A 57,671-nucleotide genomic window follows, 5' to 3' on the forward strand; every position below is an offset into this window, starting at 1 on the left:
GGTCCTGATCGGGATCTTTTCCATCGCGATCGCCGGCTATTTGACCCTCGGCCGCATCCCTTGGGCCGTGGCCCTCTTGCGCTGGCTTTATCGCTGGCCGCTCTTCATTCCCTTCGTTGTCGCCGCGCAGGTGATGCGGACCTTCCTTGCCAAGAACGGCATGATGAACAACGCCCTGGTCGAACTGGGCCTGCTGACCCCGTTCCAGACCGCGAGCTTTCTCGACTGGCGCGGAATTGTGATCACATTTGTCTGGAAACAGACACCCTTCGTCACGCTCTTGGTCGCCGGCGCGATGGCGTCCCTTGACCGATCCATGATCGAGGCCGCTCAGAATCTTGGCGCCCGGCGCGGGCGCATTCTCTTCGGCATCGTGGTCCCGCAGGTCGCCCAGACCCTCATGGTGGGGCTCATCCTCAGCTATGTGACCATGATGTCGGTGCTTTCGGTGCCGATGATGATCAACGCCCAGCAGCCGACCATGCTGACGGTCGACATGGCCTGGCGGATCAATGCCTATGGCGATTATGGCGTGGCCAATGCCCTTGGCTTCATCGCCTATCTCATGACCGCCTGCGTGACGTGGGTCTACCTGCGCAAGGAACTGCGCGAACGCGGAGCACATGCCCGATGACCTCACTCCTGCGCTCCGGCCTCGTCGGCCTGGCCCTTGCTCTTCTGGCTTCGGCGATCTTCGGCCCGATCTCGAACATCCTGCTCTGGGCCTTCACCGAGCAATGGTATTTTCCGGCAAAGCTGCCGCAGGCCTTCGGCTTCTCGTTCTGGGAGCGTGTCTTCCGGCCGCAGGGCAATGCCTTTGCGTCGCTGCTCAATTCGGTGGTCATCGCGATGATGACCGTGGCCGTGTCTCTTGCGATCGCCATTCCGGCAGGCCTTGCCCTGGGGCGCGGACGCCTGCCGCTGCGTGTTCTCTTCCTGCTGGTCTTCCTGCTGCCGCAGGCGTTCCCGTCGCTTGCGGTTCACATGAACATCGCGCGGATCTTCTACACTCTCGGCCTCAATGGCACATTCCTCGGCGTCGTTCTCGTGCACGCGCTGCAGGGAATGGTCTTCTCGGTCTGGATCGCTGCCGCGGCCTTCGCAGCGGTCGATCCCCAGCTCGAAGAGGCTGCATCGAACATGGGAGCGACACCATTCACGGTGTTCCGCACGGTGACATTGCCTCTCGCATTGCCCGGTGTCATGGCCAGCGCCATCTTCGTATTCCTCATCTCCCTCGACGAGTTCACGGGCACCTATTTCGTGGGCGTTCCCGACATCACCACCATGCCGTTGCTGCTCTTCACGGCGGCTATGGAGGGCAACTACCAGATCGCCTCGATCACGGCACTTCTGCTTCTGGTTCCCTCGATCGGCTTCATGCTGGTGATCGAACGGTTCCTCAAGGCGGATGTTCTGGCCAAGGTCGGCCACTAGCGGGTGGCGTCCGCGCCTAGCTCTCGTCGAAGGTGCGGGGCAGGGTGATGGTGAAGGTGCAGCCGCGGCTGGGACCTTCGCTGTCCACGGTGATCCGTCCGTCATGCAGCTCCACCAGCTGCTTGACCAGCGCCAGCCCGATGCCCAGCCCGCCACGGGCGTGGATCAGATGGCCTTCCACCTGCTCGAACATGCGGAACACGGCACTGGAGGATTCCGGCGTCAGGCCAAGTCCGTTGTCGACCACGGTGATTTGCAGCCGCTGCTCGCTCACGGTCACGGTCAGGTCGATGTGTCCGCTATCGGGAGTGTATTTGGCGGAGTTGTTCAGCAGGTTGGCGATGCACTGGGTGATGCGCACCTGATCGGCCACAAGCTCGGCCGGCCGGTCCGGCAGGTTCACCGTGAGCACATGGCCCTTGCTGTCGATGATCGGGCGCGTCATCTCGATGGCCGCATTCACCGCGTCGCGCAGGTCGAACCGGGCGCGCCGCAGGGTGATCTTGCCCTTGGTGATGCGGGAAATGTCCAGAAGATCGTCCACCAGATGCACGATGTGGGACATCTGGTAACGCATGAGGTCGGCGATGGTCGGTGCGTCCGGTCCATCGGGCTTGCGCAGCAACAGCTTCATGCCCCCCTGCAGGGCGGCGAGCGGGTTGCGCAGCTCGTGCGCCAGAACCGCCAGGAACTCGTCCTTGCGCCGGTCGGCGATCTTCAGCTCTTCGGTGAGCGCCTGAAGCGCGTCGCGCTGCTCGGCAATCAGCTGGCGCTGGCGGTAGATCTCGAAGAAGACCTCGGCCTTGCTGCGCAGGATGTCCGGCTCTATGGGCTTCTGGATGAAGTCCACGGCGCCCGCCTCGTAGCCCTGGAACCGCCGCTCCGAACTGTGGCTGCCGGCGGTGACGAAGATGATGGGGATCCGGCGGGTGCGCTCGTTGCCGCGCATCAGTTCCGCCAGCTCGAACCCGTTGAGCCCCGGCATCTGCACGTCGATCAGGGCCAGTGCCACGTCATGATGCAGGAGCAGCTCCAGCGCTTCGTCGCCGGACCGCGCCTTGAGAAGCTCCAGGTCATCGCGGCGCAGCAGCGCCTCCAGCGAGAGCAGGTTCTCTGCCAGGTCGTCGACAAGAAGGAATTTGACCGGTGTTGTCATCGCGGAGCACTCAACAGGTAATCGGTGATCCCGGACAGAGACAGCACCTTGGCTTGCGGGCAGGCCGCGATGGCAGCCTCGGGCATGGCGCGCGCATAGGCGCCCTCGGGGGTCTGCACCAGGGCGGTGCCGCCGCCGCGCAGGATGGTCGCGAGCCCTCTCGATCCGTCGTGATTGGCGCCGGTGAGCACCACGCCGATGAGATTGCTGCCCCATGCCTCGGCCGCACTCTCGAAGGCCACGTCGATGGAGGGACGGGAGAACAGGACTTCTTCCTCAGTCGTCAGGGCGATGCTGCCTGTATCTTCCAGAAGCAGGTGATAGTTCGGCGGGGCGAAATAGATGACCCCCGACTGCACCGGCTCCTTGTCCTCCGCCTCGATAACGGGAAGGGCGCAGCGCGCGGCGAAGATATCGGCCAGAACGCTGCGCTTGTCCGGCGGCACATGGACCACCACGAAGACGGGCAGGGGATAGTCTGCCGGCAGCGCCGGAAGGATCTCGGTCAGCGCATCAAGCGCTCCCGCAGAGGCTCCGATGATGACGGCAGACGGGGTCAGGTCGGACATTTCTCTGTCCTCTGATAGATCTTCTCCTCCCGCACGAACTCCCTGAAGGAGTCCGCATGCTCGGAAAAGCGAAGGGTTTCCTTCGCGCCGAGCCCGAGGAAGCCGTTGCGCGGCAGGGCGTCGCGAAACAGCCCGATAGCCCGGTCCTGCAGCGCCCTGTCGAAATAGATCATCACATTCCGGCAGGAGACGAAATGCATTTCGCCGAACACCTGATCCGTGACCAGGCTGTGGTCGGAAAAGACGACGTTCCGCCGCAGGCTCTTGTCCAGAATGCACTGGTTGTAGCCGCTGTGATAATAGTCCGAGAGCGAGGTCTTGCCCCCCGCATTGCGATGGTTCTCGGTGAAGAGCCGCATCCGGTCCACGTCATAGATCCCGGCTTCCGCCTGGGTCAGGGCCTCCGGGCTGATGTCCGTCGCATAGAAGATCGTCCGGTCCTCGAGCCCTTCCTCCCGGAACAGGATCACGAAGGAATAGAGTTCCTCGCCCGTGCTGCAGCCGGCGATCCAGACCTTGAGCGAGGGATAGGTGCGCAGATGCGGCACCACCTTCTCCCGGATCGCCCGGAAGTAGCTCGGGTCGCGGAACATCTCGCTGACCTGGACCGTCAGATAGCGCAGCAGCTGGGGCAGCATGTCGGGATCATGCAGCACCTTTTCCTGGATGGCGGTGATGGTCGCCAGGCCAAAGTCCTCCCGCGCCTGACGCAGCCGCCGCCGGATGGACGACATGGCATAGTTGCGGAAGTCGTAGTGATAGCGGTGATAGAGGGCTTCCAGCAGCAGCCGGATCTCGACGTCCTCGATCCTTTCGAACGTTCCGGTCATCAGGGCATCCACACGCGCACGAGCGACAGGAGCTTCTCCACGTCGAGGGGCTTGGCCATGTAGTCATTGGCGCCGGCCTCGATGCAGCGCTGCTGGTCATCGGGCATGGCCTTGGCGGTCAGGGTAATCACGGGCAGCTTCTTCCAGGCCGGGTTGTTGCGGATCAGGCGGGTGGCCGTGAGGCCGTCCATCACCGGCATCATCACGTCCATCAGCACCAGATCGATGCGGCGATCCGGCTCGGACTGGACAGCCTCCAGCTTTTGCAGCGCTTCCTCGCCGTTGCGGGCAATCTCCACGATGGCACCGCGCGGTTCGAGAATGTTGGTAAGCGCATAGACGTTGCGAACGTCGTCTTCCACGATCAGGATCCGGCGCCCTTCCAGCAGGGCATCGCGGTTGCGCGCCTTGCGGATCATCTTCTGCTGCTCGTCGGGCAGCTCGGAGACCACCTGGTGCAGGAAGAGGGTCACTTCGTCCAGCAGACGCTCGGGCGACTTGGCACCCTTGATGATGATGGACTTGGAGTAGCGCCGCAGCTTCTGCTCCTCTTCCGCCGTCAGCACGCGGCCCGTGTAGACGATGACGGGCGGGAAGGAGTGGGCGTGGTCCTCGCTGATGGTCTCCAGCAGGGCATAGCCGGAGGCATCGGGCAGGGACAGATCCAGCACCATGCAGTCGAAGGTCTGCTCGCGCAGGAGCGACAGGCATTCTGCGGCGGTACCCGCGCCGATGGTTTCCACGTCATGGGAGCTGATGAGCTTGCTCATGGCGTCGCGCTGGACCTCGTTGTCCTCGACGATCAGCACGCGGCGGACATTCTGAGAGATCTTGGCATCAAGCGACTTCAGCACGTCGACAAGCTGATCCCGTTGCACGGGCTTCAGGGCATAACCGACGGCGCCCAGCGACAGGGCGCGCTCCGCATAATCCTCGGCCGAGACGATGTGGATCGGGATGTGGCTGGTGCGCACGTCCCGCTTCAGCCGGTCGAGGACCGAGAGCCCCGACTGGTCCGGCAGGCCCACGTCCAGCACGATGGCGCTGGGCATCTGCTCGCGGGCAAGGTCGAGCGCTTCCTGCGCCGTGCCGGCGACAATCGCGCGGAAATTCAGCTCCCGGGCAAGATCGCGCAGGATCAGGGCGAAGGACTGGTCGTCCTCGATGATCAGCAGCTTGCGCGAGGTCTCGTCAGTGAGGTGCCGGTCATCCTCGATGATCCCAAGGGACCGGGGCGGCGCGCTGGCCGGCCGGGACGGAGCGGACGCCGGTCGGGGGATCGCCGTCCCGAGCGGGTCGCCGAGTGAGAGGCCCATGGGGCTCGCCGGAGCGGATCCGACACTCTCGGCCAGCGTCTGGATATCGGGCGCCGGAACGCGCACGGCGCCGGGCGTGAAGATCTGCGGCAGGACGACCGTGAACGTGCTGCCCTTGCCCGGCGTGCTCTTGAGATGGAGCGTGCCGCCCAGCAGGCGGACCAGCTCGCGCGAGATCGACAGGCCGAGCCCCGTGCCGCCGAACTTGCGGCTGATCGTGCCATCGGCCTGGTGGAAGGCCTCGAAGATCCGCTGTTGCTGTTCTTCGGCAATGCCGATGCCGGTGTCCGTCACCGACATGGCGATCTGGTTGTCGCTCAAGGGGCGTACACTCAAGGTCACGCCGCCTTTTTCGGTAAACTTGATGGCATTGGCGATCAGGTTCTTCAGCACCTGTTCCAGCCGCTGCGGATCGGTTTCCAGCACCGGCACCACATCCTCGGCCACATCGAGCGAGAAGGAGAGTCCCTTGGTGTCGGCCAGCGGATCGAAGAGCTGGCGGATCGAACTGGTCATGCGCTCGATCGACACCGGCTCCGGGTGGATCTCCACGTGGCCGGCCTCGATCTTGGACAGGTCCAGGATGTCGTTGATGAGATTGAGCAGGTCGTTGCCCGACGACTGGATGGTCTGGGCATATTTCACCTGTTCCGGCGTCAGGTTCTCGTCCGGATTGTCGGCCAGAAGCTTGGCGAGGATCAGCGACGAATTGAGCGGTGTGCGCAGCTCGTGGGACATGTTCGCCAGGAAGTCCGATTTGTAGCGGCTGGCCTGCTCCACCTCGCGCGCCTTCTGGACGATGGCATCATTCGCCCGTTCCAGATCGTCGCGCTGGCGTTCCAGCTCCTGGGTCTGTTCTTCCAGCTGGCTGTTGGTCTGTTCCAGCTCCACCTGCTGCTGCTCCAGACGCGCCTGGGATTCCTTCAGCGCACGGCCCTGCTCTTCCAGCTCTTCGTTGGAAACGCGCAGTTCCTCGCCCTGCACCTGCAGCTCTTCGGCCTGGCGCTGGGTCTCGCGCAGCAGCTTCTGCAACTGGGTGCGGAACTCGGCAGAGCCGATGGCGGCGGCAATGGTTCCCGATGTCTGTTCCAGAAGTGAAAGCACGTGGTCGCCAATCGGCAGCAGGAAGCCGAGTTCGAAGACGGCCTTGACCTCCCCATCGGAAATCGCCGGTGCAAGGGTCAGATAGCGTGGCTTCTGCTGTCCGAGGCCGGAGCCGAAGGTGATGTAGCCATCCGGCACTTCGCCCACAGCAATCGGCCTGTGATCCTGCAGCACATGGGAGAACAGGCTGTCGCTCTGTCCGAAATAGCCCGGCAGATTGGCGTCCGCAGGAACCCCGTGGACGGCGGCAAGGCTGTACTTGCCCTCGTCCTCCACATAGATCGCCCCGGCAACCGCGCCGAGATAGCTCGTGAGGAAGCGCAGGATGTTCTCGCCCACCTCACGGGTCGATTGTTCGCCGATGACGACGGAGGCCAGACCCACCTGTGCGTCCTGCATCCACTGTTCCCGTCGCCGCGCCATGGAGGCGTTGCGCAGCATGGCGCCGACAATGAGCGTCAGGCCGATGCCCAGGCCCCCCGACAGCAGGCTGGTGACGAAGGCCACCGCATAGGCACTGTTCATCTCGGCGATCTGCTCGGACCGCGCGTTGGTTTCGGCGTCGCGAAGCTCACCTATGAGCCGGCGGACGGCGTCCATGTCTGCCCTGCCGCGATCGGTGTTGATGATCGCAAGGGCGGCGGCCTGACCTTCGGTCTTGTAGACCTCGAGGGTCTTGTCCATCTCGCGGAACTTGGAGGCGACGTAGCCCCGAAGCTCGTCGAAGCGCGGGCGTTGAGCGCTTTGCAGCGGTATCAGTTCGTCGACCTGTGCCAGCCGGGACTGGACCTGGGAGACGGCCCGGTAATAGGGCGTCAGATAGCTGTCATCACCGGTGAGCAGATATCCGCGCTGTCCCGTCTCCGCGTCCTGGACATCCGCCATCAGCAGGTCGATGGCGACGATCACCCGATGGGTCTGAACCACATCCTCGTTGCTCTGGCGCAGGAGGCGGGTGATGTGCACCGCGACGACCGTGCTGACGATGAAGAAGAGGACTGCGACGGCCAGTCCGATGATGACCGTGGGTTCAAGGCCAAGGCGGCCCTTCGCGGTGACTGCGGCGCTTTTCCGGTGCATGGGGCTCACATTCTGGAGAAATCGGCACCCTGCCGCGGGTCATGGGCTCGGGGGCGTTGCGGGAGCAGGAGAGGGGCGGCTCAGGGAACCGGATCCGGTCAGGCCGACCACGAGGAGGCTGGTCGGCGGACGAGGGCTGGACGCTAGAACCTGATGGGAGCCTGCCACGACGGAGCAGCCCTTCGCCGTAAATGCCGGTCGATATATGTCGCGCGTGCCATGTTCTCTCGCCCCTGTTCCTCTGGTCACGAACGCTCCGGCATCTCTTCAGCCTGATGCCGTCTGCCTCTCCTTCCCGAGGCGCGCCCGGGTGCGGATTTGTGACCAATTCCGAACCAATTCGCGAGTTGCGGTTTGGTTCCCGAGGAAGAGAACTTTTTTCATTCTGGGCCGGGCGGCCCCATCGGTTTCGGCCGTCAAAGGGGCCGATTGGTCATCGGGTCCGGAACAACACCGGGAAATAGCCGATGGCGAAGAGCAGGTAGCCTCCGGCCCAAAGTCCCGCAGCGGCCTGAAGGGCATGCATCATGCCCGTGTCCGCCAGCGGTGCGAACACTCTGGCGATGGTGCCAAGTACGATGCAGCAGAAGATCGCGATATCGAGACGTCCCGCCGTCAGGGGCTGGCCTGAATGGCCGCGGCTGGCGCGTGTCATCACGGCAAGGGTCATCAGACCGATCGTGCCTGCGGTCCAGATGTGCAGGGCGGAAGCAGCAGGGATCGCATCCGTCATCGTCGAGACGGCGAGCGCGAGGAACCCGAAGGGAATGGTGGCAAAGGCCAGGTGGAGGATCAGAAGCAGCGGCTCGCGCGTCGTATGAAGTCCGCACCAGCGCGACAGCCGCCAGATGTTGAGGCCGCCGGCAAGCGCAAGGACCAAGGGCACCTCGGGCGAACCAGCCACCGCAGACCAGAGAACGAGCGCTGCCAGAGAGACGACAAGCGACGCCGCATCCCCCTTGCCGAAGTCCGGCGGAAGGTGCAGATGGCCCTCCCGTTTCAGCCAGTTGCGGGTGAAGGCAGGGATGATGCGCCCGCCGATCACCATGATCATGACCAGGACGATCGACACACCGGCGCGCGTCGCATGGTCGGCGGAGCCGGTGAGCAGGCTTTCCAGATGAAATGCGAGGTTGCAGGCGCCCAGCAGGGCCACGAGGGCGACGATCCGCAGGTTCCTCAGGTTTCCGCTCTTGACCACCTCCCGGCCGAAAACGAGAGACAGGGAGAGCGGGAAGAGCAGGTCGAGCGGGACGGCAAGAACAGGGCCGATGAGGGCGGAGGTGGAGACCGCCACCCGCCCGATGCACCAAGCCAGGATCAGCAGGAGCAAGGGCGTTCCGGAGACCGGGGGACGGCCGGTCCAGTTGCTCACCGCCGTCAGGGCAAAGCCCGCAACGATCGCTGGAACGCCGCCGAACAGCAGGGTGTGGATGTGCCAGTCGCGCGGGGAGAAAAAGGTCGGGAGGTTCACGCCCCCGAGAAGGACCGGGATCCAGATCAGCACCGAACCGGCCATGGCAAGGGCGCCGAGGAAGAAGAAGGGCCGCAAGCCGAGCGAGAGCCAGAGCGGAGGCTGAACGGCTTCGGGGGCGACATGGTCATGCATCGGGAGGCTCCGGCTTGGGAGGAAGGATCGCGCGCCAGGGCGATCGGCCGTCGCTCCACGACGGATCGGTCTGGCATCTCCGGAAGGCTTATCCCGTCTCTCCCGGTCCGGTCCTTGTCGCCGCACAAACTCAGGTCTCGCACCTGTCGCCAGGAGCGCGCGCCGCTGCCAGCACGAACCTTGCTCTGGCGCAACGTTGGGCTCTGCAACTCTGCCTATGGTCCGCCTCGACGCTCTTCCAAGAGGTCTCAATCGAAAGGAGACACAAGATGCTTACCCGTAGAGCCACACTGATGGGAGCCGCCGGTCTCGCCGCCGTTCCCTTCGTCATCAAGGCTGCCCAGTCCGAAGAGATCATGGACACGTCCATGGCCCCTCCCGCAGATCTTTCGAAGCTCAAGCGGGTCAAGCACAAGCTGGTGCGGCCGCCCTTCGTGCATGAGCATGAGCAGGAAGCCCCCGAAGAGCCGCGCATCGTCGAATTCGAGATGAAGATCGTCGAGAAGGAAATCCAGATCGCGGACGATGCCTATCTTCAGGCGATGACCTTCCATGGGTCGGTCCCCGGTCCGATGATGATCGTGCATGAGGGCGACTATGTGGAGCTGACGCTCTACAACAGTCACGAGAACCAGATGCAGCACAACATCGACTTCCACTCCGCCACCGGCGCGCTCGGTGGCGGGTCGCTGACCCTGGTCAATCCGGGTGAGAAGACGACGCTGCGCTTCAAGGCAACCCGCCCCGGCACCTTCGTCTATCATTGCGCTCCCGGCGGCCCGATGATCCCCTGGCACGTGGTGTCCGGCATGTCCGGCTGCATCATGATCCTGCCGCGCAACGGGCTGCGCGACCCGGAAGGCAATCCGGTGCGCTACGACCGGGTCTTCTACATCGGCGAGAACGACTTCTACGTGCCGAAGGACGAAGACGGCAATTACAAGCGCTTCGAGGATCCGGGCGACAGTTATGCCGACACGCTCGAAGTCATGAACGGACTCATTCCGAGCCACGTGGTCTTCAACGGCAAGGTCGGCGCCCTGACCGGCGACAACGCCCTCAAGGCCAATCAGGGCGAAAAGGTCCTCTTCGTGCATAGCCAGGCCAATCGGGACAGCCGTCCGCATCTGATCGGTGGCCACGGCGACCTTGTCTGGGAACACGGCAAGTTCAACAACCCGCCGGTGCGCGACATGGAAACCTGGTTCATTCGCGGCGGTTCGGCCGGTGCGGCGCTCTACGAGTTCCTGCAGCCGGGTGTCTATGCCTACGTCAATCACAACCTCATCGAGGCCGTGAACCTCGGCGCCACCGCCCACGTGCTGGTGGAGGGCAAGTGGAACAATGACCTGATGGAACAGGTGACCGCGCCCGTAGCCTTCGACGCCGCCCACGAAGGCAAGACCGCCCTGCCGTGAGGCAAGGCGTAAGGTTGCGAAACGACAGGAAGGGGGGAGGCGCTCGCACGCCTTCCCCCTTCGCATCAAGGGCCCGCTCGAATGTGAGGAGGACTGGTGATGAGAAGAAAAGTTGCCCTGGAAGTCTTCGCGCTCCTGGCGCTGTCTGCCGGTTCGATGGCCATCATTGCCGCGCCCCGGTTGTCCCGGCCGACCAGCGAGCCTCTTGCGGAGACCGTGACCATCCCGGCAGGAGAGTTCGCCTACCGTCCTGCAGCGAAATACCGGCTCTACGGCAAGCTGATCGACCCGCCGCTGGAAAGGGTGCGGGCGGAAAAGCCGCTTCAGATCATGCGTTTTCAGGTCAGCCGGGCCCAGTATGCCCGCTGTGTGCTGGCGTCGGCCTGCACGGCGGCCGAGGGGATGCCGGCCCCGACGTCTCCTTACTCTGAAGACGACCCGCAGGGACGCCTGCCGCAGACAGGTGTGAACTGGTACGACGCGAGGGATTTCGCCGACTGGTACTCGCGCCAGACGGGCATCGTCTGGCGCCTGCCCGATGATGTCGAGTGGCAGCGCGCCGCCGTGGAGCGGTTTGTCGATGACGCCCTCGATGTGGACCAGGGCCTCGATCCGGCGCAGCGCTGGCTTGCAGCCTATCGCCGGAATGTCGAAAGCCGACAGGATATGGTGACCGGCCCTCAGCCTCTCGGGGCCTTCGGGGCGAATTCCGCAGGGCTGATGGATCTGGGCGGCAATGTCTGGGAATGGACCTCCAGCTGCGTGGAAAGCGTGGTCGTCTCCGCAGATCGCGAAACGAAGCTCGGAGACACGAGCTTCTGCGGTGCTCACATCGCGGAGGGGCGCCATCGCGCCGTTGTGGTGGATCTTGTCCGCAATCCCAAGGTCGGAGGCTGTGCGGCGGGCGTGCCACCGGACTTCGTCGGCTTCCGCCTCGTGCGCGACGAGTGATTTCGCATCTCTGATCGACCTGCCGCCGGTGCCATCGTCTGCCGGCCGGCCTTATGTGTTCGCCAACAGCAGCGTGACAACGAAAGAAGCGGCTCCGTCTCCGAAGCCGCTTCCCTGTTCGCAAAAAGTCTGCGCGAGATCAGTTGGCCTTGGCGAAGATCTCTTCGAAACGGGCCTTGGCCTTTCCGGTCTGCTTGACGGCCTTTGCGGCTTCCAGGTCCGCATCACCGACCTTGATCAGCGCAACCATGCCCATGCCGTAGTGCGGCGTGCACTTCACGCCATAGGCACCCACCTTCTCGACCACCAGCTCGAAGTCCTTGTTCATCTTGCTCTTGAAGGCCTCGACCCCTTCCGGGATCATGTCCTTGATGCTTTCCACATTGTGGCCCTTGTCGGTCGCGACAAAGTGGATCGTGTCACCCGGCTGCGCAGCGATGAAGCTGGGTTCGAACACCATCGATCCGGATTCGCCCTTGTTGAGCATCTTCACTTCGAAGGTTTCGGCGAAGGCGCCGCCGCTGAGGAGGCAAAGGGCGGCAACTGCCAGGCACGTACGCTTAAACATCTGATGTTCCTTTCTGAAATGCCAGTGTTTGTCTTCGCGAACGGTTATGCGGTAAGAAAGCTCTGCGCTCTTTGAGCAAAAGCAAACTCGGGTGGGGTTATGAGCAGAATCGACGAGAGCCTTCTCACGGGCATTCCCCCATTCCGGAAGCTGGAGCGCAGCCAGATCCGCGAGATCCTGGATCTGGCGACGGTCCGGCGTTACGAGGAGGGCGAGACCATCTTCGAGGAGGGCCTCGCTGCGGATCGCTTCTTCCTTCTGCTTGATGGCTACATTCGCGTGACCCGCAACACGCCCGCCGGAGATCAGATCATCGTGCTGCACATCGCTTCCGGTCAGCTCTTCGGGATTGCTCCGGCTCTTGGCCGCGACACCTATCCGGCCACCGCGACGGCGGCGGTCGAAAGCATCTCCCTGTGCTGGCCACGCCGACACTGGCACGAGTTCGCGGAGAAATACGAAGGCTTCGCGACCGAGACCTACAAGGTCGTCGGCGAGCGCATGCAGGGGCTTCATGATCAGGTGGTCGAACTGGCCACCAAGGCCGTCGAGCAACGCCTCGCCTCTGCACTCTTGCGCATGGTGAACCAGTCGGGCCGCAAGACGGACCAGGGCATCGAGATTGCGTTCCCGGTCACGCGCCAGAACATCTCGGAGATGACGGGCACGACCCTGCATACGGTCAGCCGCCTGCTGAGCGCCTGGCAGAAACAGGGCATCGTCGCGAGCACCCGCCGCCACATTGTCGTCACCCAGCCTCATCAGCTGGTGCTGTTGAGCGACGCCATCGCCTAGACCGGAGCGGCGGTCATCCCGTCGGGTCTGTTCGGGAGAAGGTCTCTCCCGGCTCTGCGGCCATGCGCAACTCGGCACGGAATTCGGCTTCTTCCAGACCATACTCCGCCACGGCATCCAGCACGGTGTGGAACCGGGCCACGGGACAGCCGTAGCACAGCATCTGGCGGCGGATGAAGACGCCCGGTGTCTCCGGCCAGCGGGCAAAGAGGCACGCCAGCGTCATCGCCGGATCGTCGATACAGCCTGCGCAAGGCTCTGGGGTCGGGGATGGGAACATGCGCTCAACCTCATGGGTACGGACCCGTTCTGCGGGTCTCCGGTTTTCTCCCCTCCTGCCGCCCATCCTTCCCATGACAAATCGCTGCGGTCTTTGTGCTTGAACAACATCTGACGCAACGCAAGCCCCTAGGTTTTGCCGGTCCGCAACTCAAGATGGGACCGGCTCATGTCAGAGATCCTAACAAAGTCGCGGGCCAGGAACGTTTTCTACGGGGGATCTCTCTTCTTCGTGGCGGTGTTCGTGGTCCTCACAATCCAAAGTCACAACTACGTCGTGTCGACCTCGACGTCCGATCTGCCGCTCACCGACGAGGTGAAGCTCGGCAAGGAGGTCTGGGAGCGACACAGCTGCATCAACTGCCACACGCTGCATGGCGAGGGGGCGTATTTCGCGCCCGAGCTGGGCAACGTGATGACCCGCTGGGGCGTCTATGACGATCCGCAGGGCGCCTACGAAACCCTCGACGCCTGGATGAAGGCGCAGCCCTCAGGCATCGAAGGCCGTCGCCAGATGCCCTCCTTCGACATCACGGACGAGGAAATGCGCGGCCTGGCCGAGTTCCTGCGCTGGGCGGATCACACCGATACCCAGGACTGGCCGCCGAATGACGCGGGCTGAGGGAGGTTCATCATGAAATACGCATCCCAGAAGGTCGCTCTCGCCTATTTTCTCGTGGCGATGGCCCTGTTCGCGATCCAGGTGCTGGGCGGTCTGCTCGCAGGCTGGATCTACGTCTCTCCAAACACGTTGTCGGAGCTTCTGCCCTTCAATGTCATCCGCATGCTCCACACCAACTCACTGATCGTGTGGTTGCTGCTCGGGTTCTTCGGTGCCGCCTACTATCTGGTGCCCGAGGAAAGCGAGCGTGAGCTCTATTCGGTGAAACTGGCCTGGATCCAGCTGGCGATCCTCGTGGTGGGCACGCTGGGCGCCGTGGTCAGTTATCTGGTCGGCATCCACGGTGGCCGCGAGTTTCTCGAACAGCCCCTGTGGGTCAAGCTCGGCATTCTCGTCGCGGCGGTGATCTTCCTCGTCAACATCTCGCTGACCGTTCTGGCCGGGCGCAAGACGGCAATCACCAACGTGCTCCTCATGGGGCTGTGGATGCTGTCGCTGCTGTGGATCTTTGCCTTCATCAATCCCTCGAACCTCAGCCTCGACAAGATGTACTGGTGGTTCATTGTCCATCTGTGGGTGGAAGGCACCTGGGAACTGGTGATGGCCGCGATCCTGGCCTTCCTGCTTCTGAAGCTGACCGGTGTCGACCGGGAAGTCATCGAGAAGTGGCTCTATGTGATCGTGGCCACCGCCCTGTTCTCGGGCATTCTGGGAACCGGTCACCACTTCTACTGGATCGGTCTGCCGGCCTATTGGCAGTGGATCGGCTCCATCTTCTCGACGCTGGAAGTCGCCCCGTTCTTCGCCATGATGAGCTTTGCCTTTCTCATGGTCTGGAAGGGCCGTCGCAACCATCCCAACAAGGCCGCGCTCCTGTGGTCGCTCGGTTCGTCGACGGTTGCCTTCTTTGGCGCGGGTGTCTGGGGCTTCCTGCACACCCTGCACGGGGTCAACTACTACACCCACGGCACTCAGGTGACGGCAGCCCACGGGCACCTGGCGTTCTATGGCGCCTATGTCGCCCTGAACCTGGCGATCTTCACCTATGCCATGCCGGTCCTGCGCGGGCGGGAGCCCTACAATCAGGTCCTCAACATGGCCAGCTTCTGGCTCATGACCGGGGGCGTGGCCTTCATGACCTTCGTTCTCACCTTCGCCGGCACGATCCAGACCCATCTGCAGCGGGTGATGGGCGACTATTACATGGACGTGCAGAGCCAGCTCGACCTCTTCTACATGATGCGCTTCGGCGCCGGGGTCGCGGTGGTTCTGGGGGCTCTCCTGTTCATCTACAGCCTGCTTGTGCCGGGTCGTGAACTCGTCGCCCAGGGCAAGGCCGAACAGGCTCCGGAGGGAGGTGCAGCATGAACGCCATCCCCTCGCCCCTGCATCGTACCGACGTGCCGTTCTATCGACCCGTCGGGAATGAGTGCACGCTCTTCGAAACCGCTTACACCAATGGTTTGCCCCTTCTTCTGAAGGGGCCGACCGGCTGCGGGAAAACCCGGTTTGTCGAGCACATGGCCGCACGCCTTGGCCGGCCCCTCTACACCGTCGCCTGCCATGACGACCTGTCGGCGGCGGATCTGATCGGTCGCTACCTGCTGCGTGGGGGCGAAACCGAATGGGTGGACGGACCTCTTACGAGGGCCGTCCGGGAAGGGGCAATCTGCTATCTCGACGAGGTGGTGGAAGCCCGCAAGGACGTCACGGTGGTTCTCCATCCGCTGACGGACAACCGGCGCGTCCTTCCCATCGACCGCACGGGAGAGCTGCTCCAGGCGCCGCCGGAGTTCATGCTGGTTGCCAGCTACAACCCGGGCTACCAGAACATTCTGAAGCGTCTGAAGCCCTCCACGCGCCAGCGCTTCCTGTCCATCGGCTTCACCTTCCCGGATCCGGCCACGGAAACCGCGGTCGTCGCACGCGAGAGCGGCCTTTCGGACGACCGCGTGGCGGTTCTGGTGCGGCTCGCGGGGCGCATCCGGACTCTCTCGGGCATGGATCTGGAAGAGGGGGTCTCCACGCGCCTTCTGATCTATGCGGCCACGCTGATCGCAGGCGGACTGTCCGTCGATCGGGCGCTCGAGGCCGCCGTGATCGAGCCCATGACCGATGAACCCGACGTGCAGCAGGCCCTGCGGGACCTGATCGCCTCGGTCTACGGCTAGGAGGTGGCCATGTTCAATCCCCTCGATCTGCTGGAACCCGAGGAGGCGGTCGGCAATCTGTGGCACGACTGGGCAAGCCGCCTGGCTGCCGAGCGTGGGAACGAGGCTGAAGCCGTCCATCTCGATCAGGTCCGGACCAGCGTTGCCGTGCTCTTTCGGGCGCTCGGTGGTGAAGGGGGGATCGAAATCTGCGAGGCGGTTCCGGTGCCCGCTCGTCACCGCCTGAGCGTGGCGCACCGGCTTGGCGATTCCCGGCAGATGGTGACCCCGGCCCGTTTCGACGGAAGCCGGCTCCACCTGCCGGCGCGGATCGATACCTTCTCCTCCGCCGGGTTGAACCGGGCCGCCTATCTCTGGATCGCTGCGCTGGCAGCCCGCACCGAGCAGCTGCCGCTCTGGCCGGAGGATCCGCTGGCGGCCGACGTGGCGCAGGTCCGCGCGCTCGGGCGCGCGACCGCGCAGGTGGTCGCTGCATGTCCGGGCCTGCTCAAGGCCTATGTCGAGCTGAAACGGGAGCTTCTCGATCTGTGGCGGCCCGATCCCCATGGCGCGGACGAGGTCGCCCTTTGCGAATTGGTTCGGCACGCGCTTGGCGGGGATGCGCCCCAGACCGCGAGGGCCGACGTGCTGGAGCATCTGGATCTGAAGGACATCAGGTCGTCCGGATCCTACCAATCGCCCCCCGACATCCCCATCTGGCCGCGCCTCGGTGGCAGGTCGGCCGTCGCGGGGGCCTGTCCCGACGACCCTGGTCAGGCGCCTCCGGGTGCGGCCACCACGACCAGGAAGATGGCCCGCCGCGAGAACCGCGACCAGACAAACCGTCGGGACAGTTTCATTGTCTATCGGTTCGAGGCCATCCTGAGCTGGGTCGAGAGCCTCAACCTGCATCGTCCGGTGGAAGACGACGACGAGGACAATGCGGCCAAGGCGGCGGAAGATCAGGATGATCTCGTCCTCTCGCAGCAGGACAAGAAGGCCGCGACCCGTCTGCGCCTGCACCTCGACCTGTCGCCGCAGGATGCCGAGCACGAACGGCTGTCCGAGGGCCTGCTCTATCCGGAGTGGGATCATCGTGCACGCGCTTACCTGCCCGACCAATGCCGGGTTCTGGAAGCGGACGCCTCGGGGCAGCCCTGCCACGACCCGAAGGCCAATCCCGCCCTCGTCGAACGGGTGCGCCGGCAATTCGAGGCTCTGCATCCCGGGCGCGTCGTGCTGCCGCGTCAGGTCGACGGGGCCGAGCTGGACCTCGATCAGGTGGTCGCGAGCCGGGTCGCCCTGCGCACGACCGGCGAAAGTCAGGACCGGATCTACAGGCAGGCCAAGTCCGTGGAGCGCGATCTCGCCGTGGCGATCCTGATGGACTGCTCCCGTTCGACCGAGGCGGTCATCGGAGACAGGTCCATAATCGACACCGCACGCGAGGCCCTGCTGGCGCTCACCGCCGGCATCGAGACCGCAGGCGACCGGGTGGGCGTATGGGGGTTCTCGTCCCTGCGCCGAGACCGGGTGTTCCTGTCCCGCTGCAAGATGTTCGACCAGCGCATGATGGAAGAGGTGCGGGACCGGATCGCGTCCCTGAGGCCGGGACATTACACCCGGCTCGGCACGGCCATCCGGCATGTGTCGGCGCGGCTGAACGAGGAGAAGGCAGCGCGCAAGCTGCTTCTCGTGCTGACGGACGGAAAGCCGAACGATCTCGACCACTATGAAGGAATTTACGGCATCGAGGACAGCCGCATGGCTGTGCGCGAGGCGCGCCAGGCCGGGCAGTCCGTCCACGGCATCGTCGTGGATGCGGACGGGCAGGACTGGTTCGCCCGCATCTTCGGCCGGGCCGGCTTCACGCTTCTGCCGGACCCTGCCCGTCTGATCAGGGCCCTGCCCAGGATCTACACCACGCTGATCGAGGAGAATTGAGATGAAGGCCGTGCCATTGGGGGCGGCAGTGCTCGCCCTGACTGCCCTGCTGCCCACCCGCGCAGCCCTTGCCGCCGCCTTCTCGCGGCCCGTTCCCAATGCGCAGACAGGAACGGCGGAGATGTGGTTCCTTGCTGCGTCCCTCGGTCTGGTGCTTGCCCTGCTGGCGGTGCACTGGCTGGTGGCCAGACGATGAGAACCCGGCCCGGCTGGAAACTTCTCGCCGGCATCTATCCCTTCGCGGCGGGAGCGGCGGGGGTGAACCTGTTCTTCGCCTCGCTGATCCTGAGCTGGATCGGCTGGCCGGTCCTCTCCCCGGCTCAGGCCCTCGCGGGAGGGCTGGTTCTGGGGCTCCCCGCCACCTGGGCTTTTGCCTGCCACATCCGGAACCTCATCGATCAGGCCGAAGGCGATCGCTTACCGCGGTCCTGATCGGCGCATCTTTTCAATATATTCCGGAACGGCAGTCCGTGAGTTGTTTGTCCCAGAACAACGTTCGGCCTGTCACACATACCTATCGTCCCACCCATCGGGACCAGGCGCCGCGTCCCCCACAGGACGCGTGGGCAGCATCGTTCCGACCTTCGAAATATGCCGGCAGGCATGCGGGCGGGCCCTCCCGGCTTCGGGCGGCCGGCTTGCAGGGCCGCTTGGCCGCAAGTCTGGAACGTGGATATGGGTATGCGGAAGAGGGAGGCAGCCGGCGGAGGCCGAGCCGGTGCGAGGGCGAGCGGGAGAACACGGTTCGCCATCTGGCTCGCATTCCTTGTCAGTCTTGTTGCGAGCCTTGCCGGATCGTCTGGTGCGGCGATAGCCGAACCGCTGCTCTCCTCCTTTCTCGACAAGGTGCCTGTTGCCGACATCGTGCCGGGTGCCGAGACCTACGGCGCCCTGCGCGAGGATGTGCCCGCCGTTCCCGCCCTCAAGGGTGGGGAGACCGTCGGCTGGGTTTTCCTGACCTCCGATGTGGTTTCAACGACCGGATATTCCGGCAAGCCCATCCACACGCTGGTTGGCATCGGCCCGGACGCGGTTCTGACGGGTGTCCACTTGGTCAAGCATTCCGAGCCGATCGTGCTGATCGGCATTCCGGACAGCGAAATCCGCGCCGTTACCGAGGGCTACAAGGGGCTCGATCTCAAGCGTGAGGCCCAGGCCGACGCGGGAACCGCTCACGACCTCGACATCATCTCCGGCGCCACGGTCACGATCATGGTCATCGACGACACGATCGTCCGGGGCGGTCTGAAGATTGCCCGCAGGCTCGGTCTCGGGGGTCTTTCCGATGACGCGGCTGCAACCGGTCCCGCCCGTGCCATCGATCCGGCGCGGACTGCGACCGAAGACTGGATGACCCTGACGGGCGACGGGTCCGTGCGGCGGCTGTCGCTGGATATCGGTCAGATCAACGAAGCCTTCCGGGTCCAGGGGGACGAGCGGGCCATCGCGCGGCCCGAGAAGGGCGCGGAGACCGAGCCTTTCATTGATCTCTACATGGCGCTGCTCGACGTACCCTCGATTGGGTTGTCGCTTCTGGGAGAAGCCGAATACGCCAATCTGAAGGGGCGCCTCAAGGAGGGGGATCACGCTGTCGCCGTGCTGGCGCGCGGGCGCTACTCCTTCAAGGGATCGGGCTATGTGCGGGGCGGGATCTTTGATCGCATCCAGCTGATCCAGAACGATATTTCCGTCCGCTTCCATGATCGTCAGCATGCCCGCATCGGGGGTGTGCTTGCCGAAGGGGCTCCGTCTTTCACCGAAATGGACCTCTTCGTCATTCCGGCCGAAAGCGGATTTGATCCGGCCCAGGATTTCAGGCTGCAGCTCCTGGTCCAGCGTCAGGTCGGGGCCATCGACAAGGTCTTCCTGACCTTCGACCTCGGCTACCGTCTGCCCGAGCAGTATCTGCAACCGGTGGTCAGCGCGCCGGCAGCTTCGGCTTCCGCAAGCGGTCCCGATCTTCAGGCCAGCGACGATACGGACGCTCGCCAGATGCTCTGGAAGCGTATCTGGCACGACCGCAAGAGCGACGTCCTCGTGCTCGCCGGGGCCCTCGCCGTGCTCACCCTGGTCTTCTTCTTCCAGATGCAGGTGACCCGGAACGAGCGCTTCACCTTCTGGTTCCGCATCGGGTTTCTTGCCTTCACGCTGGTCTGGCTGGGCTGGATCGAGAATGCGCAGCTCTCGGTGGTCAACGTTCTCGCCTTCTTCGCGGCGGTGACGGGCGAGTTCAGCTGGGATGCCTTCCTGATGGATCCGCTGGTCTTCCTGCTCTGGTTCGCCGTCGCAGCCGCGCTCCTCTTCTGGGGTCGAGGCGCCTATTGCGGCTGGCTTTGCCCCTTCGGCGCGCTTCAGGAACTGAGCAACCGTCTGGCGAAGCTCTGCCGCATCCCCCAATGGGAACTGCCCTGGGGTCTGCACGAGCGGATGTGGCCGATCAAGTACATGATCTTCCTCGGTCTCTTCGGTCTGTCGCTCTATTCCCTCGATGTGGCGGAACATTACGCCGAGGTCGAGCCCTTCAAGACGGCGATCATCCTGAAGTTTCAGAGAAGCTGGCCCTTCGTTGCCTTCGCGGGGGCGCTGCTTCTGGCCGGCCTCTTCGTCGAGCGCTTCTACTGCCGCTATCTCTGCCCGCTCGGCGCGGCGCTGGCGATCCCGGCAAGGCTGCGCATGTTCGACTGGCTCAAGCGCTACCGCGACTGCGGCAATCCGTGCCAGCGCTGCGCCAAGGAGTGCATGGTCCAGGCCATCCATCCCGAAGGTCACATCAATCCCAACGAGTGCCTGAACTGCCTGCATTGCCAGGTTCTGTACCAGCACGATCAGAAATGTCCCGTTTGCATCAAGAAACTCGCCAAGCGCAAGCGCTTCGAGGTGCAGACGGGTCTCTCCAGACCGGAACCCCGCGATGCCACTTCGGCTGCGGCTCCGGCCCAATAGGGATCATTCAGAGGAGTATTGTCATGGAACATGAGACGGAAAAGAAGGGTGTGTCCCGCCGTGGTCTGCTCGGCGGCACAGCGGGGGCAGCGCTCGTCGGTGGCATGGGCGCCCTGGCCTATGGCAGCTTGCCGGCCCGCGCGGCCGAAGGTGGCGCGAAGAACGAACTCGCCCCGGGCGAGCTGGACGAATATTACGGCTTCTGGTCTTCCGGTCAGTCGGGCGAGCTGCGCATCCTGGGCATCCCGTCCATGCGCGAGCTGATGCGCGTTCCGGTCTTCAACCGCTGCTCCGCCACCGGCTGGGGGCAGACCAATGAATCCCTGAAGATCCTGACCGAAGGCCTCACCGAAGAGACGAAGGCCATGCTGGCGGTTCAGGGCAAGGTGACCTACGACAACGGCGACCTGCACCATCCGCACATGTCCTTCACGGAAGGTACCTACGATGGTCGCTATCTCTTCATGAACGACAAGGCCAACACCCGCGTTGCCCGCGTCCGCTGCGACGTCATGAAGTGCGACAAGATCATCGAGATCCCGAACGCCCATGACATCCATGGCATGCGCCCGCAGAAATACCCGCGCACCGGCTATGTCTTCGCCAACTCCGAGCACGAGGCCCCCCTCGTCAACGATGGCAAGATCCTGGACGATCCCTCCCAGTACGTGAACATCTTCTCCGCCATCGACGGGGACAAGATGGAAGTGGCGTGGCAGGTGATCGTGACCGGCAACCTGGACAACGTCGATTGCGACTACCAGGGCAACTATGCCTTCTCCACCAGCTACAATTCCGAAAACGGCATGAACCTGGCCGAAATGACCGCCAGCGAGCTGGACCATGTCGTCGTGTTCAACATCAAGGAAATCGAGAAGGGCATCGCGGCCGGCGACTTCCAGGAGCTGAACGGCGTCAAGGTGGTCGACGGCCGCAAGGGCAAGGACCAGAAATACACCCGCTACATCCCGATCCCGAACAGCCCGCACGGGGTGAACGCCGCGCCGGACAAGCAGCATATCGTCATCAACGGCAAGCTGTCGCCGACGGTCTCCATCATCGACGTGACCAAGCTCGATGCGCTCTTCTCCGACAATGCGGACCCGCGGTCCGCAGTCGTGGGCGAGCCGCAACTCGGTCTCGGCCCGCTTCACACCGCCTTCGACGGTCAGGGCAACGCCTTCACCACCCTGTTCCTCGACAGCCAGGTCGTGAAGTGGAACATCGACAAGGCGATCCGCGCCTATGCCGGTGAAGCCGTTGACCCGATCATCTCCAAGGTCGACGTGCAGTACCAGCCCGGCCACAACTCCACCTCGATGGGGGAAACCTCCGAGGCGGACGGCAAGTGGCTGATCTCGATGAACAAGTTCTCCAAGGACCGGTTCCTCAACGTCGGTCCGCTGAAGCCCGAGAACGAGCAGCTCATCGACATCAGCAGCGACGAGATGAAGGTGGTGCATGACGGTCCGACCTTTGCCGAGCCCCATGACAGCATCATCGTCCATCGCTCCAAGGTGAACCCGGCGACCGCCTGGAAGCGGGACGACCCGATGTTCGCCGACGCGGTTGCCCAGGCCAAGGCCGATGGGGTCGACCTCGAAAGCGATTGCACGGTCATTCGCGACGGCAACAAGGTGCGCGTCTACATGTGGTCGGTCGCCCCGACCTTCGGCCTGGAGAAATTCACGGTCAAGCAGGGGGACGAGGTCACGGTCTATGTCACCAACCTCGATGACATTGACGATCTGACCCACGGGTTCTGCATGTCGAACCACGGCGTGGCCATGGAAGTCGCTCCGCAGGCGACCGCCTCCGTGACCTTTATCGCCGAGCGTCCCGGCGTTCACTGGTTCTACTGCCAGTGGTTCTGCCATGCGCTGCACATGGAAATGCGCGGCCGCATGTTCGTCGAGCCCCGGGGAGCCTGACGATGAGACGCTCCCGCAAGGCCGGGTTCGTCCGGCAACTCGCAGTCTGGATGGTCGGAGCACTCTGGTTGCACCCGGCACACTCGGCCGAGCTGCAGGTGCCCGCAGAGCCGGGAGCGCTCGCTCATGCCATCATGACCGCGCAAGCCGGAGACCATCTCCGGCTTGCGCCCGGCACCCATTCCGGGCCGGTCGTCATCGACCGGTCTCTCGTTCTCGACGGCGGTGGCCAGGCCGTTCTGGTCGGCTCGGGGGAGGGCAGCGTGGTGACCATTGCCGCGGACACTGTGACCGTGACCGGTCTCACCATCCGCGGGTCGGGTCTCTCCCACGAATTCAACGATGCTGCGGTCCGGCTGCTCAAGGGCGTCCGGGGCGCGGTGGTGCGCGACAATCGGCTGCTCGACAATCTGGTCGGCGTGGACGTTCACGGCGCGATCGACACGCGGGTCTTCGGCAACCTGATCGAAGGCCGGCAGGATCTGCGGGTCAACGAACGCGGCAACGGGATCTACGTCTGGAATGCGCCGGGCCTGATCGCGGAAGGCAACACCATCCGCTATGGCCGGGACGGGATTTTCGTCAACACCAGTTCTGACGACACGTTTCGCGCCAACCGTTTCGAGAAGCTGCGCTTCGCCATTCACTACATGCACGGCAATGACGGGGTCATCGAGGGGAATGTCTCCATCGGCAATGACATCGGCTATGCCCTCATGTTTTCCGACCGGCTGACCATCCGCGGCAACGAATCCGTCGGCGATCGTCAGCATGGTCTCATGCTCAATTACGCCAATCTTTCGGTCGTGGAGGACAACCTCGTCCGCGAAGGCGGCGAGAAATGCCTCTTCATGTACAATGCGAACAAGAACCAGGTGCGTGGCAACCGGTTCGAACGCTGCCCCATCGGCATTCACTTCACCGCCGGGTCGGCCGACAATCTCTTTGTCGGCAATGCCTTCCTCGGCAACCGAACCCAGGTCAAATATGTCGGGACCCGGGATCTGGACTGGAGCGCGGGCGGGCGCGGCAATTACTGGAGCGATCACGCGGCCTTCGACACCAATGGCGATGGCATCGCCGAGACCGCCTACCGCCCCAACGACCTGATGGACCAGATCCTCTGGACCCAGCCTTCGGCGAAGCTGCTTCTGGGCAGCCCCGCGGTCCAGCTCCTGCGCTGGACCCAGTCCCAGTTTCCCGCCCTGATGCCCGGCGGCATCATCGATCGCGCGCCGCTCATGCATCCGCCAGCCGCACAGGCGCGCGATGCCGGCGTCGACAGGCAGATGACCCACGAAAACGGAGGTGCGTCATGACACCGGCCCTGTGTGTGGCGGGGGTCGACAGGAGTTTCGACCGTCGCGCCATCATTCGCGATGTGAGCTTTGCCCTGCAACCGGGCGAGCGTGTCGCCCTGCTCGGTCACAATGGTGCGGGCAAGACCACCCTTTTCAAGATGATCCTCGGGTTCCTGGACCCCGACTGCGGCGAGATCGCGGTGCTCGGACATCGCCCCGGCTCGCGGGCGGCCCGATGCGCCACTGCCTTCCTGCCGGAGGCGGTGGCGTTCCAGAAGAACCTGACCGGAGCAGAGGTGATCCGCTTCTACGCAAGGCTCAAGGGCGAAGCGCCGCGCAAGGCGCTTTCCCTGCTCGACCGGGTCGGCCTGGCGGAGGCCGCAGACCGTCGTCTGGGCACCTATTCGAAGGGCATGCGTCAGAGGCTGGGTCTGGCTCAGGCCCTCATCGGTCGGCCGGGTCTGGTTCTGCTCGACGAGCCCACGAGCGGTCTCGACCCCATCTCGCGCCAGGATTTCTATGCACTCGTCGAGGAAGTGGCGGCGGAAGGGGCAACGGTCCTCCTGTCGTCCCATGCGCTGACAGAGGTGGAGGCCCGCACCGACCGTATCCTCATTCTCTCCGCCGGGCAGATGGTCGCCGATGATACGCTGGCCAATCTGCGTCGCGCCGCCGGTCTGCCCATCCGCCTCAAGGTCCGTGCCGGGGAGGAGACGGTGACCGAAGTCGCCAGCCGGCTGGGCGGCGAGCGCGTCAACGGGCGTTCGGTCGAGCTCCTGTGCACTCCGGCAGAGAAGATCGGCCGCCTCGCGCAGATCGCCGCTCTGGGAGACCTGGTGCAGGACCTCGATGTTCATGACCCGAGCCTGGACGATGTCTATCGCCACTTTTCCCGCATCGCCACGACCGACACCGGTCGCGCCGCCTCACAGCACAAGGGAGCCTGAACATGCTCGGGCGTATCCTGACCGTCGCCGCTCTGGAACTGCGCATCGGCATGCGCAATCGCTGGATCGTGCTTGCCACCTTCATTCTGGCGGGGTTCTCTCTCGCGCTGGCTCTCTTGGGCTCGGCCCCGGCCGGTCCGCTCGGGATCGACCGGATGACGGTGACGGTGGCCTCGCTGGCCAGCCTCTCCGTCTATCTGGTGCCGCTGATCGCCCTGCTTCTCGCCTTCGACGCGGTGGCTGGCGAAATTGATCGGGGCACGCTGCTCCTTCTCCTGTCCTCGCCCCTGTCGCGGGCGGAGTTCCTGCTTGGCAAGTGCGTCGGTCACTTCTGTGTGCTCTCCCTGTCCCTTGGCATCGGTTACGGTCTCACAGCGGCCCTGCTCTGGAGCAGTGGGGAAGGGGAAATGGCGGGTTTGCTGGACTTTGCCCGGCTGATCGGCACGTCCACCCTGCTCGGCCTGGCTTTTCTCGCCATCGGCTATGTGCTGAGCGCCTCCGTGCGTCAGGCGAGCACGGCGGCCGCGCTGGCCATCGTGGCCTGGCTCGCCCTTGTGGTGCTCTACGATCTGGCTCTGCTCGGCCTTCTGGTCAGCGGTGCCGTAGACAGCCTCTCGCCCAGTGTCTTCCCGGTCGCGCTTCTGCTCAATCCGGCCGACGCGTTCCGGCTCTTCAATCTTGCGGCTCTCGGCGCCAGCGACCTGGTCGGCGGCATGGCCGGGGTGGCCGACAGCCTGCCGTTTGCGCCGGAACTGGCGCTTGCGTCCATCCTGTCCGTAGCCGCAGCAACCCTCTGCCTTGCCGTCCTTATGGTCCGGAGGATCGTCCCATGATCACCAGATCTCTTGCGGCCCTGGCCGCATCTGTCCTTCTTCCGCTTCTTTCCGCGTGTCAGGAAGAGGCCGTCGTCGCGCGTCCCGCGCCGGTGACCCTGACCGTCGAGGCGGCCGGCCATTATTGCCAGATGGGTGTCCTCGAGCATGACGGGCCGAAGGCGCAGATCCATCTCGCCGGAAATCCCGCGCCGCTCTGGTTCACGCAGGTGCGCGACGCGGTCGCCTTCACCCGGCTTCCGGAAGAGCCCCGGGACTATATCGCGATCTATGTGAATGACATGGCGGTGGCGAAGAACTGGGCAGAGCCCGGTCCGGATAACTGGATCCTCGCGGACGACGCCTGGTTCGTCATCGAAAGCCGTCAGCTGGGCGGCATGGGCGCGCCCGAGGCCATTCCCTTCGGCACCCGGGAGGCGGCAGACGCCCTTGTTCGTGACCGGGGCGGGCGCGTGGTCCGGCTCACAGAGATCCCGGACGCTTACGTTCTGGCGCCGGTCGTCGATGTGACCGGTCCGCAAGGGACTTCCGGTGCTGTCGCCGTGCCGCCCCCGGCAGTCTCCTCTCAGGAAAGACGGTCGGCGGGCCTGCCTGGACGCCTTCACGCGCCTGCACACGAAATGGAGAATCTCTGATGGTCGACATGAGACCAAGCCGCCGCCGGTTTCTTCGCATCGCGGCCTGTGCCCTGGCAGGCAGCGCGTTGACATCGGCTGGGTGGGCCGGGATCCCAGAGCCCGCGGCCCCCATCTGGCGTTGGAAGGGAATTGCGCTCGGCGCCCCTGCTGAGCTGCACCTGCGCGGCGGCGACGGCGTGGCAGCGCAGCGGATCTTCCGCAAGGTCGAGAGGGAGCTGGACCGGCTGGAGGATATCTTCAGCCTCTATCGACCGGAGAGTGCGCTGGTGCGGCTCAACCGGACCGGCGACCTGCCGGCTCCTCCACTCGAGCTGCTCAACCTGCTGTCCCTCTGCGACAGGCTCTACCGGCAGAGCGACGGGCTCTTCGATCCGACGGTCCAGCCTCTGTGGACCGCCTATGCGGAGGCAGCCTCAACCGGGACGACCCTTGATAAGGAGCGCCTTGAACAACTGCGTACCCTGATCGGCTTCGACCGGGTCTCTTTTGAGCCGTCGCGCATTCGGTTCGCGCGCCCTCGCATGGGCCTGACCCTGAACGGAATCGCCCAAGGCTATGTCACCGACCGGGTGACCGATCTCCTTCGGCGCGAGGGCCTGTCGGACATTGTCGTGGACATGGGAGAGATCCGGGCCAGCGGCTCGGCAATGGACGGCGCGTTGCACGCCGGTGATGAAGGATGGCCGGTGCGTCTGTCTCCCGATCATGACCGCTCAGAGGGTGAAACCATCCGTCTCGTTGATCTCGCCGTCGCCAGTTCGAGCGTGGCCGGCGATCTTTCGGGCGGGCCGCTGGGTGCCGGCCATGTGCTGGATCCGCGCACCGGCCGCCCTGCGACAGCGTCTCGGCTGCGGGCCGTCAGCGTCATCGCCCCGTCAGCAGCCCTTGCCGATGGCCTCTCCACCGCGGCGCTCGTGATGCCTCCCGCCCATCTTCTGAAGGTCCTTGCGGAAAACCCCGGCACCAGGGCAAGGGTGATCGACAGCGCCGGTCATGCGCACTGGCTGAAGCAGGGTTGACCCGCCCCGATTGCAACGACAGTGGAGACAACAGATTGGAGCGCCATGGCCCCGGCAGGGGGAGGTTTGCATCCCGGATCCCGATCGGAGATCAAGGCTCTGGGCAACACAGGACAGCTTTGCAAACCCTGCTCAACCCGGTGAGGTGACGGTTGTGACTGCGGCGGTCGTCAGCAGGATCGCGAGGATGAGGGCCGCTTCGAGGCGTACGGAGACCCTCAGTTTTGCGCGCGCCGACCGGTTTCCGGCAAGGATGGCAGGCGTCAGGCGAATCTTGTTGACTGCGGCGAGAGCAAGCACACCCGCAAAGAGCATGAGCTTCACCAGGAGCAGCTGTCCGTAGGGGCTCAGGAAGAACCGCAGGTCGGAGCCGCCGAAGATCCACAGGACCGCGCCACCGGCACACGCGAGACCGCCGACGGCCCAGAGCGCCTTACGCCCGAATTCCTCCGCGACCGGGCCGAGCCGGTCGGCGTGCGCCTCCCGGTTGAGGCGAAGCAAGGGTGCGAATGCCCCAAGCCAGAAGGCCAGACAAAGCATATGCAGCGTGACAAGCAGACCGAGCAGAAGTCTCGGCTCGTTCATCGCGTGGCCGCGCAGGGAGAAGGACGCGCAGGCAATGAAGGCCCCGAGGCAGGCGACCGGCCATGTCCAGCGGTGCGGGAGAAGCGCTGGCAGGATCAGGCCAAGACCCGCCAGTCGCACTGCGACGCTCGTTCCCAGCGGGCTCTCGGCAACCATTGCCAGCATCATGGGATCGAAGGTCCCCTCGAGGGCGCCCCCCATCAGGAAACTTGCCCGCAAGGGGATGCGCAGGGTCGTTGCGATGGCGGCAACGAACGCCAGGCCACCGGCAAGGCGCGCCAGATGACGGCGGTCATCTTCGCTCAGGGACGAGAGCATGCAGGCGATCAGGATGCTTCCCGCGCTGATCAGCGTCGTTGCGTAGGCCAGAGCCTTCACGATGATGGACAACACGGTCAGGCCATCGGAAGCAACCAGGTGCAGCATCGCCGGGGCTCATCAGTTGGCAATAGTGAAGGAAAAGCGGCCGCTCATGGCGTGACCGTCTGAAGAGAGGCCGCGCCATTCCACCGTGTAGGCGCCGGCTGGCATGGCTGGGGGCACCGCCTCGAAGCGCGTCACCGGCTCCATGTTGTCGGACCGGGTCACGGGAAATTCCGTGTCGTTCCCATCGGTGAGGCGAAGCATGGTGATGCGCATCGGGGCATTGAACCCGATGGCGATCAGGTGCGGTGTGGCGGTCACCGTTGCCCCATCAGCCGGCGTCGTGGACTCCTTGCTCGAATGGGCCTGCGCGGTTGTCGCAGGGACGATTGCAAGCGGAGACGCGATGGTGACGGCGAGGGCGATGGCGCGCGTCAGGTTGGCGGGGCGCAGGGGCCGGACGGTCGTCATGGTCAAACCTTTCTTCTCAGGCCGATGGCCTGTCTGGTTGGGGGAAGTGAGAGGGAGGACCGCCGCCGTGGCATCAGCCGGGGCGGCGGTCCCGGCGGTGTCAGTTCGGCATGATGGCGCCGATCGCGTACATGCCGTCATCGCCTTTCATCAGCATGATCGTGACACTGTCGCCTTCCTTCACGTCTCCCATCATCCGGGCATCCGCCAGAAGCGGCATGTCCATCGTCATGGCCGGCCAGCCGATCTCCGGAATCGGATCATGGCTCACGTTGACGGTGCCGTCACCGATCGAATTGATCACCGCCTTGGCATGAACGGCGCCTTCCATCTGCTTCGGCTCCATGTGCATGGAGGAATGATCCATCCCGTGGGAGGATTGGGCAAGCGCGGCCGGCAGAGCCGCAAAACTCAGGATCGCTGCAAGGGCAAGGGTTTTCATGGGTAGTCCTCTCACTTGTTGAGTTGGGTCAAGGTTCACTCGGCCGGCATGGCCAGTCCCGCGGCGGGGACACCCGCCTTCAGCTCCCGGTTGACCCGGGGCAGGGCAAGGCGCTTCCAGATCACGAAGATCGCTGGAATGACGAAGAGGGTGAGTAACGTGGCCGTGGCCATGCCGCCCACCATGGGGGCTGCGATCCGCTGCATGATCTCCGAGCCGGTTCCCTCGCCATACATGATGGGGATCAGCCCGGCGAAGATCGTCGCCACGGTCATGACCTTGGGCCGCACGCGAAGCAGGGCCCCCTCGAAGACGACGTCCTCGACATCCTGAAGGGTGACTTCGCGGGCCTCGCTCACGGCCAGTTTCTTTCGCTTCTCCCAGGCGAGATTCAGGTAGAGAAGCATCACGATGGCGGTTTCCACGGCCACCCCGGCGAGGGCGATGAAGCCGACGATGACCGCCACCGACATGTCGAATTCGAGGTACCAGAGGAACCAGACCCCTCCTGCGAGGGCCACGGGTAGGGCGGCCAGGATGATGCCGACCTCGATGACCCGGTTGAAGGTCATGAAGAGCATCAGGGTGATGATCAGCAGCGTGGCCGGAGCCACCAGCTTCAGCCGTTCCTGCATCCGTTCGATATACTCATACTGACCGGACCAGGAGACCGAGTAGCCGGGGGGCAGGTCGATCTCCTGCGCCACCACCTGCCGGGCTTCATCCACGTAGCCGCCCAGGTCGCGCCCGGCGATGTCGATGAAGACGAAGCCGGTGCGGCGGGCATTTTCCGAGCGGATCATGCCCGGACCGTCCACCACCTTCACGTCGGCCAGCGCGCCCAGCGGAATGTGGGCACCGGAGGGCGTCACCACCGGCAGGTCGCGCAGACGCTCCGGGCTGTTCCGCCAGTCCTGCGGATAGCGCAGGTTGATCGGGAACCGTTCCAGCCCCTCGACGGATTCGGAAACCTGCATGCCTCCGATAGCGGTCTGCACCACGTCCTGGATGTCGCGCACGCTCATCATGTAGCGGGCCGCCGCATCCCGGTTCACGTCGATCTCGATGAACCGCCCGCCGACAGGCCGTTCCGCATAGGCCGAGGCGGTCCCGTCGATATTGGCAACGGCGGCCTCGATTTGGACGCCAATCCGCTCGATGACGCGGAGGTCCGCGCCGGTAATCTTGACCCCGACGGGGGTCTTGATGCCGGTCGCCAGCATGTCGATCCGGTTCTTGATCGGCTGGATCCAGACGTTCGTCACGCCAGGGATCTGGACTGCCTTGTCGAGCGCGTTCCGAATGCCTTCCATGGTCATGCCGGGGCGCCATTCTGACTGTGGTTTCAGCTGGATGGTCGTCTCGATCATGGTGAGTGGAGCGGGATCGGTTGCCGTGTCCGCGCGGCCCAGTTTGCCGTGTACGGTCAGAACCTCGGGCACCGTGGCGATCAGCCGGTCGGACTGTTGCAGCACCTCCCGTGCCTTGCCGATGGAGACGCCAGGATAGAGCGAGGGCATGTACAGGAAGTCGCCTTCGTTGAGCTCCGGCATGAATTCTGTGCCGATGCGCTGGAGTGGCCACCACATGGAAGCCACCAGCACGGCCGCAAGCAGGGTCGTTGCCCAGGGCCAGGCAATGGCCGCGTCCAGAAACGGGCGATAGAGCCAGATGACCAGCCGGTTCAGCGGGTTCTTGTTCTCCGGCAGGATCCGCCCGCGCACGAAGTATCCCATCAGCACGGGAACAAGCGTGATCGACAGGATGGCGGCCGCTGCCATCGCATAGGTCTTGGTAAAGGCCAGCGGCTTGAACAGCCGCCCTTCCTGGCTCTCCAGCACGAAGACCGGCATGAAGCTGACGGTGATGATGGCGAGCGAGAAAAACAGCGCTGGCCCCACTTCAGAGGCGCATTCCGCGACAATCCGCCAACGGTTCTCGTTCGTCAGTTTCTCGTGTTCCAGACGCCGGTGCATGGCCTCTATCATCACGATCGCCGCATCGACCATCGCGCCGATGGCAATGGCAATGCCGCCGAGCGACATGATGTTGGCATTCACGCCCTGAAGCTTCATGACGATGAAGGCGCAGGCGATGCCAAGGGGAAGCGACAGGAGGATGACCAGGGATGAGCGCAGGTGCAGCAGGAAGGCCGCACACACCAGAACGACGACGATGAACTCCTCAGTCAGCTTCTTCTGAAGGTTGTCGATGGCCCGCTCGATGACGCCAGAGCGGTCATAGGTGGTGACAAGCTCAATTCCTTCGGGAAGGCTGCTGCGCAATTCCTCGATGCGGGCCTCGACGGCCTTGATTGTGGCGAGCGCATTGCCTCCCCAACGCAGGATCACGACACCGCCAACGGCATCTCCCTCGCCATTGAAATCGCCGACACCGCGCCGCATCTCGGGCCCGAGCCGAATGTCGGCGATGTCGCCCAGGGTGATCGCAGCCCCTCGCTCGTTCATCATCAAGGGGGCCTTGGCGAGGTCCGCAAGCTCATCGACATAACCCGTCGAGCGGACCATGAATTCCGCTTCGCCCATCTCTATCACGCTGCCACCGGTTTCCCGGTTTGCTGACTGGATGGCATTGCGGATCTGGGCCAGCGTGATCTCATAGGCGCGCAGCTTGTTCGGGTCGACGACGACCTGATACTGCTTGACCATGCCGCCGATGGTGGCAACTTCGGACACCCCCTCGACCGTTTGCAGCTCGTACTTCAGGAACCAGTCCTGAAGTGCCCGCAACTGTGCGAGATCGTGATTGCCGCTGCGGTCAATCAGGGAATACTGGTAGATCCAGCCGACGCCTGTCGCGTCCGGCCCAAGTTGCGGGGAGACGCCTTCAGGCAGGTTTGCCGTGATCTGGCCGAGGTATTCCAGAACGCGTGTTCGCGCCCAGTAGAGGTCCGTGCCGTCTTCAAAGACGATATAGACATAGCTGTCGCCGAAGAAGGAAAAGCCACGCACATCGCTGGCACCGGGCACCGCCAGCATGGCGCTGGCGAGCGGGAAGGTGATCTGGTCCTCGACCACCTGCGGCGCCTGACCCGGATAGGGGGTGCGCACGATGACCTGAACGTCGGAGAGATCCGGGATGGCATCGACCGGCGTGTCCCGCACCGCCCAGACACCGGCGACCGCCATCATCGCGGCAAGCGCCAGCATGATGACCCGGTTGGCGATGGAGGCCCGAATGATGGCAGCGATCATCACATGGCTCCCTCGGACCGGACCCCGACGAGGGTCATGGAGAAGTCCGGATTGCGCCGCAGTTGCAGCGTCATCTCACGGTTGAGCGGCAGGTCGGAGACCGAAATCGACGGATCGATGGCGAAATCCATCGTCATGCCGGGCATGCCGATATCGGTCATCGGGCCGTGAGTGATGTTGGCCTGTCGCGTCGCGTCGTCGATGGCGTTGATCGTGCCACGCACTTCCATTGGAGGGGTGACCGGCTCGACCTTTGCGAGAACCATCGTCAGGCCGTCCGGGCGTTCGAAGGTCAGCCTGGCGTCTTTGCCCAGCGGCAAGGTTGTCGGGTCGAGACCGTCGACCAGATCAAACGCCATCGTCATACGCGGCATGCCGATCTCTGCAATCGCTCTGTGGGTGATCGTCGCCTTGCGGCTTGCGGCGTCAATGGCATCGACCTTGCCGGACACCACGATTGGCGCAGCGGCCGCAGGTTGTTCCGTCTCCATCGCCGATTTCGAGGGTTCAGTTCCGCCGGCCTTGCGAACGGCTACGATGGTGAACATGCCGTCCTCGGCCTTTGAAAGATCGAATTCCACCGGCACATCCAGTGGCACGGATGCGGTGTCCACGCCGGCGACCTCGAGATCCATCTTCATGGCGGGCCATCCGAGGTCCGCGATGGGGCCGTGGTCCATGGAGAGCTTTCCATCTGGCGTGATACCGAGAACCAGACCCTGACCCGTCGCTGCGATACCATCATCGCTGCCCAGCTCGATCAGACCCAGCACTCCGTCAGCCCCGCGCACGGCTCGGAAGGCAACCTTCTGCCCCTCGGAGAGCCTGTCGAGAGCCACGTCAGCCTTGATGGGGAAGCAGGAGGTCATGGCCGGCCAGTCGAGGCTTGCCAGCGCCTCATGTCGGATCGTTGCCATGCGGTTTGTCCGATCCAGGGCGATCAGCTCGCCAGTTCCCCTGGCAGGCGCTTCGTCGGTCGGCGCCATCCGCATCAGCCCGGCGCTCAACGCACTTTCACTGTCGATGAGGAACTGAGCCGAGGCGACAACCTCTTCGCCAACGGCTAGGCCCTGGATGACTTCCGTGCGACCGCCTTCACCGAAATTGTCACGCAGACCCGTGGTGATCAGGCGCGGCTTAAACGTGCCGGTGCCTGTCTTGATGATCACGCGTTCGGCCGAGCCTGTGCGAATGATCGCTTCTGACGGGACGGTGATGGCCGTCCGTGTCTCGTTGGGCACAAGGGTAACCGTACCGAACATGTTCGGTCGCAGCTTTTCATCCGTGTTGGGGAAGCGCAGGCGAACGGGAAGGGTGCGGGTCTTTGCGTCCAGTTCGGGATAGATATAGTCGATCTTGCCGGTAAAGCTCTGACCCGGCAGATGTTCAAAGCGGGCGATTGCACTCATGTCCTCGGTCAGCCGTGCGATATCGCGCTCGAACACGTCGACAATCAGCCAGACTTCTTCAATGTCGGTGATCGACATCGCCTGGGTGCCCGGCTGAAGGAACATGCCGTCGGCCGCATTGAGGGCAATCACCACGCCGTCGCGCGGGGCGACGATCTGGATGCTGCGGGCAGGTTGACCGCTCCGTTCGATCTCGGCGATCTGCGCTTCCGACGCCCCGTGGCTGCGCAGCTTGTTGCGCGCGGATTCCAGGGTCAGTCCGTTGGCATTCTGCAAGGAGCGGACGAAGTCGAAGCTGGCCACGCTGAACTCGGGAGAGAACAGCTCGAACAGCACCTGGCCCTTCTTGACCTCATCGCCGACCGCTCGAACATTCAGGGTCTCGATCCAGCCGTCGACGCGGGTGTGCACATGGCTTGTCAGGTGCTCGTCATATCCGACGAAGCCGACAGTTTCGATCTTGCGGGAAACCTCGCTCACCTGCGCCAGGGCCGTGCGAACGCCAATGGCATTGATTTCGGCGGCGGAAAGCGTGACTTCCGCCGGATCGCCAGAGGGTTCCTGTCCGGCATAGACCGGGATCAGATCCATGCCCATCGGCGACTTGCCGGGGCCGGGTCTGCGGAAATTCGGGTCCATCGGGGCGACCCAATAGAGAATTTCGGCTTCTCCGGAAGCAGATTGGTCGGAAGGATTCAGGTACAGGCGCTCAAGAAACACCCCGCCTGCCACGCCACTGGCAAGAGCGAGAATGCTGAGCGCGGCGTAGCGTCCACGCATGATAACCTCTGAGTTGCCGTCGGCGGCGGGCCGACGGTCAGATCAACACCAAATGCTCGCGGCGAAGGGCGAGCAGACGTTGTCAGAGGTAGCGGGGAGGACGTTTGGGAAGGCCGATATCGGCAACGCGGAGCGTTTTCGGCTGAGATTGCAGATAGCTCAGGGTCTGGAGAACGGGCGCAAGAACAATCACGTCCGTGGTCAGTGTGTAGCCGGTGCAAAGTGCACCGCCGCAGCAGGTGTCGGGCCCGGCCTGATCGTGACTTTGTGTTTCATCCCCCGCAGAGTGGGATGCATGGCCAGCCATCTCGTCGCATGGCATGTCTGCCATGGTGGAGCCCATCTCGGCGGCTTGTGCCATTTGATGCTGCATCGGAGCACGCGCGACAAAAACCAGCGCAAACGCGAGGAGAAGCGTTGCTGCAAGCCTGTAAAACTGTCGCGTATGCATGACCATGCGTCCTCAAATAGCTGAGCACCCAAAAAATACAATAGGTCGATGATCACGTTTGGCTCTGCAACCGGTTGCACAGGCGTGCTGAAAGGCGCGGTCAGAGCAGGGAGCGGCTCCGATAGCTATTTGGATTTTTTGATATTTCCACTTGGTCCGTCTGATCTCTCCCGGCCCGGGAACATTCTCTCCGCCGGTCATGCACGAGGTTGCCGGGACGCTCTATCCTTCGTTGATTTGCAAGGCCATGCAAAAAAGGCGGCGAGACAGGATCTCGCCGCCGTGTTCGTGGTCGTCAGTTGGCCATGGATGGCAGCCAGAGGGTGATCGCCGGGAACAGGATCAGGATCAGCAGCGTCACCACGTCCATCACGATGAACCACCAGACCCCCTTGAAGATCTCCGGCAGGGAGACGGCGTTGTTCAACGCGCCGTTGATCATGTAGACGTTGAGACCGATCGGCGGGGTGACCAGCCCGATTTCCAGAAGCTTCACGATGATGATGCCGAACCAGATCGCATCGATGCCCGTGGCCTGAACCAGCGGCACCAGGATCGGGAGCGTCAGGAGGAGCAGGCCGATGGAGTCGATCAGCATTCCCAGCACGAGATAGATGATGGCGACCGCCAGCAGGATCCACCAGGTCTGGTCTGACACCGACAGGATCGCGTTCGAGAAGGCCATGGGCAAACCCGAGAGGGCGAGGAACCGGGTGAAGAACAACGAGCCGATCAGGATGATGAAGATCGAGCCGGTCGAAATCACGGCCTGGGTCACGGCCTCGATGATGGCGGCGCGGGTCAGCTTGCCGCGCACGGCACCGATCACGCCGGCAAAGAAGGCGCCGAGTGCCCCGGCTTCCGTGGGCGAGAAGGCACCGGAGAAGATGCCGCCCAGCACCAGAAGGATCAGCGTGGGAAGGGGCCAGACATCGCGCAGGGCGGCGCGGCGCTCCTCCTCGCTGGGTGGGGGCGGGGTTTCGCCGGCCAGAGAGGGGTTCAGCTTCACCCGGGTGATGATCATGGCCATGTAGATCAGGGCCGACAGGATTCCGGGAATGAAGCCCGCCATGAAGAGCTGGCCGACAGAGACCTGGGCATAGACGCCGTACAGGATCAGAAGGACCGACGGAGGGATCAGTGAACCGAGCGTGCCGGAGGCTGCGATGGTGCCGGTTGCAAGACCCCGATCATACCCCTGCTTCAGCATTTCGGGCACCGCCATGCGCGACATGGCGGAGGCGGTTGCAACGGAAGAGCCGGAGGCGGCCGCGAAAAAGGCACAGGCACCGACCGAAGTGATCGCAAGACCTCCCGGCAGGCGCGCGAGATAGAGGCGCAGGGACAGGAAGAGCCCGCGTGTCATGTCGGTCGCGGAGCACAGGAAGCCCATCAGCAGAAACATCGGCGCGGCCGACAGTTCCCACTGCCCGACATAATCGAAGGGCGTGGCCGAAATCATGCCCCAGGCGACATTCATGTTGAACATCTGCGCGATGCCAACAATGGAGACAAGGCCGAGGGACAGGCCGATCGGCACGCGCACCGCGATCAGGACCAGCGCAACGATGGTTCCGATGATCCCGATATCGAGATTGCTCATAGGGTGGATCCTCTCTCGGCGATCACAGCGCGCGTCGCTCTGCCAGGGATTTCAGGAGATTGGACAGAACGGCCAACCAGACAGCGCCGAAGCCCACAGGCAGGGCCCAGCGGGCCGGCCAGATGTAGAAGGTGAAGTTGCTCATGGCCTCTTCGGCGCGTCCCGTTGAGCTGATCGCGTCACGGGTCGATTGCCAGAACAGGAGGCCGAAGAAGATCAGTCCGAGAAGGCAGGCGAAAACATAGAGCGCGAGCTGAATGGCCTTCGGCATCATCTGGGCGAAGAGATCGACGCGGATATGCTCGCCACGCAGCTCCACGAAGCCGAGGCAAAGGAAGACGATGATGACCATGTAATAGAACGACACGATCTCCAGCGTGCCGATCAACTGACCGCCGAAGAAGAAGCGGACCACCACATCCACCGTGATATGGGCCATCATCAGGACCCCGAAGAGGCAGGCAAATGCCATGACGGCATTGTTGATCCAGCGGATTAGGGCGTGCATCGCGGCACCTCCTTTGTGCCCGGGAGAGCAGGGGCCTCTCGGCCCCTGCTCTGTCAACGGGGGTTACTTGACGCCGTAGGCGGCCGGATCGATGTCGCCGTAGATCTCGGACATGGCAAGGCTGGTCAGCGCGTCCTCATCCGTGAGGTCCACGTCGGCCAGCAGTTTGGTCCACTTGTCCATCGTGGCGGTGAAGCCATCGATAACCTCATGGGCATTGGAAAGGCCGTAGGTCGTGGTTGTCTTGTCGTAGATGCCTTCCAGGGTCTTCGCGCGGAAAGCCTCGACCGAGGCCTTGAGATCAGCTTCCGGCTCGAAGACTTCGCCACCCTTTGCGGTTGCCGTTTCGAGGGCCGCGTCTGCCTGGGCGGTATACTTGATGATGAGGCGGGCCATGGAGCGGGCGGATGCTTCCATCAGGACCTTGCGCTCTTCAGGGCTCAGGCTTGCCCAGAAGCTCGGGTTGTAGCCCCAGTTCGGCCCGGACCAGTACATGCCGGTCGGCAGCAGGGTGGTGTATTTCGCCACTTCCAGAAGCGAACGATCGACCAGGTCATTGGCAGCATTGGTGGCGCAGTCCAGCGTGCCACGCTCCATGCCGGTGTACATTTCCGAAGATGGAACGTTGACCGGGATGCCACCGGCCTCTTCGACCCATGCGGAGACGGCGGACCCGGCGGTACGGATGCGCTTGCCCTTCAGTTCTTCCAGATTGCGCACCGGCTTGGAGCACATGAGGATGTAGGGCGGGGTTGCATAGGCGCCGAGGTACACGACGCCCTGTTGCTCCCATTCGGCCTGCTGGGTGGCGTTGTGCAGGGAAAAGTCCGCAACGGCGAAGATGGCTGCGACCGGATCGGAATAGTTGAAGCCCAGTTCCTGCACCGCGTTTGCGACCGGCAGGTCGGACGGGGTGTAGATGGCTGCGTGATGACCGACCTGAACGACGTTGTCGCGGATACCCTGCAGCGCTGCACGCGGGGCCAGCAGGACAGTACCGGTAAAGACCTGCGGGTTGAGGTCTCCCTTCGACAGGTCCTTCACGATCTCGGCCCATTCGACATAGCCGTATTTGGCCAGCGGATGCTGCGCATCATAGAAGGTGTTGACAATGAAGTCCTTGGCGAGTGCCGGCGTCGTCATCATGCCTGCCAGCAGGGTGGTCATCAGAAACTTTTTCATGTGTCCTCTCAGGATTGGTCAGCGGGTGTTATGGGGCCCCCGCTAGGGAAGTCTTCTATTGGCCGGTGCTCAGAGATTTGCGGCTTTCTTTATGGCGTTCCCGCCCTTCATGATCAGAGGCATGTGGGCACCCTGATTGGTCAGAAGGTCCAGGTTTTTCAGGGGGTTCCCGTCAACCGCGATGATGTCGGCATGGGCGCCGGGAACAATCGTGCCGATCTCGCCTTCCATTCGCAGCACCTTTGCCGCATCGACCGTGGCAGAACGGATGACCGCGTCGGCGGGGATGTATCGGCCGCGCAGAGGGAATTCGCCGGACTGTTCGGTCTGCATTCCCCCCAGGAGGTCGGAGCCATAGCCCATGGTCACGCCGGCTTCATGCAGCTTGACGAGACGCTCCAGGCCGGCCTCGCGCACGTCCGCGACCTTGGCGACCGATTCCGGCGGCAGGCCGAACTCGGCGCCCTTGCGGGCCAAAAGGTCGTAGGTGATGTTCGTCGGAACGACGACAGCGCCTTCGCGGGCCACGCGAAGGATGGTGTCATCACCGATGAGGTTGCCGTGTTCGATGCAGGTGATGCCGCAATCGAGCGCGCGGACAATTGCCCGGTCGTCGTACAGATGGGCAGAAACATAGGTACCGAAGCCATTGGCGACTTCCACGAGTGCCGTGAGTTCTTCGACCGAAAAGACCAGATATCCGATGGGATCGGAGGGCGACGACACGCCGCCATCAGCCATGACCTTGATGAACTGGGCGCCACCCTTGAGTTCTTCACGCGCGGCGCGCATGAGCTCCGTCTTGCCGTCACAGAGCCGGCCCAGGGTGCCGAGCGCTTGCGCGTACCAGGAAACGTCACGGTTGTCGTAGGGGCCGCGATAATCCGTATGACCGCCCGTCTGGGACAGGGCCTTGCCGCAGATGACCAGGCGCGGGGCAAGAAAATGTCCTTCTTCCACCGCCTGCTGCAGCCCACGGTCGGCGCCGCCAAGATCACGAACGGTGGTAAAGCCGCGCATGATCATGTTTCTCATCAGCGTGGAGGCCCGGGCAGCGACCAGCGAGGAGGGAAGAGCGGCATTGAGACCGAGATTGGCTGTGGAGGCGATGGTGTGGACGTGGCAGTCGATCAGGCCGGGCATGACCGTCAGGCCCTTCAGGTCCAGTTCTTCCTCGGCCTTGAAGGAAATCTCGGGAGCGACCTCGCGGATCCGCCCATCCTCGATCGCGATATGCATCGGATCGGTCGGTTCCGGGGAGGTCCCGTCCACGATACGAGCGTTCCTAATCAGCAGCGTCGTCATTTCATTCTTCCATCTTGGGGTCAGATCAGCGCGGGGAGCGGCACTGCGCGATGCGTTTCACTTCGGTCTTGCACCACCGGGGAGCGATCACGTCGGGCAGCAACCAGCCGGTCCGGACGCGGGCAGAGGCGGGTTCCGCAGCACACGCAAGGGAACCGTTCAGGGATCGGGCAATGTCCCGGGGCTTGATGAGAGCGGATCACTCGAGCCTCAGGACTGCTTGAGATATGCGCGGGACAGCGCCTCGCCTGCTGCGACGCAGGTTGGTGTCGCACCACGGCCCGGGGCCGCGACAGTGCAAGGAAGCGTTTTGATCCTCATCCGGTTATCCTTTTGGCGCGCACATCACAGACGTCCCTCACGTGCCTGCTCTTTCGCCGCCACGACCGTCACTGCGGCAACATACAAACAGGATTGTTCGTATCATGCAATCAGAACTGTTCGTAATTCAATATCCGGAGTGCCCAAAAATTATCCCTTTGCCGGCAAAAAAATCCGGCAAGCCTTGCTTCTGCGTCACCAGGCCCTTGAGACAAAATAGTTTTTGGTAATGGCGCTGAATGTCAGGGAGCCGGACAAATGCCGGGCCGGCCCCGGGGGGCGAGGCCATGGGGGCCAGGGGCAGCCCAGGGGAGCATCCGGGGCACCCTTGATCAGATCTTGCTTGCGATCCGTTTCCAGAGATCGATCAGCTGACTGGCGGTCTTGGGGTCGGCGTCGAAGCTCTGGTGCATCGCGATCCCGCGCAGAACCGAAAGGTGCAGCTGCACCTTCAGATCGGCTTCCGCATCATCCGGATTTCCGCCGACCAGCTGAACCGTGATCCGGTCGCGCTTGCGGATCCAGGTCACGAGTATGTCCCGCAGGACGTGGCCGAGCTCATTGTCCTGCCGGGCGGCCAGCATCAGCTCCATGGCGGCGATGTAGCGCCCATCCGAGAAGATGTTGGTCCACAGCGCGTCAATGAGCTCGTCGACAGACAGCTGATCCTTTGCCGGATCCAGTCCGAAGGGATAGCCGTCGCGCCATTCGCCGATCAGCTTTTCGAAAGCTGCCACCAGCATGTCATTGCGGGTTGGAAACTGATGGGTGAGGGCGCCGCGCGAAACGCGCGCCCTGCGCGCGATCAGAGTTGTCGAGATCTGCTCGTAGCCCACCTCCAGGAGAGCCTGCAGCGTTGCTTCGCAGACTTTCTCGCGCGTTTCCTGCGAGCGTTCGGCTTGCGTGCGCCGCGGACGTGCAACTGAGCCAGATGTGGTCTCGACCTTCATGCCTGATTCCGTGTCAATCAAGTTGCGGACAGACTTAACTGATCCCGCGCGTCTTGCAACCGACGCCTGCGCAAATACTCTACGAAGGCCGCAACTGGTTTTTGCAGGATCTATTCGGGTTTAGGGTCGACAAGCCATGCCGGGTTGCCGCGGATTTTGCATGGCGCAGCTGAATATTTGCGACCAGCTCACGAAGTCCATGACGCCGGGCTGGTTGCTGCGGTCTCTCCTGTGCGCTGGGGTCTCTCCTGTGCGCTGGATGCGCGGCAATGACCGGGATCTGTGTCAGGACCCGTGAGGCGCTGGGCGTCGAATGGCGTGTCCGAGGCAGCGGCCGGCCTGGCTGGCGCGGCCACATGGCTTGGGCGTAGGGAAAACAGTTGCCGTGCGGGGCTGAGTGTGGGGGCGGAAAATCGAGGCCCGGAAAAGCCTGATAAAATCAAAGGCTTGAAAATAAGAATGGCGGAGGGGATGGGCCTGTAAACCAACCTTCTCCAGTATAAGCCATTGATTTATATACAAACGGTCCGGGCCCCGCGATACCTCACTGCATGAATGGCGTCGCTCTCGACACCTGCGTCGCTGAACGAGGGAGGCGATGCTCTCGTAATCTGTTGCCGCTCCCCATCTCTCACGGCTAGTCTGCCAAAAAGGGTGAGGGCGTGCGGGAACAGCCTACGCAGACGTTTCCATTAAGGTATTTGAGGCGTGCATGGATGTTCGCAACCAGGAATCCGATCTAAAGCAACTGGCAGAGTTCGTTCATGAGGAATGCCAGAAGCGCCTTAAGGCCTACGAAGCACAGCCGCGTGACGCGGCCGAGCATTTCGAGACCGAGAACGAAGTCCTGTCAGGCGGATACGCCTATCGACAGTTGTACGAACTGGTGCAGAACGCTGCCGACGCGATCCTCGAGGCCGCGGAGCCCCAAGGGCGGATCCATGTCCGTCTCTCCCCCAATCGGTTGGAGGCAGCCAATACCGGCGCCGCCCTGGATGAACCGGGAATTGTGGCGCTTCTTAATGCCCGCAGCTCCCCCAAGCGCGGCAATCAGATTGGACGGTTTGGTATCGGGTTCAAGTCGCTGCTCAAGCTGGGCGGTCGCGTTGACCTGACATCCAGATCTGTAGGTCTGCGCTTCGACCCCGAAGCCTGCCGTGATCGGATTCGTCGACATCTTGGTCTTGCCAAGGATGCCCCCGCGCCCGGCATGCGGCTTGCCGAGGTGCTTGATCCCGCCGCCGAAAGTAGCCCGCTATCAGAAGCGAGCAGATGGAACTGGGCAACCACCGTCGTTTCAGCGGAAATTGCGGATGAGACCGCGTTCGAGCGACTGAGCCAGGAGATTGCAGATTTCCCGGCCGAGTTTCTGCTATTCCTGCCCTCGGCAATCTCCCTCGAGCTGGAAGTGGAAGGTGCTGCACCCCGTCTCTTGACCAAGCGGCTTGAAGACGGGCTCGCGGTTGTGAGCGACGGAACCAACGAGGCCCGATGGAAGGTCTTCGAGGCGTCGGTAAAGGTCGACAGCCCCGCCGCGCGCTCCGACGCAACACACATCCAGGCGAGGGAACAAGTTCCACTATCGTGGGCGGTGCCGGTCGGTGGTCGCGAACAAGCTGGTCGCTTCTGGGCGTTCTTCCCGACAGAAACGCAAAGCCGCACTTCGGGCATCCTCAACGCACCGTGGAAACTCAACAGTGACAGGACCAACCTGATCCGAGGTCCATGGAACGAAGCGATCATGCAAGCCGCGGCCGACCTGATAAGTGGCTCTCTCACGGCGCTGTCGACACCCGAGGACTGTGGGGCCGCCGTAAGTGCGTTCCCGCGTCAACCGGAACGGCAGGACGAAATCGCCGTGCCACTCATTCGGTCTCTCTGGGACCAGATCGTTTCGTCTGAAGTGTTGGCTGACGTGAATGGCATCCCGCGCAGTCCAAGCCAGCTCCTGCGGCATTTCGTTGAGGACACGGAGATCTGCAGATCGTGGGCTGGCCTTGCGAGTGCGGATGCGCGGGAGAGTTACCTGCATCCAGACTGCTATTCGACCGAGGCAAGGCTATCGCGGTTGAATGCCCTCGTCACGGAAGCAAAGCGCCGGGACATGCGGGTCCTGGCGAAGTCGCCCGCCGCCAAATGGCTCAACTGCATAGCGAACACCGATCTTCCATTAGCAAAACAGGCGCTTTCGTTCGTCGGCAGCCTCTTGCAGGACAAGTTCACCCACGGACTGTTCAGCGTTCCCGAAGCACGCCTGATACCCACCGCCGATGGGGGGCTGGCCACTCCTTCGGAAGCAGTGATTGTATTCGGATCCACACCGCCCGCAGGCTTTCTAGCAGTTGCCGATGGAATTTCTTCGGACGATGAGGCCCGAGAAATCCTCGTCAATCTGATGAATGTGACCGAACTGGAATCTGCCTCGTGGTCCGACATTCTCGAAGCCTCGCTGACGACCGCGGAGGTCTCGGATGGGCCGGAAGACTGGGAGAACTTCTGGCACAACATCGCCTCTGCGCCTCAGGAAGCGAGGCAGGAATACATTGATGAGCTTGATCCGGAGCGAATCAAATTCCGCGCAGTATCCGGAATTTGGACAAGCCGGAGCCTGTTGATCGTACGGCAGACTCCATCGGGATTTCCCGAGGATCATGCCATGGACCCGCAATTTCGGCAGCAGATCGAAACCACAGTCCCATCGGACTGGCTGTCGGAGTTCCCCAGTATCGAGGAGTCCGCGGACCGCGACGATCCGGACTTCAAAGACTATCTCCGCTTGTTGAGCCCCGGCTTCGATGAGATTTGCAGGGAGCACTCCGGAAGCACGCCGCGATACTTACCCAAGTTCTCGAGCTACTCGATCCGCATGCCGTCAGGGTGGCGGCTGCTTCCGGTGCTGCCTACGGCAAGTTCCGCACAGCTGAGTCGGATGCTGCTGGGAGAGATCGCGCAATTTGCCGAAAATGCGTCTAAGGTGACGATCGTACATCCGACACGTGCGGACGCCTACCCGAAGGTGACGGCACCGCATCCGGCCTATTTCTGGCTGACGGAGCATGGACGCATACGCGTCGGCAACCTCGTAGTGCCGCTAAAGTGCATCCCCCCCGAACTTGCTGACATCCTGGCTGAGGCTGAAGTCCAGGGGTTCAAGGCTGTTGAAGGCTTTTTCCGCGCCAGAGATGCTGAGACGGACTTGGGATCTCGCTTCGCCTGGCGCAGGGCCAAACTCACGCGTGAGGCAACCGCGCGTTTCTGGGAGCAAGTCTTCACTTCAGTTTCGGAGAGAAAAAAGGACTTCAAGGCTCTGCGGCCGGTGTGGGAGACGGCACATGCTGACGGTGCCATTCCAGGCACCTTGCCCAGCGCCGACGGCGCTCTCCCGCTGTCGGAAATCTATGTGACCGCCGATGAGAGCGTCGGGCACGATCTCGACGATGGCAGGATAATCTTGTTGTCCGAGGATGTGGCTTCGGCATGGGTGGCAGCCGGCGCGATGGAGCTTGGCGCCGGGCCGTCGATCTCATTCGAGAAGCGTCTATCGGCGCCGTCGCACCTCCTCGACCTTTTCCCGGAGTTGGCTGCAGCGCAGGAAGACTCCGAGGTGTTGGGAACGATCCCGGCCGTCTGGGTCAGCGGCCTTGAAGAAAGTGTCGGGCCTTTCAGGCGAGCGGTGACAGTCGGTATGGACGCCGACGGCGCATTCCTCATCGACCGTGAGCAGTTCGGCAGTCGCGGCTGGAAGGAAGGTGTTGAACTGCTGCTTCGCTGCCTCGCGCGCCATGGGATCATTCAAGATGGCGCAGATCTGGAAGAAATCCTTTCCCGAATAATGGATCGCAGGTCAGACGAGGCGCGAAAGGCAGTTCGAGATGAGAAGTCGCTTGAGCTCAGATTGCTGAAAGCGATTGGTGGTGACATCGAGACCCTGCTCGGAACTCTGACCCCTGCTACCCGTCAAGCCGTAGAGAAACATGTCGATCCGGAGAACCTCGCCCGGTTGGCGCTGGCGGTCCACGGACCGACGTTGCTCAGCAGACTGAGAGATGCACTTGAGCTTAGGGGGCTTGCGCCTCCTAAACGTTGGGGTGGGGAACAAGCTCGGGTCTTTGTGCAAGAGCTTGGCTTTCCGATCGAGTTTGCCGCCTCGGTCGGAGGCCGCAGAGACGCAGAACTGTCCGTCAGTGGGCCAATTCACCTGCCACCACTCCACGACTACCAGGAAGACATCCTGACGAGCATTGGCGCGCTTCTAAACACAGGCGCAGGTCGCCGCCGAGCTGTGGTCAGCCTGCCCACAGGCGGCGGCAAGACGCGCGTCGCTGCTGAGGCTGTCGTGCGGCTGGTCTTGCAGGGCAATGGGCGTCGAACTGCACTCTGGATAGCTCAGACTGATGAGCTGTGCGAGCAGGCAGTCCAGTGCTTTCGCCAGCTCTGGGTCAATGTGGGGGAGCCCGGCGAAGACCTCCGCATCGTGCGGCTATGGGGCGGTCAGCGAAACCCTTCGCCGCCGGAAGGCGATGAACCAACCGTGGTAATTGCGAGCATCCAGACCTTGAACAGCCGTAGTGGTCGTCCCGAACTGGCATGGGTCGCCCAATCCGGGATCATCATCATCGATGAGTGCCATCACGCGATAACCTCTAGCTACACGGACCTTTTGCGTTGGCTTGATGTTCAGGTCGGCAGCGAGCGAGCGCGCGAGCGTGAAGCGCCCGTTCTGGGCCTAAGTGCTACGCCATGGCGCGGGTACAACGAGGACGAGTCGGAACGGCTTGCAGCGCGTTTTGACCGTCGCTGGTTTCCGTCCGACCAGGCTGGCCTTCACGACAAGCTCTCCGAAATGGGGGTGCTCGCGGACCGGAGCTATCGCCCACTTCGCTACGACAGGCCGATTACACTGACCGAGCGCGAACAGGAGCACGTCGATACCTTTGGAGAACTTCCCGACAGCGTCGTGGACCGGATGGGTGAAGATTCAGATAGGAATGATCTGATCATCGATGCCATCGTGAACAGCAAGGCGGAGTCCATCCTCCTGTTCGCCAACTCTGTCGCGCACGCGCAGTACCTTGCGGCGAGACTCCATCTTGCTGGTTGCCCTGCAGCCGCTGTCAGCGGTCAGACGGACCGGCTTGCGAGGCAGCATTTCACACGACGGTTCCGTGCCGGCGATCTACGGGTAATCTGCAATCACAGCGTCCTGACTACCGGCTTCGATGCTCCAAAGGCTGACATGGTCCTGATCTCAAGACCGGTCTTCAGCCCCGTACTCTACATGCAGATGGTTGGTCGGGGCCTCAGAGGACCGGCGAACGGCGGTACCAGTCATTGCGAGATCATGACCGTTGAAGACAACATCATTAATTTCAAAGACCGGCTCGCCTATCACTTCTGCAGGCGCTTTTTTGATACTTGAAGCAGCGCGCGAGTGCCCTGCAGGAAGGAATGCCAATGATCGCCGGAGCAAGACGCTTGCCCACCATGCACGTTTCTGTACGAGTGCCATGGCACGACAGTCGTTGGGCGGGTAAGATCTGCGCCAATCCTCGGGGAAACACATCCTGCTTGATCCTGCCAAGAGTGGCGGAAACCAAGGATGACGATTTCGAAACGAGTGTTGCGGGAGCCAATTGGGATACTGAGGGCGTTCGGCTACCGGCATGCGCCGCAGAACGCGGAGCGTTTATGGCACCCTTTGGTTATACGCGTAGGGTCCGCCACCCGTATAGCCACGATCCCAGATACAAGCATTTTCAGGAAAGCGGATTTCATCATGCGGCCTTCTCGGCGGCGGCTGTTCCCTTCGCCTGGATGATGAAGAATTCGGACGACGGAATCCCCGACCGGGCCAAGGCCTATAAAATCAACTTCCGACCCGAATTCGAGCCAGACCTCGAATTCGATAAGCTCTGGGTTCAGGAACGCCAGAACCAGCTTGCGATGCTCGACACGTTCTTCGGCGCCATCACACCCGAGGAGTCCCTTATATTCTTCTACGCAAAGCGCACGCCGCTGACGGATGACGGGCGGCGGGTCATTGTCGGTGTAGGTCGAGTTCTCAAGGTCGACCCCTCCGTCGAGTACATTTACGAGAAGGGCGCACCGTCGGATGCGATGCGCTGTGTCTTGTGGGAGCGCAATCTGCACCACTCGATCCGGCCAGAGATCAAGGACGGCTTTCTCCTTCCCTACCACGACCTGATCGATCTGGCCGCAAAAGACCCGAGCATCGATTTGTCCAGTCTTGTCCTCCACGCACCCGAAGAACACTGGGACGCTTTCTCGATGGGTGCCGAGCATGTGACACATGACCAGGCGATCACGGTTCTGCTCGCCTGCGCGTCGCTATTGGAGCGGCTGGAAAAGGTGGTGCCTGGCAACTGGTCTGCCGCTCGGGGCTGGGTCGACACTCAGCTCAACCGAATCTGGCGCCTTCGGGGTGCCTTTCCCGGGCTTGGCTCCGCGCTCACAGCGTTCGGATTGACTCACGGCACCCTCGTCGCCCACGCCATTGGTCAAGAGCTGCATGCAGACGGATCTCAGGAGGTGCGCGATCCTTGGCCGCTTGTCGAAAAGGTGCTTCACGAGCCGAACATACTCACTCCCGATTTGGCAGCGACAATCGGTTCAACGGCGGCAAAACTCTGGGACAGCCTGAAGCCAGAACGGCGGGCGCTGCTGAAGCTCCTCGCCAGGTTCGAGATCACTGCCGATCAGGCGAGCCGATGGTTCGTAACCGAAGAACGCAAAAGAGCAGGCATTACGGCGTCTGACGCAGAAATTCTGGCAAACCCGTATCTTTGCTTCGAAGACGACCGCGGACGTATAGACCCGATCTCTGCTTCAGTGGTCGATCGCGGATTGTTCCCCGAAGCGACGGTTGCGGCATCGGTGCCTGTACCTGATCCCTCTCGCTGCTCGGAAGCCATTGATCCCCGTCGCGGCCGGGCCTTAATGATCAACACGCTTGATCGAGCCGCGACCGAGGGGCACACGCTACTACCTCAATCTTGGCTGGTGCAACGGGTCCGCGATCTCGACATTTCGCCACAATGCGCGATCGGCGCCGATTGGATCGACGCATTTGACCCGTTCTTGAAGGCAAGGCTCGTCATCGCAAAGATGGCTGATGGCAAGCCGGCATGGCAACTCCAGAAGTTTTCTCAGGCACGCGACATCATCTCAGCACGTGTGAAACGGCGCCTCGCGGGCAAGCGACATGCCGGGGAGCACGATTGGCGAGCCCTAATCGATCAGCAGCTTCCGCCGTTTGCCGACGCGAAAGACCCCGAGACGGAAGAGCTTGCGCGGGTCGAAAAAGCCAATGCGCTAGGTGAGATCTACCGGTCTCGGTTTTCGGTTTTGATCGGGCCTGCTGGGACCGGCAAGACGAGCCTGTTGACTGCCCTCCTGTCGATGCCTTCGGTCGCCGCCGGTGGGGTCCTCCTGCTCGCCCCAACCGGCAAAGCGCGGGTTCAGATGCAGAAGCGGGCCAACAATGCGCAGGCCTACACACTCGCGCAATTTTTGTTGGCACTCGGACGCTATGATCCGCTTACCGGATCCTACCGCATTACCGACGACGCAAACCGCGAGCGGGGCTTCAAGACTGTCGTCATCGATGAGTGCTCGATGCTGACAGAAGACCAGTTGTCGGCCACCCTTGATGCGATAGAGACAACAGCCGTCGAGCGACTGATTTTGGTGGGCGATCCGAGGCAACTCCCGCCAATCGGTGCAGGCCGTCCTTTTGTCGATATCGTCCGCTACTTGAAGGACAACCATGCCAACGCAAATAGCCAAGCACCGGCCGGATATGCAGAACTGAAGATCGTTCGTCGTCAGACCGAGCATTCGGTTGCGGCAGGAGAGCTGCCAGCGGCTCGTGACGACATCATCTTGTCGCGGTGGTTTGGGGGAGAGGCTCCCGATCCCGGAGCTGATGAGGCCTGGGATCGTCTGGCCAGCGGCAAGTCGACTGGCATCAGAGCTGTTCGCTGGGAAGGCGACACCGATCTCCAGACGAAGCTTCTTGCCGAAATCAAGGTGGCGACGAGGGCCATTTCGCACAGGCAAGGCTTTGACGACGAGCGGGAGGACGCCGCTTTCGAGATTAGCCTGGGCGGCAGACCATACAATGAGGCGATCTACTTCAACCTGTCACGTTCGGAAGAAGACCCCGAGGGCATCGAACGCCGACGTGGTGGAGGCGCCGACGCTGAATCTTGGCAGATACTGTCACCGGTGCGCGCTGGCGAGACCGGAGTAGACGGTTTGAATAGATGGCTTCAGAAGTCCTTCCGACGGCAAGCGCGTGCTTGGGCCGAGCCAGAAAAATATTGGGAGCGAAAGACCTGCAAGCCGTTGGGCGCACAAGGCGTCCTTTACGGCGACAAAGTGATCAATGTCGCCAACGCGAGGCGGTATGACGTGTATCCAAAAATGGAGAAGGCCGATCTCGCCAACGGCGAGATCGGAATCGTTGTGGGCCAGTTCAAGGGGAGAAGTTGGAAACCGAAAGGGCTCCCCTGGAAGATTGAAGTCGAATTCTCTTCGCAGCTCGGTTTCAAATTTGGTTTTGGAAGCGGTGATTTCGGCGATGAAGGCGACGCGCCTTTGGAACTCGCTTATGCATTGACTATCCATAAGGCCCAGGGCAGCGAATTTGGTACGACTTTCATCGTTATCCCGAATCCCTGCCGGCTTCTGTCACGTGAACTGCTCTACACGGCACTGACGCGCCAACGTGAAGAGGTCGTCCTCTTTCACCAAGGCGACCTTAGAGCACTCCTGAAGCTGTCTTTATCCGAGCATTCCGAGACCGCCCGTCGGCTGACCAATCTGTTTTCCGATCCCAAGCCTGTCGAGTATGTCGGGTCCTTCCTCGAAGAGGGCCTCATTCACCGCACCACCCGCGGCGAGCTGGTGCGCTCAAAATCGGAGGTGATTATTGCCAATCTACTTCACGGTCTTGGGATCACGTACGCGTACGAACAACCGTTTACCGGGCAGGACGGCAGCGTTCGATATCCTGACTTCACGATCGAAGACGCTGAGACTGGTCGGCGTGTCTTTCTGGAGCACCTTGGGCTGCTGTCTGAGCCGGCATATCGACGTCGGTGGCTAGCGAAGCTGGATTGGTATCGCTCTCAGGGGGTGTTGCCGGAAGAAGAGGGAGAAGGAGACGCAGGAATCCTCGTGACGACCACTGAAGAGAAAGGCATCGACTCCGCGGATATTGAGCTACGGCTGCGCACGCTGTTAGGGCTATAGAGGGTTATGCGTTAGCGGCACGACAGAGCTTGCTCCCGCATCACGCCGTAGTCCGCCAGCATCTCCGCGATGGCGGACCCCTTCGGCAACAGAACCAGCTCGTCGGCCGCCCGCGTTTGAAACTCCCGGCCATACTCGACCACAGGCGGGCACGTCGCGAGCCTGTCGTACTCAGAACGAACCGTCGCGCAGCCGCTGAGCAAGCTCGTTACGATCGCGAGGGCGGCGAGCCGCTGCTTCCAGCATCTGGCGTTGCACGTCATTGGCCTTCTCCGTGGTTTCAAGGCGCTCGGCCAGGCGTCCCGCTCGCTCCCCGGAGCGGCGCAGGGCCAGCAGGAACAGCAGGATCGCGAGGGCGGTGACGCCGTAGCGAAGCGTCGCGCGCGCCCATGCCGAACCGGCGAGCGTGGTGAGGAGCCCGGAGATCACCGCCGCCCCCGCTTCCAGTCATCGAGCCGAGCGTAGATCGTGACCGCGATCCCGCCGAGTGCCACGGCGATGAGCATCCAGCGCAGCGTGTCGAGATACGGCACCAGCGGCAGGATTGCGGATTGGGTCTCAGCGAGGACGCTCTGCGCGATTTCCACCCCGGCCGCGCCGACTGTCGCGACACCCGCCGCCCCGCCGCCCTTCATGGTGCGGCTTTCGGCCAGCACCTCGCGCGCGGGCGGCGTCTCCGCTGCGAATGCGGTCTCCCGGACCGGGAACCGCTCGCCCCACTGACGCGCGGGGCCGAGGTCGACATGGATGAAGCCCGACCGCGGGTAGAAGCCGAACCCGAGGAACCCAACCTCGCGCGCAGCCGCCTCGAACGCCACCGGGTCGTGGTTCGCCATGGCGATGTCGAAGGCGGCGCCCTCCATGTGCTTCGACCGGGTCGCGCCGCCGACGGCACGGTTGTGCTCGGGGCTGCGATAGGCCGAGCGGACGACCAGCGGCTTGCCCAATCGGTCGCGCAGCGATTGAAGCTTGTCGAGCGCCGCTTCGTTGATGAGCAGCTTGCCGGTGCCGCGGCAGGCGATCTCGGCCGGGCTGAAATTAGGCCAGCGCCAGCCGCTCTCCGGCACGTCGCGCCAATGGCTGTGGAAGGTCGTCGTCATGGGGTCCTCCGAAACGAAAAAACCCGCCACGAGGGCGGGTGCGGTTGGGCTGATGAAAGGGAATGGTGAGCGGCTACGGACCGCCGCCGAAGATCTTCAGCTTGATGGCGATGCCCGCGAGCAGCGCCAGCATGACTCCGGTGGTGATCATGCGAACGGCCGTCTGCATCGCGGTGCGGCGCACCAGGCGGATGCAGTCGACCAGGGAGCGCAGATCGCGGATGTCGAGCGCGGCCTCGTCGCCGTCGAGGCCGACATCGGCGAGCGCACGCTTCGCGCCTTCCTCCGCCGCCCGGGTCAGGATCGCCTCGAAATCGGCGTCGGGCATGCGCACGAAGCCCTCGGATCGGGGTGGTGTCATCGGATCCTCCTTCCGCCGCTCAGCCGATCTTGCAGCCCCAGAAAGACGTGTGATCGGCGGCGAAGTAGCCGTCCGCGACCCGGAAGTACCCCTGCAGCTCGACGGTATCGCCAGCGGTCAGCGAGACCACGGTCTGCAGCCAGATGGCAGTGGCGAGCGAGACATGGGTGGCAGAGATTTCGCCGAGGGAGCCGCGGATTTCGGTCGTGCCATTCAGCACCAGCCGCCCGCGCATGCGGGCCGTGGTGCTGGCGTTGACCTTGTACATGAGCGTCGCGCCAAAGAGGTAGGTGCCGTCGACTGGCGCCACGAAGCGGTTGTTCGTGGCGTCGAACGCCCCCTGATCGTTGTAGTCGGTATTGTTGAGGCCGATCTTCGTCCAGGTCCCGATGCCGACGTAATTGTCGTAGTTCGTGTACGCCTTGAAGCGCGGCAGCCGGGGCTGGTCGACGATGCCGTTGGCGTTGTCGACGCTGAGTCCGTCGAAGAAGGTGCTGCCATCGGCCGAGACCGCCAGCCGGAAGCGGTCGGAGCCGAATAGCCCCACCAGCGCCTTGGTCACGAAGCCGGTCTGCAGCGTGAGGCCGAGATCGTCGCCTGCGGCCTCCTTGTTCATGGTGTAGAACAGATCGCCGGTGCCACCCTCGGCCGCGGTCTTCGCCGTCCAGAGCGCGGCATTCAGCTTGGCCGAGAACGGGTTCGAGGCGTCGGCCGTGGTGCCGATCCCGAGCAGCGCGAGGTTCTGCAGCACGTCCGGTGTGGTCCCGACCCAACCCGCGCCGTCGTAGACCAGCAGCAGTCCGTCGTCCTCGACCCACGCCCGCCAGCCGGTGCGCGGCGGCAGGCGCAGCCAGGCCCCGTCGGTCCAGAGCGCGACGTTCAGGTCCCACCCCGCCCAGTCGCCCGTCGCGCCCGAGCCAACGATGTAACGGTCGCCATCTGCGGGGGACCCCGGCGGCGCGGTCAGGTTCCGGTCGAGGACGGAAAGCTGCACGAGCCCGTCGAGGATCCGCAGCGCCTCGTTGTGGGTGACGTGCTTCTGGGCCTGCGCCGCGAGGATGTAGGGCAGCAGGAGATGGGTGGTGGCGTCGGACATGGGAAAGCCTTCAGAACGTGAGCGTGGCGGTCTTGGGCGCGCCCCGCCCGACGAGGGCGGAGAGCTGGAAGATGCGGATACCGAGCGTGTCGCCAGGGCCGAGCGGTGCGCCCCAGTCAGCGGTCTGCTGGGCGGCGGTGTACACGGCGCTGGTGGTGGCCGTGCTCAGCACCCGCTTCACAGCAAGGCCGTCGAGGATCTCCACCTCGTAGGCTTCGAGCTCCTCGGCCAGCGGCACCTCGAGCCCGCCCCAGCTGTCGGCCGCGAGTGCCCGGGACCGGCGCGTCCAGCGGATGGCCAGGTCCCCGACAGTGCGCGGCGTGCGCCATGGCTGCTCGACATGGGCACCGGAGAACGGCCGCAGCCCGACGCCATCTGGGGTGAAGGACTGCGCGACATAGGTCTCGTCGCTGACCGGACGGCTCGCCGGGCCGACTCGCCAGTTCCACGGGATGCCGAGATCGGCCTCGGCGATGGGCAGCGAGGCGAGGCTGTCGTCGAGCACCACTACCCGAGCGCCGACGGGCGCGGGATTGCCCATGGCGCCTTCCGTGCCGCGCTGGCCGCGCAACAGCCGGGTCAGGCGATACCGGCCGGGCGCGAGCAGCTCGGCCGCGCCCGCCTGGACGATCTCCCAGACGCCGGGCGCGCTCTCTATGGCAAGCGCGTTCGCTCCGCTCAAGAGGGTCAGGTCCGTGACGCTCTCCAGCGTGCCGGTCAGCAGATCGACCACCAGCGCATTGCCGAGGTCGAAGCGCGACGTGGGGCCCGCGTAGAAGTCCGAGACCAGAGCTCCGAGCCGGGCGCGACTGCCGAACGTGGTCAACATCTCGAAGCCATCGGTCGAGGGACTGCGGAACACCGCCATCTCGCCCGGCCAGGGAACCGCGTGCGCAGCGACCAGCGGCCGATGCGCGGGCTGGTCCTCGGTCAGCTGCGGCAGGTCCATCAGCACCGCATCGGGCGCGCCGAACACTACCGCCCGCCTCAGCGACGCCGCGCGGGGATCGCCGGGTGGCAGATCGTGGGTCGCCCGGTCCTGGCGGACCGCCTCGATGCCGCGCGCCTCGGCGTCGGCGATGGAGACGAGCCGCAGATCGATCAGCCGCCCATCGTGCTGGAGCCGGATCGCGTCAGCCGGATCCAGCGCGAGGCGCGATGGCGGCAGTCGGAACGCCGCCGTCTCACGCCCAACCCACGCCTCCATCAGCGCGCGGCGGCAGCGCCGCTCGGCTTCCTCGGGCGGGACCGCCATGGGGAACGACTCGGACGCGATCCGGGTCGTGTCCACGGTGATCCGTCGCGCCTCGACGAGGGCCGCGTCGTAATCTTCGTCGGCACGGGCGACCTGCCATTTCAGCGCCTGCGGCAGTTCGGTTTCCTGGCCGCGCGTCAGCTCCAGCACGTCGCCCTCGCGGGCGGCGACCAGATCGTCGGGTGCGAGGGTGGCGACGGAGGCTCGCCCACGCATGACGAAGCGGATCACGCCCTCGGTCTCGACGGCATCGAAGCCGAAATGCCGCGACAGCGTGGTGATCGATGCCCGCGGGCTCTCGAGTGCGGTGATGGCGTAGCCTTCGACCGCGCCCCAGAGGCCGGTGACGTCGATGCGGTCCTCGGGCAGCCCGGCGCGCAGGCAGAGGTGGCGGACGAGCGCGGCCAACGACACCGCGCCGAGCCGCCCCGTCAGCCAGTGGCCGAGCCGCCAGTTCGCGCCGTCCGTCCAGACGTCGGTCAGCGCCGGAAAGAACGGATAGGGCCGTGCGTCCAAAGTCCAGGCGGCGCATTCGGGCACATGCACCATCCGCCCACCGTAGACCGAGGACACCGGGTTGTTCGCAGCCTCACCCCACCAGAGATACGTCGCCTCGAGATAGGCGCGCTGGATGGCGTCGTCCCGCCAGCCCCGCGAGAAATGCGGCGTAAAGCTCTCCGACGACTTCGGGTCGAAGAAGACGTTGGGCTGGTTCGTCCCCCGATCGATGGCGGGACAGCCGAGCTCAGTGAACCAGATCGGCTTCGACTCCGGCGCCCATGCCGTCGGCGTCCCGCTTTCCACTCCGCCCGGACGGTCGTAATGCGCGTTCGACCACCAGGCCCGCAGATCCTTGTAGCGGAAGACCCACGGCTTGCTCGCCGCACCATCGGTGATCGGGGTGCGTACCTGCGCGGAGCGATCCGCCGCGCTGGCGTAGAACCAGTCGAAGCCTTCCCCGCCCGCAATGTTCCCCTGCAGGTAGGCGCGGTCGTAGATCGCGGGCCAGCCCTCGGCCGCGTCCGCATGTTCGAACCCGTCGCGCCAATCCGACAGCGGCATGTAGTTGTCGATGCCGACGAAATCGATCTCCGGATCGGCCCAGAGCGGATCGAGGTGGAAGAATACGTCGCCCGATCCGTCGCCTGGCTGGTGCCCGAAATACTCGCTCCAGTCCGCCGCGTAGCCGATCCTCGTCCCGGACCCGAGGATGGACCGCACATCAGCGAGCAGATCCCGATAGGCCTGCACGGCGGGATAGCTGTTGGCGCCCGAGCGGATCGTGGTCAGCCCCGGCATCTCGGTACCGATGAGGAACGCATCGACCCCGCCCGCTGCGGCACAGAGATGGGCGTAGTGCAGCACCATGCGGCGCAGGCCCCAGTCGCCGGGCGTGCCGGTCCAGCTGACGCTCTCGCCCGAGACGCTGAAGCTCGCGGGCGTGGCCGCGCCGAACAGCGCCGCGACCTGGCTTGCGGCCGTTGCGGTCTTGTCCACGGACCCCGCGAAACCCGCAGCGGGAGAACAGGTGATCCGGCCGCGCCAGGGGAACGCGGGCTGACCGATCTCGGCGGCGTTGTCGGAATACGGGTTCGGCAGGCTGTTGCCGGGAGGGACGTCCATCAGGATGAACGGGTAGAAAGTGACGCGCAGCCCGCGGGCCTTCATCTCCCGGATCGCCTGCACCACCGCGAAGTCGGACGGGGTGCCGCCATAGACCGGGCGATCCTGGTCATCGCGGCTGACGAGGAAGGCGTTGGCGCGGCTCACGCCGTTCACCGACCAGCTGGCGGGCGTGGTCGACTTGGCGGACACCTCGACGCCCGGCCGGACCTTGCAGGAGCCCGCGCGCAGATCGTCGCCGAACCATGCCACGACGAGGCTGACGCTCTCGACCGCCGGGGCCATGGCCTGCAGCCGGTCCAGCGCCTCCACCATGTCGGTGGAGTCGGCCAGCGCGTTCAGGTTCTCGGGCACCGTCGCGCCGCCATCGGTCTTGCGGATCGCCTGCGTCGCATAGGTGAACTCGCCCGAGGCGGGGATCATGGTGACGGCGCGGGTCAGCCCCTCGGCGGTGTCGGGATCGGCGAGCGGGCGGAACACCTCGAAGGAGAGCTGTGGCAGGCGGTTGCCGTAGGTCGAGAGCGCCAGCTCCTCGAAGACGACATACGCGGTGCCGCGATAGGCAGGCGTGCTGGCCGCACCCATCTTCGCCGCGATGAACGGGTCCGCCGTCTGCGCCTCGTCGCCCGGATACCAGCGCCAGGTGACGCCGGAGAGGTCCATCGGCTTGCCGTCAGCCCAGATGCGGCCGATGCCGGTGATCGGTCCCTCGCAGAGCGCCACGGCGAAGCTGGCGTAGTACAGATACTCGGTCGTCTTGACCTTGCCGCCCCCGCCGCCCTTGCCGCCGCCCTGCGTGGTGGTCTTCGTCTCCTCGCGGAAATCCGTCGCCCAGATGATGTTGCCGCCCATGCGCATCCGGCCGTAGAGCCGGGGGATGACTGCGCCTTCGGTGGCCGAGGTGATGCGCAGCGTGTCGAGCCTCGCGCCCTCGATGCGCTGGGTGGGCGCCAGCGACGAGATGATCCAGCTGTCGACCACCGAGCCGATGCTGGAGCCGATGAAGCCGCCGATCGTTGCGGCACTGACGCCGAGGATTGCGCCGCCGATGCTGCCGCCAATGGCGGCGCCAGCGGCGCCGAGAACGAGGGTGGCCATGGTCGGAACTCAGCGTTGCGGGAAAAGGAAGGCGAAGGCGATGCGCCGCCGCCAGGATTGCGTGAGCGGTTCCTCGATCACGCCGAGCCGCTCGTAGGCGTGGAGGAAGCTGTCGGGGCCGGTCAGGATCCCGACATGCTTGGCGATGGCGCGGGGCTTCATGCGGAAGAGCACCAGCGCGCCAGGACTGGCCTCGGCAGGCGACACCTCGATCATCATGCGCCGCGCGCCCTCGGCCAGCACCTCGCGCGGCCCGGTCTCGCCCCAGTCGCGGCTGTAGGGCGGGATCGGGAACGGCTCGAGGCCGACGATCTCGCGCCAGATGCCCCGCGCGAGCCCGAGGCAGTCGCAGCCGACGCCGCGCAAGCTGGCCTGGTCGTGGTACGGCGTGCCGAGCCAGGACCGCGCGATGGCGATGACGCGGGCGGGATCGGCCGATGCGAGGGGTTGCGTCACAGCACGCCTCCCTCGTGCCCGCCATCCTTGGTGGCGTAGCGCAGGACGGCATCCTGGCCGGGGATGTGCGGGAAACCGCGGAAGTTTGCCGTGTTGGCGAATTTTGCGCCGCACGTCTCCATGCGCTTGTCGCAACCCGCACGGATGGTGAAGGCATCGTCTTCGGCGATCGCGCGCACCGGCGCCTCGAGCAGCGTCAGCACGGCGATGCCGTCCGCTACGTCATGGCCCAGCACCTCGGTGCGTCGTCCCGCGTTCGCGCCGCTCGTCCAGTCCAGCGTGCCGAAGCTGAACCAGCCGGAGGCGAAGCCGCCGAGGCCCGAGGCGGTGAATGCCCGGTCGCGCAAGAGATCGATGACGACACCCGAGCCCTTGTAGGCG

The 57,671-nt window shown here is 63.7% G+C and carries 45 protein-coding genes (2 of these 45 running past the window's edge); 20 read left to right on the plus strand and 25 right to left on the minus strand.

What is annotated here, in order from left to right:
- A protein-coding gene (locus FR728_RS15170) for an ABC transporter permease (RefSeq protein WP_149893573.1) crosses the window boundary here: on the plus strand, positions 1–634 show its 3' portion. The gene continues 206 nt to the left of window position 1, outside the view; the window shows 634 of its 840 coding nt (coding positions 207–840); its start codon lies off the left edge, out of view; it ends in the stop codon at positions 632–634.
- Positions 631–1,437 (plus strand): ABC transporter permease, encoded by an 807-nt coding sequence (locus FR728_RS15175; protein ID WP_149893574.1) that lies wholly within the window; start codon positions 631–633, stop codon positions 1,435–1,437. The genes FR728_RS15170 and FR728_RS15175 overlap by 4 nt, the downstream gene beginning before the upstream one ends.
- Before the next feature lie 16 nt (positions 1,438–1,453).
- On the opposite strand, the gene FR728_RS15180 is transcribed toward FR728_RS15175, so the two are convergent.
- From FR728_RS15180 to FR728_RS15200, 5 genes are all read right to left on the minus strand, one after another.
- Positions 1,454–2,593, minus strand: a complete 1,140-nt coding sequence (locus FR728_RS15180; protein WP_149893575.1) for a hybrid sensor histidine kinase/response regulator — start codon at positions 2,591–2,593, stop codon at positions 1,454–1,456.
- The gene (locus FR728_RS15185) at positions 2,590–3,162 is read right to left on the minus strand and encodes a chemotaxis protein CheB (RefSeq protein ID WP_149893576.1); all 573 of its coding nucleotides are present in this window, start codon (positions 3,160–3,162) and stop codon (positions 2,590–2,592) included. The genes FR728_RS15180 and FR728_RS15185 overlap by 4 nt, the downstream gene beginning before the upstream one ends.
- Complete coding sequence (locus tag FR728_RS15190; RefSeq protein ID WP_149893577.1) at positions 3,150–3,992, minus strand: CheR family methyltransferase; 843 nt, start codon at positions 3,990–3,992, stop codon at positions 3,150–3,152. The genes FR728_RS15185 and FR728_RS15190 overlap by 13 nt, the downstream gene beginning before the upstream one ends.
- Positions 3,992–7,492, minus strand: a complete 3,501-nt coding sequence (locus FR728_RS15195; protein WP_149893578.1) for a response regulator — start codon at positions 7,490–7,492, stop codon at positions 3,992–3,994. Before FR728_RS15195 ends, FR728_RS15190 begins: the two co-directional genes overlap by 1 nt.
- Before the next feature lie 433 nt (positions 7,493–7,925).
- Positions 7,926–9,101, minus strand: a complete 1,176-nt coding sequence (locus FR728_RS15200) for an NnrS family protein (RefSeq protein WP_149893579.1) — start codon at positions 9,099–9,101, stop codon at positions 7,926–7,928.
- 269 nt (positions 9,102–9,370) lie between these two features.
- On the opposite strand from FR728_RS15200, the gene nirK reads away from it, so the two are divergent.
- Both nirK and FR728_RS15210 read left to right on the plus strand, forming a co-directional pair.
- Positions 9,371–10,519, plus strand: coding sequence for a copper-containing nitrite reductase (gene nirK / locus FR728_RS15205; protein ID WP_149893580.1), 1,149 nt, complete (start codon positions 9,371–9,373; stop codon positions 10,517–10,519).
- A gap of 99 nt (positions 10,520–10,618) precedes the next feature.
- The gene (locus tag FR728_RS15210; RefSeq protein ID WP_208998850.1) at positions 10,619–11,470 is read left to right on the plus strand and encodes an SUMF1/EgtB/PvdO family nonheme iron enzyme; all 852 of its coding nucleotides are present in this window, start codon (positions 10,619–10,621) and stop codon (positions 11,468–11,470) included.
- Positions 11,471–11,609: 139 nt separating this feature from the next.
- Here FR728_RS15210 and FR728_RS15215 read toward each other — a convergent pair whose 3' ends face one another.
- Positions 11,610–12,038 carry a pseudoazurin gene (locus FR728_RS15215; RefSeq protein WP_149893581.1) on the minus strand — a complete coding sequence of 143 codons (429 nt, stop codon included), beginning with the start codon at positions 12,036–12,038 and terminating at the stop codon, positions 11,610–11,612.
- A gap of 99 nt (positions 12,039–12,137) precedes the next feature.
- On the opposite strand from FR728_RS15215, the gene FR728_RS15220 reads away from it, so the two are divergent.
- A complete protein-coding gene (locus FR728_RS15220) occupies positions 12,138–12,833 on the plus strand; it encodes a Crp/Fnr family transcriptional regulator (RefSeq protein WP_149893582.1) in 696 nt (231 codons plus the stop codon).
- 13 nt (positions 12,834–12,846) lie between these two features.
- On the opposite strand, the gene FR728_RS15225 is transcribed toward FR728_RS15220, so the two are convergent.
- Positions 12,847–13,059: a hypothetical protein gene (locus tag FR728_RS15225; RefSeq protein WP_208998851.1), complete on the minus strand. Its 213-nt coding sequence runs from the start codon at positions 13,057–13,059 to the stop codon at positions 12,847–12,849.
- A gap of 222 nt (positions 13,060–13,281) precedes the next feature.
- On the opposite strand from FR728_RS15225, the gene FR728_RS15230 reads away from it, so the two are divergent.
- The 13 genes from FR728_RS15230 (at position 13,282) to FR728_RS15290 (ending at position 27,440) form a co-directional block, all read left to right on the plus strand.
- Positions 13,282–13,734, plus strand: a complete 453-nt coding sequence (locus tag FR728_RS15230; protein ID WP_149893584.1) for a c-type cytochrome — start codon at positions 13,282–13,284, stop codon at positions 13,732–13,734.
- 12 nt (positions 13,735–13,746) lie between these two features.
- A complete protein-coding gene (locus tag FR728_RS15235) occupies positions 13,747–15,102 on the plus strand; it encodes a cbb3-type cytochrome c oxidase subunit I (RefSeq protein WP_149893585.1) in 1,356 nt (451 codons plus the stop codon).
- On the plus strand, positions 15,099–15,905 hold the full coding sequence (locus tag FR728_RS15240) for a CbbQ/NirQ/NorQ/GpvN family protein (protein WP_149893586.1): 807 nt from the start codon (positions 15,099–15,101) through the stop codon (positions 15,903–15,905). Before FR728_RS15235 ends, FR728_RS15240 begins: the two co-directional genes overlap by 4 nt.
- A 9-nt stretch (positions 15,906–15,914) precedes the next feature.
- The gene (locus FR728_RS15245) at positions 15,915–17,828 is read left to right on the plus strand and encodes a nitric oxide reductase activation protein NorD (protein WP_149893587.1); all 1,914 of its coding nucleotides are present in this window, start codon (positions 15,915–15,917) and stop codon (positions 17,826–17,828) included.
- Position 17,829: 1 nt separating this feature from the next.
- Positions 17,830–18,024 (plus strand): hypothetical protein, encoded by a 195-nt coding sequence (locus FR728_RS15250; RefSeq protein ID WP_149893588.1) that lies wholly within the window; start codon positions 17,830–17,832, stop codon positions 18,022–18,024.
- On the plus strand, positions 18,021–18,260 hold the full coding sequence (locus FR728_RS15255) for an NnrT protein (protein ID WP_149893589.1): 240 nt from the start codon (positions 18,021–18,023) through the stop codon (positions 18,258–18,260). The genes FR728_RS15250 and FR728_RS15255 overlap by 4 nt, the downstream gene beginning before the upstream one ends.
- A 414-nt stretch (positions 18,261–18,674) precedes the next feature.
- Positions 18,675–20,771: a NosR/NirI family protein gene (locus FR728_RS15260; RefSeq protein WP_244304674.1), complete on the plus strand. Its 2,097-nt coding sequence runs from the start codon at positions 18,675–18,677 to the stop codon at positions 20,769–20,771.
- Between the two features lie 23 nt (positions 20,772–20,794).
- Positions 20,795–22,702 carry a TAT-dependent nitrous-oxide reductase gene (gene nosZ, locus FR728_RS15265; protein ID WP_149893591.1) on the plus strand — a complete coding sequence of 636 codons (1,908 nt, stop codon included), beginning with the start codon at positions 20,795–20,797 and terminating at the stop codon, positions 22,700–22,702.
- A gap of 2 nt (positions 22,703–22,704) precedes the next feature.
- On the plus strand, positions 22,705–24,021 hold the full coding sequence (locus FR728_RS15270; RefSeq protein WP_149893592.1) for a nitrous oxide reductase family maturation protein NosD: 1,317 nt from the start codon (positions 22,705–22,707) through the stop codon (positions 24,019–24,021).
- A complete protein-coding gene (locus FR728_RS15275) occupies positions 24,018–24,950 on the plus strand; it encodes an ABC transporter ATP-binding protein (protein WP_149893593.1) in 933 nt (310 codons plus the stop codon). Before FR728_RS15270 ends, FR728_RS15275 begins: the two co-directional genes overlap by 4 nt.
- 2 nt (positions 24,951–24,952) lie before the next feature.
- Positions 24,953–25,783 carry an ABC transporter permease gene (locus FR728_RS15280; protein WP_149893594.1) on the plus strand — a complete coding sequence of 277 codons (831 nt, stop codon included), beginning with the start codon at positions 24,953–24,955 and terminating at the stop codon, positions 25,781–25,783.
- Positions 25,780–26,418 (plus strand): nitrous oxide reductase accessory protein NosL, encoded by a 639-nt coding sequence (locus tag FR728_RS15285; RefSeq protein ID WP_149893595.1) that lies wholly within the window; start codon positions 25,780–25,782, stop codon positions 26,416–26,418. Before FR728_RS15280 ends, FR728_RS15285 begins: the two co-directional genes overlap by 4 nt.
- A gap of 179 nt (positions 26,419–26,597) precedes the next feature.
- On the plus strand, positions 26,598–27,440 hold the full coding sequence (locus tag FR728_RS15290) for an FAD:protein FMN transferase (RefSeq protein WP_188318926.1): 843 nt from the start codon (positions 26,598–26,600) through the stop codon (positions 27,438–27,440).
- 132 nt (positions 27,441–27,572) lie between these two features.
- Here FR728_RS15290 and FR728_RS15295 read toward each other — a convergent pair whose 3' ends face one another.
- The 11 genes from FR728_RS15295 to FR728_RS15345 form a co-directional block, all read right to left on the minus strand.
- Positions 27,573–28,451, minus strand: coding sequence for a copper resistance D family protein (locus FR728_RS15295; protein WP_149893597.1), 879 nt, complete (start codon positions 28,449–28,451; stop codon positions 27,573–27,575).
- A gap of 12 nt (positions 28,452–28,463) precedes the next feature.
- A complete protein-coding gene (locus tag FR728_RS15300) occupies positions 28,464–28,859 on the minus strand; it encodes a copper resistance CopC family protein (protein ID WP_149893598.1) in 396 nt (131 codons plus the stop codon).
- Between the two features lie 100 nt (positions 28,860–28,959).
- Positions 28,960–29,301 (minus strand): copper-binding protein, encoded by a 342-nt coding sequence (locus FR728_RS15305; RefSeq protein WP_149893599.1) that lies wholly within the window; start codon positions 29,299–29,301, stop codon positions 28,960–28,962.
- Positions 29,302–29,336: 35 nt separating this feature from the next.
- Entirely contained in the window at positions 29,337–32,516 is a 3,180-nt protein-coding gene (locus FR728_RS15310; RefSeq protein ID WP_149893600.1) for an efflux RND transporter permease subunit, read from the minus strand.
- On the minus strand, positions 32,516–34,705 hold the full coding sequence (locus FR728_RS15315; RefSeq protein WP_149893601.1) for an efflux RND transporter periplasmic adaptor subunit: 2,190 nt from the start codon (positions 34,703–34,705) through the stop codon (positions 32,516–32,518). Before FR728_RS15315 ends, FR728_RS15310 begins: the two co-directional genes overlap by 1 nt.
- Before the next feature lie 82 nt (positions 34,706–34,787).
- Positions 34,788–35,156 carry a hypothetical protein gene (locus tag FR728_RS15320; RefSeq protein ID WP_149893602.1) on the minus strand — a complete coding sequence of 123 codons (369 nt, stop codon included), beginning with the start codon at positions 35,154–35,156 and terminating at the stop codon, positions 34,788–34,790.
- 295 nt (positions 35,157–35,451) lie between these two features.
- Positions 35,452–36,759: a TRAP transporter large permease gene (locus FR728_RS15325; protein ID WP_149893603.1), complete on the minus strand. Its 1,308-nt coding sequence runs from the start codon at positions 36,757–36,759 to the stop codon at positions 35,452–35,454.
- A gap of 22 nt (positions 36,760–36,781) precedes the next feature.
- Positions 36,782–37,267: a TRAP transporter small permease subunit gene (locus FR728_RS15330; protein WP_149893604.1), complete on the minus strand. Its 486-nt coding sequence runs from the start codon at positions 37,265–37,267 to the stop codon at positions 36,782–36,784.
- Between the two features lie 63 nt (positions 37,268–37,330).
- Positions 37,331–38,449: a C4-dicarboxylate TRAP transporter substrate-binding protein gene (locus tag FR728_RS15335; protein ID WP_149893605.1), complete on the minus strand. Its 1,119-nt coding sequence runs from the start codon at positions 38,447–38,449 to the stop codon at positions 37,331–37,333.
- 69 nt (positions 38,450–38,518) lie between these two features.
- On the minus strand, positions 38,519–39,754 hold the full coding sequence (locus FR728_RS15340) for a metal-dependent hydrolase family protein (RefSeq protein ID WP_149893606.1): 1,236 nt from the start codon (positions 39,752–39,754) through the stop codon (positions 38,519–38,521).
- A gap of 653 nt (positions 39,755–40,407) precedes the next feature.
- Positions 40,408–41,025, minus strand: coding sequence for a TetR/AcrR family transcriptional regulator (locus FR728_RS15345; protein WP_149893607.1), 618 nt, complete (start codon positions 41,023–41,025; stop codon positions 40,408–40,410).
- Between the two features lie 712 nt (positions 41,026–41,737).
- Here FR728_RS15345 and FR728_RS15350 point away from each other — a divergent pair.
- Both FR728_RS15350 and FR728_RS15355 read left to right on the plus strand, forming a co-directional pair.
- The gene (locus tag FR728_RS15350) at positions 41,738–46,444 is read left to right on the plus strand and encodes a DEAD/DEAH box helicase (RefSeq protein WP_149893608.1); all 4,707 of its coding nucleotides are present in this window, start codon (positions 41,738–41,740) and stop codon (positions 46,442–46,444) included.
- Between the two features lie 269 nt (positions 46,445–46,713).
- The gene (locus FR728_RS15355) at positions 46,714–50,301 is read left to right on the plus strand and encodes an AAA family ATPase (protein WP_188318927.1); all 3,588 of its coding nucleotides are present in this window, start codon (positions 46,714–46,716) and stop codon (positions 50,299–50,301) included.
- Positions 50,302–50,472: 171 nt separating this feature from the next.
- On the opposite strand, the gene FR728_RS15365 is transcribed toward FR728_RS15355, so the two are convergent.
- From FR728_RS15365 to FR728_RS15395, 7 genes are all read right to left on the minus strand, one after another.
- A complete protein-coding gene (locus FR728_RS15365) occupies positions 50,473–50,730 on the minus strand; it encodes a hypothetical protein (RefSeq protein WP_149893611.1) in 258 nt (85 codons plus the stop codon).
- Positions 50,727–51,401 carry a YcbK family protein gene (locus tag FR728_RS15370; RefSeq protein ID WP_149893612.1) on the minus strand — a complete coding sequence of 225 codons (675 nt, stop codon included), beginning with the start codon at positions 51,399–51,401 and terminating at the stop codon, positions 50,727–50,729. The genes FR728_RS15365 and FR728_RS15370 overlap by 4 nt, the downstream gene beginning before the upstream one ends.
- Before the next feature lie 73 nt (positions 51,402–51,474).
- Complete coding sequence (locus FR728_RS15375; RefSeq protein ID WP_149893613.1) at positions 51,475–51,762, minus strand: DUF6127 family protein; 288 nt, start codon at positions 51,760–51,762, stop codon at positions 51,475–51,477.
- A 19-nt stretch (positions 51,763–51,781) separates the two neighbouring features.
- A complete protein-coding gene (locus FR728_RS15380) occupies positions 51,782–52,858 on the minus strand; it encodes a DUF2793 domain-containing protein (RefSeq protein ID WP_149893614.1) in 1,077 nt (358 codons plus the stop codon).
- A 10-nt stretch (positions 52,859–52,868) separates the two neighbouring features.
- Positions 52,869–56,834: a baseplate multidomain protein megatron gene (locus FR728_RS15385; protein ID WP_149893615.1), complete on the minus strand. Its 3,966-nt coding sequence runs from the start codon at positions 56,832–56,834 to the stop codon at positions 52,869–52,871.
- 9 nt (positions 56,835–56,843) lie between these two features.
- The gene (locus FR728_RS15390) at positions 56,844–57,290 is read right to left on the minus strand and encodes an NlpC/P60 family protein (protein ID WP_149893616.1); all 447 of its coding nucleotides are present in this window, start codon (positions 57,288–57,290) and stop codon (positions 56,844–56,846) included.
- Positions 57,287–57,671: the end of a DUF2163 domain-containing protein gene (locus tag FR728_RS15395; protein WP_149893617.1), read on the minus strand. 500 nt of this gene lie beyond the right edge of the window; only the last 385 of its 885 coding nucleotides appear in the window; the start codon falls outside the window, past its right edge; the stop codon is at positions 57,287–57,289. Before FR728_RS15395 ends, FR728_RS15390 begins: the two co-directional genes overlap by 4 nt.

It is taken from the genome of Roseibium aestuarii, from assembly GCF_008477545.1.
Lineage (GTDB): Bacteria > Pseudomonadota > Alphaproteobacteria > Rhizobiales > Stappiaceae > Roseibium > Roseibium aestuarii.

Bases quoted from the DNA above. Each gene is read 5' to 3' on its own strand.
- FR728_RS15175 (WP_149893574.1), top strand. From the start codon at position 631: ATGACCTCACTCCTGCGCTCCGGCCTCGTCGGCCTGGCCCTTGCTCTT.
- FR728_RS15180 (WP_149893575.1), bottom strand. From the start codon at position 2,593: ATGACAACACCGGTCAAATTCCTTCTTGTCGACGACCTGGCAGAGAAC.
- FR728_RS15185 (WP_149893576.1), bottom strand. From the start codon at position 3,162: ATGTCCGACCTGACCCCGTCTGCCGTCATCATCGGAGCCTCTGCGGGA.
- FR728_RS15190 (WP_149893577.1), bottom strand. From the start codon at position 3,992: ATGACCGGAACGTTCGAAAGGATCGAGGACGTCGAGATCCGGCTGCTG.
- FR728_RS15195 (WP_149893578.1), bottom strand. From the start codon at position 7,492: ATGCACCGGAAAAGCGCCGCAGTCACCGCGAAGGGCCGCCTTGGCCTT.
- FR728_RS15200 (WP_149893579.1), bottom strand. From the start codon at position 9,101: ATGCATGACCATGTCGCCCCCGAAGCCGTTCAGCCTCCGCTCTGGCTC.
- nirK (WP_149893580.1), top strand. From the start codon at position 9,371: ATGCTTACCCGTAGAGCCACACTGATGGGAGCCGCCGGTCTCGCCGCC.
- FR728_RS15210 (WP_208998850.1), top strand. From the start codon at position 10,619: ATGAGAAGAAAAGTTGCCCTGGAAGTCTTCGCGCTCCTGGCGCTGTCT.
- FR728_RS15215 (WP_149893581.1), bottom strand. From the start codon at position 12,038: ATGTTTAAGCGTACGTGCCTGGCAGTTGCCGCCCTTTGCCTCCTCAGC.
- FR728_RS15220 (WP_149893582.1), top strand. From the start codon at position 12,138: ATGAGCAGAATCGACGAGAGCCTTCTCACGGGCATTCCCCCATTCCGG.
- FR728_RS15225 (WP_208998851.1), bottom strand. From the start codon at position 13,059: ATGACGCTGGCGTGCCTCTTTGCCCGCTGGCCGGAGACACCGGGCGTC.
- FR728_RS15230 (WP_149893584.1), top strand. From the start codon at position 13,282: ATGTCAGAGATCCTAACAAAGTCGCGGGCCAGGAACGTTTTCTACGGG.
- FR728_RS15235 (WP_149893585.1), top strand. From the start codon at position 13,747: ATGAAATACGCATCCCAGAAGGTCGCTCTCGCCTATTTTCTCGTGGCG.
- FR728_RS15240 (WP_149893586.1), top strand. From the start codon at position 15,099: ATGAACGCCATCCCCTCGCCCCTGCATCGTACCGACGTGCCGTTCTAT.
- FR728_RS15245 (WP_149893587.1), top strand. From the start codon at position 15,915: ATGTTCAATCCCCTCGATCTGCTGGAACCCGAGGAGGCGGTCGGCAAT.
- FR728_RS15250 (WP_149893588.1), top strand. From the start codon at position 17,830: ATGAAGGCCGTGCCATTGGGGGCGGCAGTGCTCGCCCTGACTGCCCTG.
- FR728_RS15255 (WP_149893589.1), top strand. From the start codon at position 18,021: ATGAGAACCCGGCCCGGCTGGAAACTTCTCGCCGGCATCTATCCCTTC.
- nosZ (WP_149893591.1), top strand. From the start codon at position 20,795: ATGGAACATGAGACGGAAAAGAAGGGTGTGTCCCGCCGTGGTCTGCTC.
- FR728_RS15270 (WP_149893592.1), top strand. From the start codon at position 22,705: ATGAGACGCTCCCGCAAGGCCGGGTTCGTCCGGCAACTCGCAGTCTGG.
- FR728_RS15275 (WP_149893593.1), top strand. From the start codon at position 24,018: ATGACACCGGCCCTGTGTGTGGCGGGGGTCGACAGGAGTTTCGACCGT.
- FR728_RS15280 (WP_149893594.1), top strand. From the start codon at position 24,953: ATGCTCGGGCGTATCCTGACCGTCGCCGCTCTGGAACTGCGCATCGGC.
- FR728_RS15285 (WP_149893595.1), top strand. From the start codon at position 25,780: ATGATCACCAGATCTCTTGCGGCCCTGGCCGCATCTGTCCTTCTTCCG.
- FR728_RS15295 (WP_149893597.1), bottom strand. From the start codon at position 28,451: ATGCTGCACCTGGTTGCTTCCGATGGCCTGACCGTGTTGTCCATCATC.
- FR728_RS15300 (WP_149893598.1), bottom strand. From the start codon at position 28,859: ATGACGACCGTCCGGCCCCTGCGCCCCGCCAACCTGACGCGCGCCATC.
- FR728_RS15305 (WP_149893599.1), bottom strand. From the start codon at position 29,301: ATGAAAACCCTTGCCCTTGCAGCGATCCTGAGTTTTGCGGCTCTGCCG.
- FR728_RS15310 (WP_149893600.1), bottom strand. From the start codon at position 32,516: ATGATCGCTGCCATCATTCGGGCCTCCATCGCCAACCGGGTCATCATG.
- FR728_RS15315 (WP_149893601.1), bottom strand. From the start codon at position 34,705: ATGCGTGGACGCTACGCCGCGCTCAGCATTCTCGCTCTTGCCAGTGGC.
- FR728_RS15320 (WP_149893602.1), bottom strand. From the start codon at position 35,156: ATGCATACGCGACAGTTTTACAGGCTTGCAGCAACGCTTCTCCTCGCG.
- FR728_RS15325 (WP_149893603.1), bottom strand. From the start codon at position 36,759: ATGAGCAATCTCGATATCGGGATCATCGGAACCATCGTTGCGCTGGTC.
- FR728_RS15330 (WP_149893604.1), bottom strand. From the start codon at position 37,267: ATGCACGCCCTAATCCGCTGGATCAACAATGCCGTCATGGCATTTGCC.
- FR728_RS15335 (WP_149893605.1), bottom strand. From the start codon at position 38,449: ATGAAAAAGTTTCTGATGACCACCCTGCTGGCAGGCATGATGACGACG.
- FR728_RS15340 (WP_149893606.1), bottom strand. From the start codon at position 39,754: ATGACGACGCTGCTGATTAGGAACGCTCGTATCGTGGACGGGACCTCC.
- FR728_RS15345 (WP_149893607.1), bottom strand. From the start codon at position 41,025: ATGAAGGTCGAGACCACATCTGGCTCAGTTGCACGTCCGCGGCGCACG.
- FR728_RS15350 (WP_149893608.1), top strand. From the start codon at position 41,738: ATGGATGTTCGCAACCAGGAATCCGATCTAAAGCAACTGGCAGAGTTC.
- FR728_RS15355 (WP_188318927.1), top strand. From the start codon at position 46,714: ATGGCACCCTTTGGTTATACGCGTAGGGTCCGCCACCCGTATAGCCAC.
- FR728_RS15370 (WP_149893612.1), bottom strand. From the start codon at position 51,401: ATGACGACGACCTTCCACAGCCATTGGCGCGACGTGCCGGAGAGCGGC.
- FR728_RS15375 (WP_149893613.1), bottom strand. From the start codon at position 51,762: ATGACACCACCCCGATCCGAGGGCTTCGTGCGCATGCCCGACGCCGAT.
- FR728_RS15380 (WP_149893614.1), bottom strand. From the start codon at position 52,858: ATGTCCGACGCCACCACCCATCTCCTGCTGCCCTACATCCTCGCGGCG.
- FR728_RS15385 (WP_149893615.1), bottom strand. From the start codon at position 56,834: ATGGCCACCCTCGTTCTCGGCGCCGCTGGCGCCGCCATTGGCGGCAGC.